This window comes from Pseudomonas sp. FSL R10-0399, assembly GCF_009600165.1.
GTDB lineage: Bacteria > Pseudomonadota > Gammaproteobacteria > Pseudomonadales > Pseudomonadaceae > Aquipseudomonas > Aquipseudomonas helleri.
In genome coordinates this window covers 1-57,340 of sequence record NZ_WIWK01000014.1, presented here as the reverse complement: position 1 = coordinate 57,340, position 57,340 = coordinate 1, and the positions used below count along the sequence as shown (strand labels likewise).

Here is a 57,340-nt window from a genome sequence, read left to right as displayed (position 1 = left end):
CAGTTGGGCAATGGGCCTGGGCTTTTGGGCCTTGCCGGCCTTGTTGGCGGCCATTTTCTGGTTGCCGCAGGTGGGTAAGCGTCAAGGCGCGCACAACGTGGCTTACCGCGTGCAGGGGCTTTTACGCGACCCGCTGGCATGGCAAGTGACGCTCTACATGGGCCTGCAATCGTCGTTGTCCTACATCGTGTTTGGTTGGTTGCCATCGATTCTGATCGGCCGCGGCCTGACCCCGACCGATGCCGGCCTGGTGATGTCAGGTTCAGTGATCGTGCAGTTGGCCACAGCACTGACAGCGCCCTGGCTGGCGACGCGGGGCAAGGATCAGCGTCTGGCGATCGTGCTGGTCATGGGCCTGACCCTGGCCGGGCTGTTTGGCTGTCTATATGCGCCGATGGACAGCTTGTGGAGTTGGGCTGTTGTGCTGGGCCTGGGGCAGGGCGGGACGTTCAGCCTGGCGTTGACCCTGATTGTGCTGCGTTCTCGCGATTCCCATGTAGCCGCCAACCTGTCGGGCATGGCCCAGGGCGTGGGTTACACCCTGGCGTCACTGGGCCCGCTGGCGGTGGGCGTGGTGCACGAAGTCACCGGTGGTTGGGATGCGCTGGGCTGGATTTTTGCCGTGATTGGCCTGTGTGCCATTGTCGCGGGGCTGGGGGCCGGGCGCGCGTTGTACGTCAACGTGCAGAGCGAGAAAATTCAAAGCCCGTAGTGTTTCGGCTCATTGCAGATTATCGTGCACAGATTCCTACCCGCACGGACCCTGCCATGAGCCAAGACCATCAAGCGTTAATCACGCGTTTTTACCAAGCGTTTGCACAGCTTGATGCGCAAGCGATGGGCGAGTGCTACACCGACGACGTAGTGTTCAGCGACCCGGTCTTTGGAGAACTGCGCGGTCACAACGCCACCGATATGTGGCGCATGCTGACCACGCGGGCCAAGGATTTCAGCCTGACCTTCGATCAGGTTCAGGCCGATGCGCAACGCGGCAGTGCACATTGGGTGGCGACGTATCTGTTCAGCCAGACCGGCAATACGGTGGTTAACGATATTCAGGCACGGTTTGTTTTTCGCGACGGCAAAATCTGCGAGCACCATGACCACTTTGACCTGTGGCGCTGGTCGCGGCAGGCGCTGGGGGCCAAGGGCGTTTTGCTGGGCTGGACACCACTGGTGAAAAACGCCATTCGCGCTCAAGCGCAAAAAGGCCTCAAAGCGTATCAAGCCGGACGTTAAATGTGAGTTCCAAACCTTGGTTTGTGTATTTGGTGCGTGCGGCCAATGGTTCGTTGTACTGCGGCATCAGCGATGACCCGGCGCGCCGCTTCGTGCAGCATCAGACTGGTAAAGGCGCGCGCTTTTTTGCCTCAAGCCCTGCGGTGGCCCTGGTCTATGTCGAATCGTGGCCAGACAAAGGCGAAGCCTTGCGTCAGGAGCGGCTGATTAAAAAGCTCAAGAAAAGCGCCAAAGAGTGCCTGGTGCAAAGCCAGTTGGCACTGTAAGAGCGAGCTTGTCTCGCGATCTTTTAAACGATCAAAAGATCGCGAGGCAAGCTCGCTCCTACAGATTTTTGGTTATTTCAACGCCGCGAGGATCGCATCCGGGTTGAAGTCCCTGAGCAAGGTGCCATTGACGTCCAGAATCGGAATCCCGCGCCCGCCCAATGCTTCGTAGGTCTGGCGGGCGACGGCATCCTTGTCGATATCAAACTCTGTGTACGGGATGCCTTTCTGGTCCAGAAAGCGTCGCGTGGCCTTGCAGTAGCCACACCACTCGGTGGCGTACAGCACCACCCGGGCGCTGGCCCGGGTGTGTTCCGGGACAACACCGGAGGGGTTTAGCACCCGCTCGATCTTGCCCCAGTTCTGAAAGACCACGACCACCACCAGCACAAACAGGACTTTCTTGAGGATGCCGTTCAACATCACTTGTTGCGCTTGAGCTGGTCGAGCAGTTGGGTCGGCAGGCCCTTGATAACGAGTGTGCCGGCTTCTTCATCGAATTCGACCTTGGAACCCAGCAGGTGGGCTTCAAAGCTGATAGACAAGCCCTCAGCGCGCCCGGTGAAGCGGCGGAACTGGTTAAGGGTGCGTTTGTCTGCCGGAATTTCCGGCGACAGGCCGTAGTCCTTGTTGCGGATGTGGTCGTAAAACGCCTTTGGGCGCTCTTCGTCGATCAACTCCGACAACTCTTCGAGGCCCATCGGTTCACCGATTTTGGCCTGGCTGCTGGCGTAGTCCACCAGGGTCTTGGTTTTTTCACGGGCGGACTCTTCGGGCAGGTCTTCGCTTTCAACGAAATCACTGAACGCCTTGAGCAGCGTGCGGGTTTCGCCGGGGCCGTCGACGCCTTCCTGGCAACCGATAAAGTCGCGGAAATACTCAGAGACCTTTTTGCCGTTTTTACCTTTGATAAAAGAAATGTACTGCTTGGACTGTTTGTTGTTCTGCCACTCGGAAATATTGATCCGCGCCGCCAGGTGCAACTGGCCCAGGTCCAGATGGCGTGACGGGGTCACGTCCAGTTCCGAGTTCACCGCCACGCCGTCGCTGTGGTGCAACAGGGCGATGGCCAAATAGTCGGTCATGCCTTGCTGGTAATGGGCAAACAGCACGTGGCCGCCCACCGACAGGTTGGATTCTTCCATCAGCTTTTGCAGGTGCTCGACGGCCACACGGCTGAACGCGGTGAAGTCCTGGCCGCCCTCCATGTACTCCTTTAGCCAGCCGCTGAACGGATGCGCCCCGGATTCAGCATGGAAAAAGCCCCAGGCTTTGCCTTGCTTGGCGTTATAGCTTTCGTTGAGGTCTGCGAGCATGTTCTCGATGGCCTGGGACTCGGCCAATTCAGAGTCGCGGGCGTGGAGAACAGCGGGCGTACCGTCGGGTTTTTTCTCAATCAAATGAACGATGCAATGACGGATCGGCATGGGCTTCTCTGCGAATAATGAGCGGGGAGGGCATGCGCCCGGAAAGGCGCTAAGTGTACCGCACCTGAGCCACTGGGCAGCCTTCGTACCGCCTTTTGGGAGGGGATGGACGGTGTAGAGCGGTTTTTTTACGCTTTTAAGGCGATAAAGCTGACCAAATGGCGAGGTAGAGGCGGATATTTAACCGTCTCTGTGCTAGTTTTGCCCGGTCTTGCGCTGTGTAACGGCGTAAAGCATGCATTCAGCCTGTGTCAGGTCGAACCAAACTCCGTTTTAGCACTCTACATCCGCGATTCGTCGTGAAAGCAAACGGGCGTGCCAGACCCTCGATTTCTGGCTCGATAGCTGACCTTGCACTTTGCAAACCAAATGAATTTGATAGGGAAGGAACATCTCAATGGCTATTACTAAAGACCAACTGATCGCTGATCTGGCTGAAGCTGTAGACGCACCGAAAACTACCGTGCGTGCTCTGCTGGACCAACTGGGTCAAATCGTTGCAGATCAGCTGGAAAATGGCGGCGAAATCACTCTGCCAGGTATTGGCAAACTGAAAGTGACCGAGCGTCCTGCCCGTACTGGCCGTAACCCTTCGACTGGCGCTGCCATCGAAATCGCTGCCAAGAAAGTTATCAAGCTCGTTGTGGCTAAAGGCCTGACTGACGCTGTTAACAAGTAAGAACGCATTAAAAAACCGCGCTTGGGAGTGATCCCGAGCGCGGTTTTTTTATGGGCGAAAATCTTGTGTAGGAGCGAGCTTGCCTCGCGATCTTTTAGAAGATCAAAAGATCGCGAGGCAAGCTCCTACAGTGGGGAAAGGCTTACTTCCAGTTCTTCTCGCGCCACACTTGCTGCTGGTCTTTGTCGTGGAAGGTCCAGGCTACAAAGCGGCTTTGCTTGTTGCCTTGGGACATTTCAACCACCTGGCTTTCACGCGCACCGGCTTTTTTCAGCGCGGTCTGAACCGCTGGCAGGTTTGAAGCCTTGGACACCAGCACGCTGAACCACAGCACCTGACGGCCCACGTGCACGCTTTCGCGGATCAGTTGGGTCACAAAGCGTTGCTCGCCACCTTCGCACCACAATTCGGCGGCCTGGCCACCAAAGTTCAGCACTGGCAGTTTGCGCTTGGGGTCTGCCTTGCCCAGTGCTCGCCATTTACGCTCGCTGCCGCGTGTGGCTTCGTCCAGCGAGGCGTGGAACGGCGGGTTGCACATGGTCAGGTCGAAACGCTCGTTGCTGTCCAGGATATCCAGCAGGATCTTCTGCGGATCTGGCTGCAGGCGCAGGCTGATGGCTTTGTTCAGGCTGTTGGACTGCACAATCGCCTTGGCGGTCTTGACCGCCGTGGCATCAACGTCGGTGCCGAGGAACTGCCAGCGGTATTCGCAGTGGCCGATCAGCGGGTAGACGCAGTTGGCGCCGGTGCCGACGTCCAGCACGCGCACATTGGCGCCCTGCGGGATCTGGCCATCGTTGACGCTGGCCAGCAAGTCCGCGAGAAAGTGCACGTAATCGGCGCGGCCCGGCACCGGAGGGCACAGGTAGTCAGCCGGAATGTCCCAGTGGGCAATGCCGTAGAACGACTTGAGCAGCGCACGGTTGAATACCCGCACTGCGCTCGGGTTGGCGAAGTCGATGCTCTCTTTGCCGTACGGGTTGATGATCACAAACGCGCCCAGCTCCGGGCAGATCTTGATCAGTTGCGCAAAGTCGTAGTGGCCCTGATGGCGGTTGCGCGGGTGCAGGCTGGGCTTTACCCGAGGTGTAGCCGGTTTGTTCTCACCCGTAGCCTTGGGCTTGTGGCGTGTGGCTTTGGAGGTGCGTGGGGTGGTCATGTTCAATGGGTTCCACAAAAGCAATCGCGGGCAAGGCCGCCCCGGCAGGGGTTAACCCTGCGGGAGCGTCCTTGCCCGCGATCAGGTGCGCAGCGCTGTTACAGGCTGGAAATCCGCGCGTGCTGGTCCGCCAACTTGCTCAAGGCTTGTTCAGCCTCGGCCAATTTGGCGCGTTCCTTGTCAATGACTTCGGCCGGAGCCTTGTCAACGAAGGCCGCATTCGACAGTTTTCCGCCAACGCGGGCCACTTCGCCGTGCAAGCGCTGGATTTCTTTGTCCAGGCGCGCCAGCTCGGCATCTTTGTCGATCAGGCCGGCCATCGGTACCAGCACTTCCATCTCGCCCACCAATGCGGTGGCAGACAGAGGCGCTTCGGCACCGTCTTGCAGCACGGTGATCGACTCGAGTTTAGCCAGCTTTTTCAGCAAGGCGTCGTTCTCGGTCAAACGGCGTTGGTCTTCACTGCTGACGTTTTTCAGGTACAACTGCAGCGGTTTGCCCGGGCCGATGTTCATTTCGCCACGGATGTTACGCGTGCCGAGCATCAAGCCCTTGAGCCATTCGATGTCGTCTTCGGCAGCCTGGTCGATGCGTGCTTCGTTGGCCACTGGCCAAGGTTGCAGCATGATGGTTTTGCCTTGCGCGCCCGCCAGCGGCGCGATGCGCTGCCAGATTTCTTCGGTGATGAACGGCATGAACGGGTGCGCCAGACGCAAGGCCACTTCCAGAACCCGAACCAGCGTACGGCGAGTGCCACGCTGACGCTCAACCGGGGCGTTTTCGTCCCACAGCACAGGCTTGGAGAGTTCCAGGTACCAGTCGCAATACTGGTTCCAGATGAACTCGTACAAGGCTTGTGCGGCCAGGTCGAAACGGAACTGGTCGAGGTGACGGGTCACTTCGGCTTCAGTGCGCTGCAACTGCGAGATGATCCAGCGGTCAGCCAGCGACAGTTCGTAGGCTTCGCCGTTCTGGCCGCAGTCTTCGCCCTTGTCCAGCACGTAACGTGCGGCGTTCCAGATCTTGTTGCAGAAGTTGCGATAGCCTTCAACGCGGCCCATGTCGAACTTGATATCGCGACCGGTGGAGGCCAGCGAGCAGAACGTGAAGCGCAGGGCGTCGGTGCCGTAGCTGGCGATGCCGTCAGCGAACTCGTCGCGGGTCTGCTTCTCGATCTTCTTCAGCAGTTTTGGCTGCATCAGGCCGGTGGTACGTTTGGTCACCAGGTCTTCGAGGGCGATACCGTCGATGATGTCCAGCGGGTCCAGGACGTTGCCTTTGGACTTGGACATCTTCTGGCCCTGACCGTCACGGACCAGACCGTGTACATACACGGTCTTGAACGGAACCTGCGGGGTGCCGTCTTCGTTCTTCACCAAATGCATGGTGAGCATGATCATCCGGGCAACCCAGAAGAAAATGATGTCGAAGCCGGTGACCAGAACGTCAGTCGGGTGGAAGGTTTTCAGGAAATCGGTCTGCTCAGGCCAGCCCAGGGTGGAGAACGTCCACAGGCCCGAACTGAACCAGGTGTCGAGTACGTCGTTGTCCTGTTGCAGCGCAACGTCCGGGCCGAGGTTGTGCTTGGCACGCACTTCGGCTTCGTCGCGGCCTACGTAGACTTTGCCCGACTCGTCGTACCAAGCCGGGATCCGGTGGCCCCACCACAGCTGACGGCTGATGCACCAGTCCTGGATGTCACGCATCCACGAGAAGTACATGTTTTCGTACTGTTTAGGCACGAACGCGATGCGCCCGTCTTCAACAGCGGCGATGGCAGGTTCTGCCAATGGCTTGGTCGATACGTACCACTGGTCGGTCAGCCACGGTTCGATCACGGTGCCCGAACGGTCGCCTTTCGGCACTTTCAGGGCGTGGTCGTCGACGCTGACCAGCAGGCCGGCTTCGTCGAAGTCGGCAACGATTTGCTTGCGCGCCTCGAAACGGTCCAGGCCAACGTATTTGGCTGGCAGGGTGCCGTCGATGGAGTCGTTCAGCGTGCCGTCGAGGTTGAACACCTGAACGGCAGGCAGAACGGCTGCGTTTTTGTCGAAGATGTTCAGCAGCGGCAGGTTGTGGCGCTTGCCGACTTCATAGTCGTTGAAGTCGTGGGCCGGGGTGATTTTCACGCAGCCGGTGCCGAACTCCGGATCGCAGTAGTCGTCGGCGATGATCGGGATGCGGCGCCCAACCAGGGGCAGCTCAACGAATTTACCGATCAGGGCTTTATAGCGTTCGTCTTCCGGGTTTACCGCAACAGCCGAGTCACCGAGCATGGTTTCCGGGCGGGTAGTGGCGACGACCAGGTAGTCTAGGCCTTCTGCGGTCTTGGCGCCGTCAGCCAGCGGGTAGCGCAGGTTCCACAGGAAACCCTTCTCGTCGTGGTTTTCCACTTCAAGGTCGGAGATCGCAGTGTGCAGCTTGGTGTCCCAGTTGACCAGGCGCTTGCCGCGATAGATCAGGCCGTCTTCGTGCAGGCGTACAAAGGCTTCTTTCACCGCTTCTGACAGGCCGTCGTCCATGGTGAAACGCTCGCGGCTCCAGTCTACGGACGAGCCCAGGCGACGGATCTGACGGCTGATGTTGCCACCGGATTGATCTTTCCATTCCCAGACTTTTTCCAGGAACTTCTCGCGGCCCAGGTCGTGGCGGTTCAGACCTTGTGCTTCGATCTGACGCTCAACCAGCATCTGGGTTGCGATACCCGCGTGGTCGGTGCCCGGCTGCCACAAGGTGTTGCGACCTTGCATACGGCGGAAACGGATCAGGGCGTCCATGATCGCGTTATTAAAACCGTGACCCATGTGCAGGCTGCCGGTGACGTTCGGCGGCGGGATCATGATGGTGTACGGGTCGCCCGCGCCTTGCGGGGCAAAATAATTCTCTTCTTCCCAGGTTTTGTACCAGGAAGTTTCAATGGCGTGCGGCTGGTAGGTCTTATCCATGCGCGGCGGGACCCTATTGGCATTAATTCAGGAAAGCCGGCAAGTATAGCGGGGCGGGACGCTGAGGGCGAGGTGTGCGCTGCATGAGGGAGAAACTACGTAGGAGCGAGCTTGCCTCGCGATCTGTTAAAAATCAAAAGATCGCGAGGCAAGCTCGCTCCTGCGGGATTTGCGTGTGCCGTCAGTTCTGATGCTGCGCCAGCAAGCGCTCCATGTGCGCATCGAGGCGGCGTTTGATTTCGGTTTCGATGTGCGGGGCGAAGTCGTTGATGACCTCGTGCATGATCGCCTGCGCCGCCGTGCGCAGTTCTTTGTCCAAGTGCACGAGCAATGCGTCCGGGGCTTTTTCGACCTTGGGCGCCTCAGCGATGCCGACCAACGGTATTTGCGCCGATTCAGGCTCCGGGTCTGGCTCGGGGGCGACCGTGTCGTCGATGACATCCGACAGCAACGGAATTTGCTCGCCGCCATGGCCGACCATTTCCGTCAGCAGCGGCGGTTGCAAACCGTCATCGCCCAGCAACTGGCGAATGGATTCAAGATCGTCGAGCAGGTGTGCAGCTTTTTTCGGCGAATTGGAGGTGTCCATCGTGTGCTCAGAGTCGTTGTAGCTTGTGGTCTTGCAGAGGATAGCCGTGTTCACGGTAGAAGCGAAAACTCTCCCGTGCAGCCAGGCGAACTGCGGGGTCTTCGACCACGACTTCAGCGACGCGGGCGAAACGTTTAAAGAATTCAGGGACTTTGAGGTCCAGGTTAATCAATAAATCCTGATGGCTGGCGGGGGCTTCGCTGAGGCCCATGACAATCGTGCCGTCAGGTTGGTCTTCGGTGGTGCTGTGGGGTACGAAGCTTTCGCCCTTGAAGCGCCACAGACGCTCGTCCAGGTCCTGGCGTTGAGCGCCATCGCTGCAATGCAGGTACACCCGGTGGCCGAGGCGCCAGGCTTTTTCAGTGAGTTTGCAGGCAAAATCCAGCCGCGCTGAAGGTTCGGCGCTGGGCAGGATATAAAAGTCGACCTTGGTCAGCTCTGTATCGGGTTCTGAGGTCATTGCGGTTCCTGAATCGGGATTGCGCCGCCATCAGGCGGCGCAACCGTCGATTGTCAGCTTCAAGCGTTGGCGCGATCCAGCAGGTATTGCGTCAGCAAAGGCACAGGGCGGCCGCTGGCGCCTTTGTCCTTGCCGCCGCTGACCCATGCGGTGCCAGCGATGTCCAGGTGAGCCCAGTGGTAGGCCTTGGCAAAGCGCGACAGGAAGCAGCCCGCGGTGATGGCGCCGCCTTTAGGGCCGCCAATGTTGGCCATGTCGGCAAACGGGCTGTCCAGTTGCTCTTGGTATTCGTCGAACAGCGGCAGTTGCCAGGCGCGGTCGTCGGCTTGTTTGCCGGCTTCCAGCAATTGGCCGATCAGTTCGTCGTTGTTGCCCATCAGGCCCGAGGTGTGAGCACCCAAGGCCACCATGCACGCGCCGGTCAGGGTGGCGATATCGATCACCGCTTGCGGTTTGAAGCGTTCGGCGTAGGTCAGGGCGTCGCACAGCACCAGACGGCCTTCGGCGTCGGTGTTGAGGATTTCAACGGTCTGGCCGCTCATGGTCGTCACGATGTCGCCCGGACGTGCAGCGCCGCCGCTTGGCATGTTCTCGGCGCAGGCCAGGATGCACACCAGGTTGATCGGCAGTTTCAGCTCAAGCACGGCACGCAGGGTGCCGAACACGCTGGCAGCGCCGCCCATGTCGTACTTCATTTCGTCCATGCCCGCACCCGGCTTGAGGCTGATGCCGCCGGTGTCGAACGTGATGCCTTTGCCGACCAGCACAAAAGGTTTCTCGGATTTTTTGCCGCCTGCGTAGTTCATCACGATCAGGCGTGGCGGCTGATCGCTGCCCTGGCCGACCGCATAGAACGCGCCCATGCCCAGATCCTTGATTTTTTTCTCGTCAAGGATCTCGACTTTCAGGCTCTTGAATTCTTTGCCCAGGTCCTTGGCTTGTTCGGCCAGGAAAACCGGATGGCAAATGTTCGGTGGCAGGTTGCCCAGGTCGCGGGTGAACGACATGCCGCTGGCAATGGCCTGCGCATGGGTGACTGCGCGCTGCACTTCAGCTTGTGCGGCCTTGATGGTCAGCAGGGTGATTTTTTTCAGGGCGCGGGGTTCGGCTTTCTGGCTTTTGAAGCGGTCGAAGGTGTATTCGCCGTCGAGCAGGGTTTCGGCCAGCAGGCGGGTTTTGCTGTAGCTGTCACGGCCCTTGACCACCAGTTCGTCGAGTGCGAACACCGCGTCGCTGCCGCCCAGGCCTTTAAGGACGCTCAGCGCGCCGCTGATGATTTTGCGAAAAGGGCGGTCGCCCAGTGCTTCGTCTTTACCTGTGCCCAGCAGCAATACGCGCTCGGCCTTGAGGTTTGGGAGGCTGTGAAGCAACAGGCTCTGGCCGGTTTTGCCGGCGATGTCGCCACGCTTTACCACGGTGCTGATGGCGCCACCGGTGAGTTCGTCGATGGCTTTAGCGGTAGGGCCGAGTTTGCGGCCTTCGCTGATGGCGACCACGAGAGTGGCCGTTTTCAACGTTTCTGGGCTGACGCTTTTTACAACCAGTTCCATGTCCGGGTCCCTGAATCAAATGGTCAACGTGCGCACAAACGGTGCGGTTCGCGTGCTTGAAAGATACAGCGCTTCACCTGTGCTTCAGGCGGGCGTCAAGGCAGGCAGTTTGAACCTCGTCGGCCGCGCCTGACAACCCTCGAATGCTGCCAAATCAGCGCTTTAAAGCCTTGGCTGAGCATGCGCAGTGACAGGCGCGGCCATTCACAGGATAATGCGCCATCTTTTTAAACGACTAGGCTCATCTACATGAGCTAGTGTCGATTCGCTATGCCGCTTGTTTGGCCGCCTTAGCCTGACGACCCCTGGAGTGTCTGGTTTGATCGTCTTCCGTTATCTATCCCGCGAAGTCCTGCTTACATTGAGCGCTGTCAGCGCTGTGCTGCTGGTCATCATCATGAGCGGTCGCTTCATTAAATACCTGGCCCAGGCTGCCTCGGGCGCCATGGACCCCAGCTCGCTGTTCTTGATCATGGGCGTTCGTCTGCCCGGCTTCTTGCAGCTGATCTTGCCGCTGGGCCTGTTTCTGGGCTTTCTTCTGGCTTACGGGCGTATGTACCTCGAAAGCGAGATGACGGTCCTGTCGGCCACCGGCATGAGCCAGCAGCGCCTGTTGGCCATCAGCATGGTGCCGGCCACTATCGTGGCGCTGATCGTTGCCTGGTTGAGCTTGAGCCTGGCGCCTCAGGGCGCTACGCAGTTTCAACTGCTGCTCAACAAGCAAGATGCCCTGACCGAGTTCGATACCCTGGAACCGGGCCGCTTTCAGACCCTGAATGATGGCTCCCGGGTGACCTACACCGAACAGCTGACCAATGACCGGACGAATCTGGGGGGCGTGTTTATCACCCAGAAGAACCTCGGTCAGGACGCCAAGGATCGCAGCATTTCCATATTGGTCGCGCAAAAGGGCCGCCAGGAAGTGCGCCCGGATGGCAGCCGCTGGTTGATTCTGGATGACGGCTATCGTTATGACGGCAACCCTGGCTTGGCGGATTACCGCGCCATCAAATACGACACCTACGGCGTACTGCTTCCCAAGCCCGATGTCAGCAATGAGGTCACCGATCGCGATGCGATGCCTACCAGCAGCCTTATCGGCAACCCTGACGTAAAGGCGATTGCTGAGCTGCAGTGGCGTATTTCCATGCCGCTGCTGGTCTTCATCGTGACCCTGATTGCCGTTCCGCTGTCGCGAGTCAACCCGCGCCAGGGCCGCTTCCTCAAGCTGTTGCCCGCCATCCTTCTCTATATGGGCTACGTGACCGCCTTGATTCTGGTCCGTGGCGCCCTCGAAAAAGGCAACATTTCACCCACGCTGGGCTTGTGGTGGGTGCACGGTCTGTTCTTGATCATTGGTCTGTTGTTGTTCTATTGGGAGCCGTTGCGCTTGAAATTGGCGACTCGTCGCAGCGCGAAGGAGCTGGCTCATGGTTAAGCTCGATCGCTACATTGGTAAAAGTGTGTTGCTGGCGATCCTCGCGGTGTCGGGGATCATCGTCGGCCTGGCGTCGCTGTTTGCCTTCATTGATGAGGTCAAGAACCTCTCCAGCTCTTACACCATGGCCGATGTTTTCAGCTTTGTGATGCTGACAGCGCCGCGTCGTCTTTACGACATGCTGCCGGTGGCGGCCCTGATCGGCTGTCTGATTGGCCTGGGCAGCCTGGCGAGCAACAGCGAGCTGACCATCATGCGGGCGGCGGGTGTGTCCACCGGTCGTATTGTCTGGGCGGTCATGAAGCCGATGCTGGTGTTGATGCTGGCCGGTATTCTGATTGGCGAGTACCTGGCACCCGCGACCGAGTCGGTGGCCCAGGCCAACCGGGCTCTGGCCCAGGGCAGCGGTGATGCACAAAGCTCCAAGCATGGTATGTGGCACCGCGAGGGGGATGAGTTCATCCACATCAACGCGGTTCAGCCCGATGGCATGCTGCTGGGGGTGACACGTTATCGTTTCGATAAAGAACACCACCTGCTGTCTGCCAGTTTCGCCAAAAAAGCCAACTTCACGCAGGACCACTGGGAACTGAGTGATGTGGCGACTACGGTCTTCCACGAGCGCAACACTGAAGTCGTTAACACGCCTGAAGAGCGCTGGGACGTTTCCCTGAGCCCCGAGCTGCTTAATACCGTGGTCATGGCCCCGGATGCGCTGTCGATTTCCGGGCTGTGGGGCTATATCCACTATTTGAAAGACCAGGGTCTGAACAACGGCCGTTACTGGCTGGCGTTTTGGGTCAAGGTATTGCAGCCATTTGTCACGGCTGCGCTGGTATTGATGGCCATTTCTTTCATCTTCGGCCCGCTGCGTTCTGTTACTTTGGGGCAGCGCGTGTTCACCGGTGTATTGATCGGCTTTGCGTTCAAGATTGCGCAAGACCTGTTGGGGCCAGCCAGCTTGGTGTTTGGCTTCTCGCCGCTGTTCGCGGTGCTGTTGCCAGCCGGCATCTGTGCGCTGGCCGGTTTCTGGTTGTTGCGCAGGGCCGGTTGATCAATACCCCTTGGGTTGATCAAAAAGCCTCTATCACTTGATAGGGGCTTTTTTGTGAACGTGACGCTTGGCTCAGGGATCAGGTACAATTCCCGGCTATTTTTCGGCGGGCAGTCTGCCTGCGACTTTTTTTGAGTGTTGACCCGTGAGTGATTTGAGTCATATCCGCAATTTCTCCATCATCGCCCACATTGACCATGGCAAGTCGACGCTGGCCGATCGTTTCATTCAGATGTGCGGTGGTCTGACTGCCCGCGAAATGGAAGCCCAGGTACTGGACTCCATGGACCTAGAGCGTGAGCGTGGGATTACCATCAAGGCCCACAGCGTTACCCTGTACTACACGGCCAAAGACGGCATTACCTATCAGCTGAACTTCATTGACACCCCGGGCCACGTTGACTTCACCTACGAAGTCAGCCGGTCTCTGGCGGCCTGTGAAGGTGCGCTGCTGGTTGTCGACGCGGGTCAGGGCGTAGAAGCCCAGTCCGTTGCCAACTGCTACACCGCTATCGAGCAGGGTCTTGAGGTGATGCCGGTCTTGAACAAGATCGACCTGCCGCAGGCCGATCCTGACCGCGTGAAAGAAGAAATCGAAAAAATCATCGGCATCGATGCCACTGACGCCGTGACCTGCAGTGCCAAAACCGGCCTGGGCGTGGACGAAGTGCTTGAGCGCCTGGTGCATACCATTCCTGCGCCTACCGGCAATATCGAAGATCCGCTGCAAGCGTTGATCATCGACTCCTGGTTCGACAACTACCTGGGCGTTGTGTCCCTGGTTCGCGTGCGCCACGGCCGCGTGAAGAAGGGCGACAAAATCCTGGTTAAATCCACCGGCAAGGTCCACCTGGTGGACAGCGTCGGTGTATTCAACCCGAAACACACTGCCACTGCCGACCTCAAGGCCGGTGAAGTGGGCTTCATCATCGCCGGTATCAAGGACATTCACGGTGCGCCGGTGGGTGACACCCTGACCCTGAGCACAACCCCTGATGTTGAAGTGCTGCCAGGTTTCAAACGCATTCAGCCGCAGGTGTACGCGGGCCTGTTCCCGGTCAGCTCCGATGACTTCGAAGACTTCCGTGATGCGCTGCAAAAGCTGACGCTCAACGACTCGTCGCTGCAATATACGCCAGAAAGCTCTGACGCACTGGGCTTCGGCTTCCGTTGCGGCTTCCTGGGCATGCTGCACATGGAAATCATCCAGGAGCGCCTGGAGCGCGAATACGACCTGGACCTGATTACCACGGCGCCGACGGTAATTTTCGAGTTGCTGCTCAAGAACGGTGAAACGATTTACGTCGATAACCCGTCCAAGCTGCCAGACTTGTCTGCCATCGAGGACATGCGCGAGCCGATCGTGCGTGCCAACATTCTTGTGCCTCAAGAGCACTTGGGCAACGTCATAACCCTGTGTATCGAAAAACGTGGCGTTCAACACGACATGTTGTTCTTGGGTACTCAGGTACAAGTGACCTACGATTTGCCGATGAACGAAGTGGTTCTGGACTTCTTCGACCGTCTCAAATCCACCAGTCGCGGCTATGCTTCGCTCGATTACCATTTCGACCGCTACCAGTCGGCTAATCTGGTGAAGCTGGATGTATTGATCAACGGCGAAAAAGTCGATGCCCTGGCATTGATCGTTCACCGTGACAACGCCCACTACAAAGGGCGTGCGCTAACCGAAAAAATGAAAGAACTGATTCCGCGTCAGATGTTCGATGTTGCAATCCAGGCCGCCATTGGCGGGCAGATTGTGGCGCGAACCACTGTCAAGGCTCTCAGAAAGAACGTACTGGCCAAATGCTACGGTGGTGACGTTAGCCGTAAGCGCAAGCTGTTGGAAAAGCAAAAGGCCGGTAAAAAACGCATGAAGCAAGTGGGTAACGTGGAAATTCCACAAGAAGCCTTCCTTGCGGTGCTCAGGTTGGATAGCTAGGTCCTATGTCACTAAATTTCCCGCTGTTGCTGGTTATTGCTGTCGCCGTCTGCGGTTTGCTGGCGCTGCTCGATCTGGTCTTCCTGGCACCTCGCCGGCGCAAGGCCATTGCCAACTATCAAGCCACTGTTCAGCCGGCTGATATGCAGGTCATCGAGAAGCTCAACAAGGAACCGTTGCTGGTCGAGTACGGCAAGTCGTTCTTCCCGGTGTTGTTCATCGTGCTGGTGCTGCGTTCGTTTCTGGTTGAGCCGTTCCAGATTCCGTCGGGCTCGATGAAGCCGACACTGGATGTGGGCGATTTCATTTTGGTGAACAAATTTTCTTACGGGATCCGCTTGCCGGTGATCGACAAGAAAATCATCGAAGTGGGTGATCCGCAGCGCGGGGATGTGATGGTGTTTCGCTACCCAAGCGATCCGTCGGTCAACTACATCAAGCGCGTAGTGGGCCTGCCGGGCGACACCGTTCGCTACACCAGCGACAAGCATTTGTACGTCAATGGCCAACTGGTTGCCGAGCAACTGGTAGGTGTTGAACCGGGCACATTGGGCAGTGCCGAGTTGTACAAAGAGAAGCTGGGCGAAGTCGAGCACATGATCCGCAAGGAAATGAGCCGCTATCGCGCGCCACCTGATAACGAGTGGACGGTTCCGGCCGGGCACTACTTCATGATGGGCGACAACCGCGACAATTCGAACGACAGCCGTTACTGGGATGATCCGAACATTCCCAAAGATGAGCTGGGCATGGTTCCCGACCAGAACATTGTCGGCAAGGCCTTCGCTGTTTGGATGAGTTGGCCGGAACCCAAGATGAGCCATCTGCCGAACTTCTCGCGGGTGGGGCTGATCAAGTAGCCAAGACGGCGCTGTTAATAACAGCGCCGAATGCTTTTCAGGCGTCCTGATAAATCGGGCGCCTGACGGTTCTTACGACCGTCTGCCGTCTCAGGCAGGGCGGTCAACAGTATTCAGGATGTGGATTTGAACAAAGCGTTAAGTGTGACGGCGGCGAACAGCCTGTTCCCTGTCCATTTGCTATGCGATAAACGAGCATCACTGATCCCTAATATCGGTCCGGTGGTGACATTCGGCCACGAACTCAGCGTGGGTAAATCGTGAGTTTTTCTTTAAATCGTTTAGAGCGTCAGCTCGGCTACACCTTCAAAGACCAGGAGCTGATGATCCTGGCCCTGACACACCGCAGTTTCGCGGGGCGCAATAACGAGCGTCTTGAGTTCCTGGGCGATGCAATCCTCAACTTTGTCGCCGGTGAAGCGTTGTTTGATCGCTTCCCGCTGGCCCGCGAAGGGCAGCTGTCGCGCCTGCGTGCGCGTTTGGTCAAAGGCGAAACCCTGGCCGTACTGGCGCGCGGTTTTGAGTTGGGCGAGTACCTGCGCCTGGGTTCGGGTGAACTGAAAAGCGGCGGTTTTCGTCGCGAGTCGATTTTGGCAGATGCCCTTGAAGCGCTGATTGGCGCCATCTACCTCGACGCGGGCATGGAAACCGCCCGTGATCGCGTATTGGCCTGGCTGGCTGGCGAGTTCGAGACCCTGACCCTGGTCGACACCAATAAAGATCCCAAAACACGCCTGCAAGAGTACTTGCAGTCGCGCGCCTGTGAACTGCCACGCTACGAAGTGGTGGATATTCAAGGTGAACCGCATTGCCGCACTTTCTTTGTTGAGTGCGAAATTGCCCTATTGAATGAAAAAAGCCGAGGTCAGGGTGTGAGCCGTCGCATTGCCGAACAGGTAGCGGCCGCAGCAGCACTGATTGCCCTTGGCGTGGAGAATGGCCATGACTGATTCAACTGCAACTCGCTGTGGCTATGTCGCCATCGTTGGTCGACCAAACGTGGGTAAATCCACACTGCTGAACCACATTCTCGGTCAAAAGCTGGCGATCACCTCGCGCAAGCCGCAGACCACCCGTCACAACATGCTGGGCATCAAGACCGAAGGCGATATTCAAGCCATCTACGTTGACACGCCGGGCATGCACAAGGGTGGCGAAAAGGCCCTGAACCGCTACATGAACAAAACTGCGTCGGCTGCGTTGAAAGACGTCGACGTGGTGATCTTCGTGGTGGATCGCACCAAGTGGACTGAAGAAGACCAAATGGTTCTTGAGCGCGTCCAGTTTGTGACTGGCCCGTTGATTGTGGCGTTGAACAAGACTGACCGCATCGAAGACAAAACGGAATTGATGCCGCACCTGACCTGGCTTCAGGAGCAATTGCCGAATGCCCAGATCGTGCCGATTTCGGCTCAAAACGGCCACAACCTCGATGCCCTTGAACGTGTGATTGCTGATCATCTGCCGGAAAACGACCACTTCTTCCCGGAAGACCAGATCACCGATCGCAGCAGCCGCTTCCTTGCCGCTGAACTGGTCCGTGAAAAGATCATGCGCCAGCTGGGTGCGGAGCTGCCGTACCAGATCACCGTTGAGATCGAAGAATTCAAGCAGCAAGGCAAGACCTTGCACATTCATGCCTTGATTCTGGTTGAGCGTGACGGGCAGAAAAAAATCATCATTGGCGACAAGGGCGAGCGCATCAAGCGCATCGGCACTGAAGCGCGTAAAGACATGGAGCTGCTGTTCGACTCCAAAGTCATGCTCAACTTGTGGGTCAAGGTTAAAGGCGGCTGGTCCGACGACGAACGCGCCCTGCGTTCGCTGGGCTATGGCGACCAGTAACAGGTTGTAATACCTCGCTGCCTTGCAAGATCCTGTGGGAGCGGGCTTGCTCGCGATAGCATCAAACCGGTCTGCCTGCCTTGCCGAGTTGATGCTATCGCGAGCAAGCCCGCTCCCACATTAGACTTCTGATAAAGCTGATCGCCCATGTCCAGCAAATCCATCGTCCCTCAACTCGCTTACGTCCTGCACAGTCGTCCTTACCGTGAAACCAGTGCGCTGGTGGATTTCATCACGCCGCAAGGCCGTCTGCGTGCGGTGCTGCGTAATGCGCGGGGCAAGGCGGGCACGCTGGCCCGGCCGTTTGTGCCGTTGGAAATCGAGTTCCATGGTCGCGGCGAGCTGAAGAATGTCGGACGCATGGAGAGCGCAGGCGTTTCGACCTGGCTCAATGGCGAAGCCCTGTTCAGCGGGCTCTATCTCAATGAACTGCTGGTGCGTCTGCTCCCTGCCGAAGACCCGCACCCCGCAGTGTTCGATCACTACGCTGCTACCTTGCTGGCCCTGGCCGAAGGGCGACCGTTGGAGCCTTTGCTGCGGGCGTTCGAATGGCGGCTGCTGGACGACCTGGGTTACAGCTTCTCGCTGACCGAAGACATCCATGGTGGACCAATCGAGGCCGATGGCTTATATCGCCTGCAAGTGGACGCCGGGCTTGAGCGTGTCTGGTTGTTGCAGCCGGGGTTGTTCAATGGTGTTGAGCTGCTGGCCATGGCGCAAGCCGACTGGAGCGCAACGGGCGCCTTGTCGGCGGCCAAACGTCTGATGCGTCAGGCGTTGGCCGTTCATTTGGCTGGTAAGCCCCTGGCCAGTCGTGAGTTGTTTCGCAAGCCCTGAATAGACCGGTATGCTGTGCGCCGAATCTTCAACTCTTCAGGAGAGCCCTCGTGACCACAAGCAATCGCATTCTTCTTGGCGTGAACATCGACCACGTAGCTACGCTGCGTCAGGCGCGAGGCACGCGTTACCCGGACCCGGTCAAAGCGGCTCTGGACGCGGAAGAGGCGGGGGCCGACGGCATCACCGTGCATCTGCGCGAAGACCGTCGCCACATTCAAGAGCGCGATGTCTTGCTACTCAAGGATGTGCTGCAAACGCGTATGAACTTCGAAATGGGCGTGACTGAAGAGATGATGGCGTTTGCCGAGCGCATTCGTCCGGCGCATATCTGCCTCGTCCCAGAAACCCGTCAAGAACTGACCACCGAAGGCGGTCTGGACGTTGCCGGGCAAGAAGCGCGGATCAAGGCTGCGGTTGAGCGCCTGAGCAAAATTGGCAGCGAGGTTTCGCTGTTTATTGACGCGGACGAGCGCCAAATCGAAGCGTCGCGCCGTGTGGGCGCCCCCGCCATCGAGTTGCATACCGGTCGTTATGCCGATGCCCAGACCCCGGCTGACGTGGCAGAAGAACTGCAGCGCGTGGCTGATGGCGTGGCCTTTGGCCTGGGGCAGGGGCTGATTGTGAACGCCGGCCATGGTCTGCATTATCACAACGTCGAAGCCGTGGCGGCGATCAAGGGCATCAACGAACTGAACATTGGCCATGCATTGGTTGCTCATGCACTGTTCGTCGGCTTCAAGTCGGCCGTTTCCGAGATGAAAGCCCTGATTCTGGCGGCCTCAAAAGCCTAAGACATATTCAAAACCTGTAGGAGCGAGCTTGCCTCGCGATCTTTTCAAAGATCGAAAGATCGCGAGGCAAGCTCGCTCCTACAGTGTGATCTGGCTCTAAGCGGTAGCGTGTTTTACAGCTGCGGTTCTTCTTTGGGCTTGGTCTTGTCGATGCCGGGGATGTGCAGTTTGCCGTCGGCCACTTGGTCGCCTTCAAGCTGTGGCTGTGTGGCCCAGGTGAGGATGTCGTAGTAACGGCGGATGTTGGCCACGAAGTGCACAGGCTCGCCGCCACGGGCGTAGCCATATTTGGTTTTGCTGTACCACTGCTTCTGCGCAAGGCGAGGCAGGATTTTCTTTACGTCCAGCCACTTGTTCGGGTTCAGGCCTTCTTTGGCTGCTAACTTGCGTGCGTCATCCAGATGCCCGGTGCCCACGTTGTAGGCCGCCAGTGCAAACCAGGTACGGTCTGGCTCGGCGATATCACTGTCCAGTTGGTCCTTGATGTAAGCCAGGTACTTGGCGCCCCCCATAATGCTTTGCTTGGGGTCCAGTCGGTTGGACACACCCATGGCCTGCGCGGTGTTCTGGGTCAGCATCATCAGCCCGCGAACCCCGGTTTTAGAGGTTACGGCGGCTTGCCACAAGGATTCCTGATAGCCCATGGCTGCCAGCAGGCGCCAGTCAATCTGCTCTTTTTTCGCGGCATCCTTGAAGAACACTTCGTACTTGGGCAAGCGCTGTTGCAAGTGCTGGGCAAAGGTGTAGGCGCCCACATAGCCCAATACATCAACGTGCCCGTAGTAGCGGTCTTTAAGGCGCTGCAGGGTGCCGTTTTTCTCGACCTTGTCCAGGTAGGTGTTGATTTCGTTGAGCAGGCTGTTGTCTTCGCCTGCGACCACGGCCCAGCGCTGGCTGCGGGCATCGCCCAAATCAAAGGCCACGCGCACATTGGGGAAGTACACCTGGTTCATGGCCATTTCGTTGGAGTCGACCAGGGTCAGGTCGATCTGCCCTTCATCGACCATGCGCAGCAAGTCGACGACTTCAACGGCGTCGGACTCGTCGTATTCGATGCCGGGATATTGCTTTTTAAGTTCGGCGAGCTGTTCGGCGTGGGAACTGCCCTTGAGTACGGTAATGCGCTTGCCGACCAGATCGGCCGCCGTGGTAGGGCGTGATTGCCCGTTGCGGTAAATGATCTGCGGCGTGACTTCGAGGTACGGGTGAGAAAACTTGGCTTGTGCGAGGCGGTTATCGCTGCTGACCAGGCCGGCAGCAGCTAAAACCGGGCCGTCAGGTTGGCCCAGCTTGTTGAAAAGGTCGTCGAGGTTGTCAGCCGTTTCGATTTCCAGCTTGACGCCCAGATCGTCGGCAAAGCGTTTGACCAACTCGTATTCAAAGCCGGTTTCGCCGTTGCGATCTTCAAAATAGGTGGCCGGGCTGTTACGGGTGATCACCCGCAGTACCCCATCCTCCTTTACGCGCTCAAGGGTGCTGGGTTTTTCAACGCAGGCACCGAGCATCAGGAAGAGTCCGGTTACGAGCAGCCACTTGGCCCCACGCTGGCGGAATGCAGTTAGAGAAAACATGCGCGCAGTATACGCAAAGCAGCACGGGTGCCATATCTCGACAATCTGTGGGCATTCTGATAACAGCCGCCCAAAACGCTGCAACCCCTGTGGAATGGGGGTTGGAGCGAGGTCTAAAGATCATTACCGACCATCTGTTTACACGCTGATAGCCATAAAGAATAAGGATTTGGTCGATTAACGACGTTTGGCGTACGTCTAGTGTGCCGTTTCGGGTGCCGTGACCGAAGGTTTAGGCTAGAATGCCGGGCCTCAAAGCACACCCCTCCCGAGGCTGTCCCGAAGATGTTGATCCTGCGCGGCGCTCCTGCCCTTTCTGCCTTTCGCCACAGCAAACTCCTTGCACAACTGAGCCTCAAGGTTCCGGCTGTCAGTGGTTTGTATGCTGAGTTCGCCCACTTTGCCGATGTCACCGGTGATTTGACCAGCGATGAACAGCAGGTACTGGCTCGTCTCCTGAAGTACGGCCCAAGCGTGCCGGTCCAAGAGCCAAATGGCCGACTGTTTTTGGTGTTGCCGCGGTTTGGCACCATTTCTCCTTGGTCGAGCAAGGCCAGCGATATTGCCCGTAACTGTGGCCTGGCGAAAATCCAGCGCCTGGAACGCGGCATTGCTTTTTATGTGGCTGGCCAGTTCAGCGACGCCGATGCCGAACTGATTGCATCGGTTCTGCATGACCGCATGACCCAAATCGTACTGGGCGACCTGGAGCAGGCCGCCGGTCTGTTCAGCCATGCCGAGCCAAAGCCGCTGACCGCCATTGATGTGCTGGGTGGCGGTCGCGCCGCGCTGGAAAAAGCCAACGTTGAGTTGGGCCTGGCGCTGGCTGAAGACGAAATCGACTACCTGGTCAATGCGTTCAATGGTCTGGGCCGCAACCCGCACGACATCGAACTGATGATGTTTGCCCAGGCGAACTCCGAGCATTGCCGCCACAAGATCTTCAACGCCAGTTGGGACATCGACGGCCAAAGCCAGGAAAAAAGCCTGTTTGGCATGATCAAAAACACCTACGTGATGCACAGCGAAGGTGTTCTGTCGGCTTATAAAGACAACGCATCGGTGATCGTCGGTAGCGTTGGCGGGCGTTTCTTCCCGAACCCTGAAACCCGCCAGTACGGCGCGGTGCAGGAGCCTGTGCACATCCTGATGAAGGTTGAAACGCACAACCACCCAACCGCCATTGCCCCGTTCCCGGGTGCAGCGACCGGTTCTGGTGGCGAAATTCGTGACGAAGGTGCAACCGGCCGTGGCGCCAAGCCAAAGGCAGGCCTGACCGGCTTTACCGTTTCCAACCTGCAAATCCCGGGCTTTACCCAGCCGTGGGAAGTGCCGTACGGCAAGCCAGAGCGCATCGTGACGGCGCTGGACATCATGATTGAAGGCCCGCTGGGTGGCGCGGCGTTCAACAACGAATTCGGTCGTCCGGCCCTGACCGGTTACTTCCGTACCTTCGAGCAGTCCATCACCACCCCGCACGGTGATGAAGTGCGCGGTTACCACAAGCCCATCATGTTGGCGGGCGGCATGGGCAACATCCGCGCCGAACACGTACAAAAAGCCGAAATCACCGTTGGCGCCAAACTGATCGTGCTGGGTGGCCCGGCCATGTTGATCGGTCTGGGCGGCGGTGCTGCCTCGTCCATGGCCACTGGCGCAAGCTCGGCCGACCTGGACTTCGCTTCGGTACAGCGCGAAAACCCTGAAATGGAACGCCGCTGCCAGGAAGTAATCGACCGTTGCTGGCAATTGGGTGACAAAAACCCGATCAGCTTCATCCACGACGTGGGTGCGGGCGGTCTGTCCAACGCCTTCCCTGAGCTGGTCAACGACGGCGACCGTGGTGGCCGTTTCGAACTGCGCAACATTCCAAACGACGAGCCGGGCATGGCCCCGCACGAGATCTGGAGTAACGAATCCCAAGAACGTTACGTTCTGGCAGTCAGCGCTGAAGACTTCGAGCGCTTCCAGGCGATCTGCGAGCGTGAGCGTTGCCCGTTTGCCGTGGTGGGCGAGGCTACTGCCGAGCCACAACTGACCGTCACCGACAGCCATTTCGGCAACAGCCCGGTGGACATGCCACTGGAAGTGTTGCTGGGCAAGGCGCCACGCATGCACCGTTCGGTGGTGCGTGAAGCCGAGCTGGGCGATGACTTCGATCCGGCAGCGCTGAACGTGGGCGAGTGTATCGAGCGCGTTCTGCACCACCCGGCAGTCGCCAGCAAGAGCTTCCTGATCACCATCGGCGACCGTACCATCACCGGCCTGGTTGCCCGTGATCAAATGGTCGGCCCGTGGCAGGTGCCGGTGGCAGACGTTGCCGTTACCGCGACCAGCTTTGACGTGTACACCGGTGAAGCCATGGCCATGGGCGAGCGGACGCCGCTGGCACTGCTGGATGCTCCGGCATCGGGCCGCATGGCCATCGGTGAAACCCTGACCAACATCGCGGCCTCGCGAATTGGCAAAATCTCTGACATCAAACTGTCGGCCAACTGGATGTCGGCGGCTGGCCACCCAGGTGAAGACGCGCGTCTGTACGACACCGTAAAAGCGGTCGGCATGGAACTGTGCCCCGAGCTGGGCATCACCATTCCGGTGGGCAAAGACTCGATGTCGATGCAAACCCGCTGGAACGATGAAGGCACCGACAAGAGCGTGACCTCGCCGCTGTCGCTGATCGTCACCGGTTTCGCACCGGTGCTCGATGTTCGCCGCACCCTGACCCCAGAACTGCGCATGGACAAAGGCCTGACCGATCTGATCCTGATCGACCTGGGCCGTGGCCAAAACCGTATGGGCGCTTCGATCCTGGCCCAGACCTACGGCAAGCTTGGTAAACAAGCCCCGGACGTTGACGACGCAGAAGACCTCAAGGCCTTCTTCGCGGTCATTCAAGGTCTGAACGCTGATGGCCACCTGCTGGCTTACCACGACCGTTCTGACGGTGGTTTGCTGACCACTGTGATGGAAATGGCGTTTGCCGGTCACTGCGGTCTGAACCTGATCCTCGATTGTCTGGCCGACAGCGTTGGTCAATTGCCGGCCGTGCTGTTCAACGAAGAGCTGGGTGCCGTGATCCAGGTTCGCCAGGACGCTACCGCTGACGTGCTCGCACAGTTCAGCGCGGCGGGTCTGGGTGAATGCGTTGACGTGATTGGTCAGCCGCTGAACAACAGCGAAGTCACCATCAGCTTCCACGGTGACAAAGTGTTTGTTGGTCAGCGCGGCGAGTTGCAGCGTCAGTGGGCTGAAACCAGCTTCCAGATCCAGCGTATGCGTGACAACGCAGACTGCGCGCAGCAAGAATTCGACGTGCTGCTGGAAGAAGACAACCCGGGCCTGACCGCTCAGTTGAGCTTTGACGTCAACGCCAACATCAGCGCGCCGTACATCAAAAAAGGCATTCGCCCACAAGTTGCCGTTCTGCGTGAGCAGGGCGTTAACGGTCAGGTTGAAATGGCAGCGGCATTTGACCGTGCCGGTTTCAACGCGATCGACGTGCACATGAGCGACATTCTGGCCGGCCGTGTCGACCTGAACGAGTTCAAGGGTCTGGTAGCGTGCGGTGGTTTCTCTTACGGCGACGTACTGGGTGCCGGTGAAGGCTGGGCCAAGTCGGCCTTGTTCAACGCCCGCGCACGTGATGCGTTCCAGGGCTTCTTCGAGCGTACCGACAGCTTCAGCCTCGGTGTGTGCAACGGTTGCCAGATGATGTCCAACCTCAGCGAACTGATTCCGGGCAGCGAGTTGTGGCCGCACTTTGTGCGTAACCGCTCCGAGCAGTTCGAAGCCCGTGTCGCCATGGTTCAAGTGCAAGAGTCGAACTCGATCTTCCTGCAGGGCATGGCCGGTTCGCGCATGCCAATCGCCATCGCTCACGGTGAAGGCCACGCAGAGTTCGCCAGCCCTGAAGCGCTGTTGCAAGCCGATCTGTCGGGCACCGTTGCCCTGCGTTTCGTCGACAACCACGGCAAGGTCACCGAGAACTACCCGGCCAACCCGAACGGCTCGCCGCGCGGCATTACCGGCCTCACCAGCCGTGATGGCCGTGTGACGATCATGATGCCGCACCCTGAGCGTGTGTTCCGCGCCGTGCAGAACTCGTGGCGTCCTGAAGAGTGGAACGAAGATGCGCCATGGTTGCGCATGTTCCGTAACGCTCGCGTCTGGGTCGACTAAGGCATTTTGAAGTTCAATGCCCGTTAGACGCATATCCCTTGTGGGAGCGGGCTTGCTCGCGATGGCATCGACGCGGTTTAACAGAAACCGTGTTGACTGCATCGCTGGCAAGCCAGGCTCCCACAGGTTTCCAGGCATGTTCAACAGAGTGTTCGCTTATGTACAAGCTCAGCTTTTTCGTTCCGCCAAGCCATGTTGATGGGGTCAAAGATGCCGTATTCGCCGCCGGTGGCGGTCGCATCGGCAGCTATGACCACTGCGCCTGGCAGACCATGGGGCAGGGCCAGTTTCGTGCGCTGGACGGCAGTCAGCCGTTTATCGGGCAAACCGGTCAGGTCGAGTATGTCGGCGAATGGAAAGTTGAGCTGGTCGTTGCAGATGAGTTGATTCAGGCCGTGGTGGCTGCGCTCAAGCACAGCCACCCGTATGAAACACCTGCATACGAGGTGTGGCGCCTGGCTGATATCTAACCCGGCGCTGCATAAAAAAGCCCGCTGGCCCTTATGGGGGCAGCGGGCTTTTTAGTGCGCGGCGTTTTTGCAGGTTAAGGGCGTATCTCAACCATCGTGCCGTCTTTGACCATGCTCCAGACTTCACGCATTTCGTAGTTCTTCATGGCGATGCAGCCATCGGTCCAGTCCAGCGTGTGGAACAGCTCTTCGGGGTTTTCTTCAGAGTCTGGCGTGCCATGAATCATGATCATCGACCCCGGATTCACCCCTTCACGTCGAGCCTTGGCGGCATCGCTGATGTTGGGGTAATTGATGTGCATGGCCAGGTTGAACTTGTCGCTGCGCTTGCGCCAATCCACCCAGTACAGCCCTTCGGGGGTGCGCTTGTCGCCTTCCTGTAATTTTGGCCCTTTAGGCTGTTTGCCCAATGAGATGCGATAGCTTCTGATCACTTTTCCATCGCTGATCAGTTCGAGCCTGCGCGCTGACTTGATCACCAGGATCTTATCGACCGATTTGCTGGCACTGGCCCGTTGTGACGCTTGGGGAGGTTTAAGCACCTGTTCTTTGTCGACGGGCTTACCGTTGATAGTCATGACTACAGCGGCTTGGCAAGTAACGGCAAACGACAGGCAAAGTGCAGCAAGCAACCAGCGCATTAGGGAGGTATTCCTGAGGTACAAGGCGAACATCATTATTGTGGGGGTGTTATCAACTCTGGCAGCGGCGGTACCGCCTCGCTGCGCACAGGGTAAGCCTGTGTCGGGCGATCAGAAAAAAAGCATTCTAGGGTACGGCTCACAGTGCGAAAAGCTAACTCGGACCAAGGGATATCGGCCTCATCAAACAATCGCACTTCGAGGCTTTCTTCACCGGCGGCAAAGTCGGGGCTTTGCAATTGGGCGCGGTAGAAAATATGCACCTGATTAATGTGGGGTACATCAATCAACGTGTAGATCGCCAACTGCTGAACCTGGGCGCACGCTTCTTCGAGGGTTTCCCGACGGGCCGCCTGTTCGACTGTTTCACCGTTTTCCATAAAGCCTGCGGGCAGTGTCCAGAAGCCTTTGCGCGGTTCGATGGCGCGACGGCACAGCAGCACTTGCGTGCCCCAGGTGGGCAGGCAGCCGGCGACAATATTCGGGTTCTGGTAATGAATCGTGTGGCAGTGGTCGCAGACATAACGCAGGCGCGAATCGCCCTGCGGGATATGTTGGCTGACAGAGTTGCCGCACTGACTGCAAAATTTCATGCTGTGCTCTCGCGCTGTGGCGCCTATCTTGGGGCTGAGACGAATTTACGGCAAGCCCCACTTTGTGCCCTGCGACAGTCTGGGGCTTGGGTGCCTTGGGCAATTTGGTGCATGATGCCCGATAAGTGACGGATCGAGATGACCTATGCTGGATGAGCTACTTAGCCGTATGAGTCGCTACACCCCACGGACGCTGGAAACAGACCGCAGCTTTCCGGAGGCCGCGGTACTGTTGCCGGTGACGCGCAGTGACAAGCCTGAACTGATTTTGACCCTGCGTGCCAGCGGGTTGTCGACTCACGGCGGTGAAGTGGCTTTTCCGGGGGGGCGCCGCGACCCCGAAGACCCGGACCTGGTGTTTACTGCTCTGCGTGAAGCCGAAGAAGAAATCGGTTTGCCGCCGGGGCTGGTCGAGGTCGTCGGGCCTCTCAGCCCTTTGGTCTCACTGCACGGTATCCGTGTCACGCCTTATGTTGGGCTGGTCCCGGACTACGTCGAGTATCTGGCCAACGATGCCGAGATTGCGGCGGTGTTCAGCGTGCCGCTGGATTTTTTCCGCCAGGATCCGCGCGAGCACACCCACCGTATCGATTACCAGGGGCGCAGCTGGTATGTGCCCAGTTACCGTTTTGGTGTTTACAAGATCTGGGGCTTGTCGGCGATCATGATCGTTGAGTTGATGAACCTGCTGTACGACGACGTCAACATCAGCATGCACACCCCGCCTGAACGTTTTATCAATGTATAGAGCTGTCTGCAGACAGCCACGCCTGCCTTGAGGACATCAGTATGAAATATCGCTTGGGCGATTCCTGCGTCGACACACATCCCGATAGTTGGGCGGCCCCCAATGCCACCCTGATCGGCAAGGTCCGTCTGGAAGAGGGCGCCAGTGTCTGGTTTAACGCTGTGTTGCGCGGCGATAACGAACTGATCCTGATCGGCAAGCACAGTAACGTGCAGGACGGCGCGGTGATGCACACCGACATGGGCTACCCGCTGACCTTGGGCACTGGCGTGACCATTGGCCATAACGCCATGTTGCATGGCTGCACCGTGGGCGATTACAGCCTGATCGGCATTAATGCGGTCATCCTCAACGGCGCCAAAATCGGCAAACATTGCATCATCGGCGCCAACTCGCTGATCGGCGAGGGCAAGGAGATCCCGGACGGTTCGCTGGTCATGGGCTCGCCGGGCAAAGTGGTGCGTGAGCTGACCGAAGAACAGAAAAAAATGCTCGAAGCCAGCGCGGCCAGCTATGTGAAAAACGGCCAGCGCTATGCCCGCGACCTGGCGGTGCAAGACGATGAGTGATGCCGAGCGCCCGGTCGCCTCGCCATGCGTGAGCATTTGCGCACTGGACGACGATGACATCTGCACCGGCTGCCAGCGCACCGTGGCCGAAATCACCCGTTGGAGCCGCATGACCAACCCCGAGCGCCGCGAAGTGCTGGCCTTGTGTCATGAACGGGCCAAATCCAGCGGCGTGATGTGGGTGTTGGGCGGTCAGTAATTGCTTTGTAGTCGCTGCCGCAGGCTGCGATAAGGCCCGAAGGGGCTTCAAAATCCTGGGGCTGCTGCGCAACCCATCGCAGCCTGCGGCAGCGGCTACAAAAAAGGGCATGACTCAAGTACCCTGTGCGCCTTAATTTGAGGTGCCACCCGCAACCATGCTGTTTCTAATCGCTTACATCGCCAGCGTTGTGCTGATCAACTACGCGTTCTCTTCGGCGCCGCACCTGGACATCATCTGGTCAGCCTGGGGTGGGCTGGTCTTTGTGCTGCGCGACATGGTGCAAACGCGCTTCGGTCATGGCGCGTTGATAGCCATGCTGGTCGCGCTGGTGTTGTCCTATATCACCTCCGATCCCTCGATTGCCCTGGCCAGTGCCACCGCCTTTGCGGTGTCCGAATGCATTGACTGGCTGGTGTTCAGCATCACCAAGCGGCCGCTGCACGACCGCCTGTGGATCAGCTCGGCGCTGAGCATCCCGATTGATACCTTTATCTTCTTCGGCATGATCGACGCCTTTACCCCCGGCGTGATCATCACTGCGATGGCTTCAAAATTTGCCGGTGTGACCTGTGTCTGGCTGGCCATGGCCTGGCGATTGCGCAAAGCCAACCAAGCTAAAGCCTGACACGCTGGATCATGTAAAATGCTGGCCTTTCTTCCCGGCAGGCGCGAGCGTTGCACGCGCCTTCGATGATTTGCTTCCTTGAGGACCTGAAATGACCCGTATCGGAACTCCACTGTCGCCGACCGCGACCCGCGTATTGCTGTGTGGCTGCGGCGAGCTGGGTAAAGAAGTCGTCATCGAATTGCAGCGCCTGGGCGTTGAAGTGATCGCCGTTGATCGCTATGCCAATGCCCCGGCCATGCAGGTTGCGCACCGCAGCCACGTGATCAACATGCTGGACGGCGCTGCGCTGCGTGCCGTCATCGAGCTGGAAAAGCCACACTTCATCGTTCCGGAAATCGAAGCCATCGCCACCGCGACGCTGGTCGAGCTGGAAGCCGAAGGCTTCACCGTGATCCCGACCGCGCGTGCCACCTCGCTGACCATGAACCGCGAAGGCATTCGTCGCCTGGCCGCTGAAGAGCTGGACTTGCCGACCTCGCCGTACCACTTCGCTGACACCTTCGAGGACTACAGCAAAGCGGTCGAAGACTTGGGCTTCCCGTGTGTGGTCAAGCCGGTGATGAGTTCGTCGGGCAAGGGCCAAAGCCTGCTGCGCAGCGCTGACGACGTGCAAAAGGCCTGGGACTACGCGCAAGAAGGCGGTCGTGCGGGCAAAGGCCGGGTCATTATCGAAGGCTTTATCGACTTCGATTACGAAATCACCTTGCTCACCGTGCGTCACGTAGGCGGCACAACCTTCTGCGCGCCGGTCGGCCATCGTCAAGAGAAGGGCGATTATCAGGAATCCTGGCAGCCACAGGCCATGAGCCCGATCGCTCTGGCTGAGTCCGAGCGCGTTGCCAAAGCGGTGACTGAAGCGTTGGGCGGCCGTGGTCTGTTTGGCGTAGAGCTGTTTATCAAAGGCGATCAGGTGTGGTTCAGCGAAGTGTCGCCGCGCCCCCATGACACCGGTCTGGTGACCCTGATCTCGCAAGACCTGTCGCAGTTTGCACTGCACGCCCGCGCCATTCTGGGCTTGCCGATTCCGTTGATCCGTCAGTTTGGCTCATCGGCTTCGGCCGTGATTCTGGTAGAAGGCCAGTCGACCCAGACCGCATTCGCCAACCTCGGCGCCGCCCTGAGCGAGCCGGACACCGCGCTGCGCTTGTTTGGCAAGCCAGAAGTCAATGGCCAGCGCCGCATGGGCGTTGCCCTGGCCCGTGACGAGTCGATTGAAGCGGCCCGCGCCAAAGCCACCCGCGCCGCTCAAGCGGTTGTCGTAGAGCTGTAACCCGACCTGTAGGAGCGAGCTCGTCTCGCGATCTTTTGAGCTTTAAAAGATCGCGAGGCAAGCTCGCTCCTACAGTCGTTATGCGACCTTGTTCAGGTCCGCTTCTCTGGTTTCCTTCAGGCACAGCACAGCGATCAAGCTGAGCACCGCTGCGCCCGAGACATACCCGCCCACCCAGCTCAAACCACCCATCGCCACCAGCTTCTGGGCGAAGAACGGTGCGGCCGATGCGCCGACAATCCCGCCCAAGTTATAGGCTGCTGACGCGCCGGTGTAACGCACACGGGTCGGAAACAGTTCCGGCAGCAGGGCGCCCATGGGGGCGAAGGTCACGCCCATCAAAAACAGCTCAATGCACAAGAACAGCGCCACGCCCCAGGTGGTGCTGTGGGTGAGCAGCGGTTCCATCAAAAAGCCGGACAGAATCGCCAGTACGCCACCGACCACCAGCACCGGCTTGCGCCCGTAACGATCGCTGGCCCAGGCCGACAGCGGCGTTGCGGCGGCCATAAACAGCACGGCAAAGCACAGCAGGCCAAGGAACGTTTCGCGGGTGTAGCCCAGGGTTGACACGCCATAACTGAGCGAAAACACCGTGGAGATGTAAAACAGCGCATAACACACCACCATCGAGGCGGCGCCCAGCAGCATCGGTGCCCAATATTGCGCAAAGAGTTCGACGATCGGCATTTTCACCCGTTCGTGTTGCGCCACGGCTTTGGCGAACACCGGGGTTTCTTCCAGCTTCAGGCGCACATACAGGCCGACCATCACCAGTGCGGCGCTCAACAGGAACGGAATGCGCCAGCCCCACGAGCGGAACTGTTCGTCGCTGAGGGACATGGCCAGTATCAGGAACAGGCCGTTGGCGGCCAGAAAGCCAATCGACGGACCTAATTGCGGGAACATGCCGAACCAGGCGCGCTTGCCTTTCGGCGCGTTTTCGGTGGCCAGCAAGGCCGCGCCGCCCCATTCACCGCCTAGCCCCAAGCCTTGGCCGAAGCGCAGCACGCACAGCAGGATCGGGGCCCAGGCGCCAATGGTGGCGTAGCCCGGCAACACGCCGATCAAAGTGGTACACACGCCCATTAGCAGCAGGGACGCCACCAGCGTGGATTTACGCCCGACCCGGTCACCAAAGTGGCCAAACAGGAATGAACCCAGCGGGCGGGCGAGAAAGGCGATACCAAAGGTCAGAAATGCCGACAGCATTTGTGCGGTGCCGGATGTTTGCGGGAAAAACACCGGGCCAATGACCAATGCTGCCGCGGTGGCATAGACATAAAAGTCATAGAACTCGATGGCCGTGCCAATAAAGCTGGCCGTCGCGACGCGGGTCGCGGAATTGGCCGGTTTATCAGGCGAGGCTTCGCTGTAAGTGGTGCTGGAAGTCATGCGCATATCCCTGACAGTTATGAGCTCGTGGTCGCTATCCGCCTTGGCGGCTGGATGTGCCGGAGCAATTGTTATGGTCGTTAAGCCCTGAGGCTGGGTGTAAACGCGGTTCGGGATGGGAACAAGCGCTGATTGTACGTGCAGCCACCCGCTGACAGCGCAGGGTGCGGGTAGCACGCGTGTCGGCGGGGCTTGGATAAGCGCATTGATTATAGGGAGGCCAAATCGAATGTAACAAGGCCTTACATGGTGATCAGGCCGCGAGCTTGACGCTGTCGTGCCAGATCAGCACACGGCTGACGCGGTTATCTTCGGTGGCGAGGATTTCGAGGCGGTAATGGCCGATCTTCAGGCACACAGTGCTTTCGGGGATGGTTTCCAGCGCTTCGGTAACCAGCCCGTTGAGGGTTTTCGGGCCGTCGCTGGGCAGGTGCCAGCCTAGGCTTTTGTTCAATTCGCGCAGGCTGGCGGCGCCATCGACCACATAGCGGCCATCGGGGAGCGGCTCAATGTGCGGGTTGTCGAGGTCTTGCTCGTTTTCGAATTCGCCGACGATCTCTTCGAGAATGTCTTCCAGCGTGACAATGCCGAGCACTTCGCCGTATTCGTCGACCACCACGCCTATGCGGCGCTGCTGTTTATGAAAATTGAGCAGTTGCAGTTGCAGCGGGGTGCTTTCGGGAACGAAGTAGGGTTCGTGGCAGACCGCCAGCAAGGCTTCTTTGGTCAGGCTGGCATCGGGCAGCATGTGCTGGATGTGCCGGGTATTGAGGATGGCTTCGACCTGATTGATGTCGTTGTGAAACACCGGCAGGCGCGTGCGTTTGGTCATGCGCAGTTGCTCGATCAGGTCTTCGATCGGGTCATCGAGGTTCAGGCCTTCGACTTCGCTGCGCGGGATCAGGATGTCGTTGACGGTGATGTTGTCCAGCGCCTGAATGCCCGACAGCAGGCCGGGGCGGCTGTTGGAGGGCTCGGCGTCACGGGTCGGGACTTCGCTGGGCGACTGCTGCGGCGCGTCGCGGTGCGCCTTGGCGCCAGCCTTGCGCGACGTTTTGCCAATAAAGAAGCCTAAGCCGAGAAACAGCAGGGCCAACACTGCAAGCACTGGACCGTGGGGCAAGCTATCCATATTCATCGCCGTCAGATATGCAGAATGTATTCACGAACCAGTTTGCTGCCAAAGTAGGCCAGCATTAACAGGCAGAAACCGGCAAGCGTCCAGCGGATGGCTTTGTGCCCGCGCCAGCCGAGGCGGTTACGCCCCCACAGCAGCACGCTAAAGACAATCCAGGCCAGGCAAGCGAGCAGGGTCTTGTGCACCAGGTGCTGGGCAAACAGGTTGCCCAGGAACACCCAGCCAGAAATCAGCGACAGTGACAGCAGCGACCAGCCCGCCCACAGGAACCCAAACAGCAGGCTTTCCATGGTTTGCAGCGGCGGGAAGTTTTTGATCAGGCCCTTGGGGTGCTTGTGCTTGAGCTGGTAGTTCTGCAAGGACAGCAGCAGGGCCTGGAACACAGCAATCGTGAACATGCCGTACGCCAGAATCGACAGCAGGATGTGCAGCAGGATTCCCGGCTCTTCATCGACCACCTGAACGGTGCCGGCGGGAGCGAACTGTGACATCAGTACGGTGAATATCCCCAGCGGGTACAGCAGTAGCAGCAGGTTCTCGACCGGGATGCGGGCGCAGGCCACCAGCGTCACGATGATCACCGCCACGGCAATCAGGCTCGCGGCACTGAAAAAGTCCAGCTCAAGCCCTGCCGGTGTCAGCAGATGGGTAAACAGGCTCGCGGCGTGGGCGATGACGGCAAGAATGCCGAGCGTTACCAACAGGCGTTTGTTGGCCTTGGCGCCCTGGCGCAGGCATTTGCCTTGATAAAAGGTCGCAGCGGCATATAAGCAGGCGGCGGCGAGGCTGGGTAGCAAGCTGGGTGACAAGGGGAGCATAAATCCTGTTAGGCAAGCCCGAAAGGGCTGAGTTTGGCATACAACCGACCGTACACGAAAGACTACATACGCGACGCCAAGGTGTGCGCGGCGGCCAGTCTTCGCTATAATCCGCGACCTGCCCACGCCGCAGGCTCGCCGAGCATCAGTTTTACACGGGCTGGGCCGCAATTACCCCGGTCTACTTTGGGCCTGAAAGGATCGCGCATGTTTGAAAATTTAACCGATCGTCTCTCGCAGACGCTGCGCCATGTCACCGGCAAGGCCAAGCTGACCGAAGACAATATTAAAGACACCCTGCGTGAAGTGCGCATGGCGTTGCTGGAAGCCGACGTGGCTTTGCCGGTGGTCAAAGACTTCGTCAACTCGGTCAAAGAGCGCGCGGTCGGCACCGAAGTGTCGCGCAGCCTGACGCCGGGTCAGGCGTTTGTAAAAATCGTCCAGGCCGAACTCGAAAGCCTGATGGGCGCTGCCAACGAGGACCTGCTCCTCAATGTTGCGCCGCCTGCCGTGGTTCTGATGGCCGGTTTGCAGGGTGCGGGTAAAACCACCACCGCCGGCAAGCTGGCGCGCTTCCTTAAAGAGCGCAAAAAGAAAACCGTGATGGTGGTGTCGGCCGACGTGTACCGTCCGGCGGCCATTAAACAGCTGGAAACCCTGGCGGGCGAAGTGGGCGTTACGTTCTTCCCGTCCGATATCAGCCAGAAGCCAGTGGCCATCGCGCAAGCGGCTATTAATGAAGCCAAGCTCAAATTCATCGATGTCGTGATCGTCGACACCGCCGGTCGTCTGCACATCGACGCCGAGATGATGGCCGAGATCCAGGAGCTGCACGCGGCGGTCAAGCCGGTCGAGACCCTGTTCGTGGTCGACGCCATGACCGGCCAGGACGCGGCCAACACCGCCAAGGCCTTTGGTGATGCGCTGCCATTGACCGGTGTGATCCTGACCAAGGTCGACGGTGATGCCCGTGGCGGTGCGGCGTTGTCCGTGCGCTCGATCACCGGCAAGCCGATCAAGTTCATCGGTATGGGCGAGAAGAGCGACGCGCTCGAGCCGTTCCACCCGGACCGTATTGCCTCGCGCATTCTGGGCATGGGCGACGTGCTCAGCTTGATCGAGCAAGCTGAACAGACGCTCGATAAAGACAAAGCCGACAAACTGGCTAAAAAGCTTAAAAAAGGTAAAGGCTTCGACCTCGAAGACTTCCGCGATCAACTGCAACAGATGAAGAACATGGGCGGCCTTGGCGGCCTCATGGACAAACTGCCGAACATGGGCGGTGTCAATCTGGCGCAAATGGGCAATGCCCAGGGCGCTGCTGAAAAGCAGTTCAAGCAAATGGAAGCCATCATCAACTCCATGACTCCGGCCGAGCGCCGTGACCCTGACCTGATCAGCGGTTCGCGCAAACGTCGTATTGCCATGGGCTCCGGCACTCAGGTGCAGGACATCGGCCGCTTGATCAAGCAGCACAAGCAGATGCAAAAGATGATGAAAAAATTCTCCGCCAAAGGCGGAATGGCCAAAATGATGCGCGGCATGGGCTCGATGTTGCCCGGCGGCGGCATGCCAAAAATGTAAATTACCCGCCCGCACGCGTGCGTGCGGGTAACTCGCAACCTTGCGAGACACCCGGCAAACCCGCGTTGTGCGGGAGCTGACCTGTCGCCATTCGTGGCGGCCTTATGGCAAATCTACATCGCAGGCCCATAGGCGCCTGAAAAAGACATTTGCAAAAGTCCGGATATTCCTTAGAATATGCGGCCTTTCGGGCACCTATGCCCGCTGTGCATTTAGATTTGCAGCACCGACTACAGGAACGATGTTCACATGCTAACAATCCGTCTTGCCCTTGGCGGCTCCAAAAAGCGCCCGTTTTACCACTTGACCGTTACCGACAGCCGTAACCCACGTGACGGTTCCCACAAGGAACAAATTGGCTTCTTCAACCCGGTTGCCCGTGGTCAGGAAGTTCGTTTCTCCGTTAAAGAAGACCGTCTCGCTTACTGGTTGGGCGTTGGTGCACAAATGTCTGAGCGCGTAGCTCAGCTTGTGAAGGTCAATGCTAAGGCTGCGGCCTGAGCAATATGAGCGTGACGCCTGAAACTGCTGATGATTTGATCGTTATCGGCAAGATTTTTTCGATTCATGGCGTACGCGGCGAAGTGAAGGTGTATTCCTTTACGGATCCAATTGACAACCTGCTCGATTACAAAAAAGTCACGCTTCGGCGTGGTGCTGATGTGCGGCAGGTAGAGCTGGTCAGTGGTCGTTCCCAGAACGGCAAGTTTCTGGTTGTGAAGATCAAAGGTCTCGATGACCGTGATGAAGCAGGTCTTCTTCGCGAATTCGAAATCTGCGTACCACGCAGCCTGTTCCCTGAACTGACCGACGGCGAGTACTACTGGTACGAGCTTGAAGGCCTCAAGGTCATCGATACAGAAGGGCAATTGCTCGGGAAAATCGATCACCTGCTAGAGACTGGCTCTAACGATGTGATGTACGTCAAACCTTGCCCAGGTAGCCTGGATGACCGTGATCGCTTGTTGCCCTACACAGAGCAATGCGTGCTGAGCGTCGACCTGGTAGCCGGCGAGATGAAGGTGGATTGGGATGCGGACTTCTAAGCGTGGCTAAATTACGCGTAGAAGTGATCAGTTTGTTTCCCGAAATGTTTTCCGCCATCAGCGACTATGGCATCACCAGTCGCGCGGTGAAACAAGGGCTCTTGCAGCTCACCTGTTGGAATCCGCGGGACTACACAACGGACCGGCATCACACTGTGGACGATCGCCCATTTGGCGGTGGTCCGGGCATGGTGATGAAGATCAAGCCTCTGGAAGATGCGCTGGTTCAGGCCAGAGAAGCAGCCGGAGAGGCGGCGAAGGTAATTTACCTGTCGCCCCAAGGCCGCCAGCTTAATCAGTCGGCGGTACGCGAACTGGCGAATGAGGAAGCATTAATCCTCATTGCAGGTCGTTATGAAGGCATTGACGAGCGTTTTATAGACGCTTATGTCGATGAAGAGTGGTCGATTGGTGACTATGTACTTTCCGGTGGCGAGCTGCCGGCGATGGTTCTGATTGATGCGGTTACACGACTGCTGCCCGGAGCTTTAGGGCATGTGGACTCCGCGGAGGAGGATTCCTTCACGGACGGTCTGCTGGATTGCCCGCACTACACCCGACCGGAGGTGTATGCGGATCAGCGTGTTCCCGACGTATTGCTAAGTGGCAATCATGCACACATCCGGCGTTGGCGTTTACAGCAGTCCCTTGGGCGGACCTTTGAACGACGCGCCGATCTTCTGGAAAGCCGCTCGCTTTCTGGAGAAGAGAAGAAGCTGCTTGAGGAATATATCCGCGAGCGGGACGATAGTTAACAACGTATCGATGGTAGATCCAGACGATCTACCTTAGGAGCACAGCATGACTAACAAAATCATCCTTGCACTCGAAGCAGAGCAGATGACCAAAGAGATCCCTACCTTTGCCCCGGGCGACACCATTGTCGTTCAGGTGAAAGTGAAGGAAGGCGACCGTTCGCGTCTGCAAGCTTTCGAAGGTGTAGTGATTGCCAAGCGTAACCGTGGCGTGAACAGTGCTTTCACTGTTCGTAAAATCTCCAACGGTGTTGGCGTAGAGCGTACTTTCCAGACCTACAGCCCGCAAATCGACAGCATGGCTGTGAAGCGTCGCGGTGACGTTCGTAAAGCCAAGCTGTACTACCTGCGTGACCTGTCCGGTAAAGCAGCTCGCATCAAGGAAAAACTGGCTTAAGTCCAGCTTCCCGATGCAGAAAAAAGCAGCCTTCGGGCTGCTTTTTTGTTGCCTGAAATTTGTCAGACCTTTGTCCAGTTGTAGGTAGTAAAAAGCATGACTTCGCGCGAGCAAGAGATCCAACGTCGTACAGATTTATCCGTCACCAGCATTACCAAAGCGGTATTCCCTTCGACCACCAATCACCACAACACCTTGTTTGGCGGCACAGCGCTGGCCTGGATGGACGAAGTCTCGTTCATCGCCGCGACTCGTTTCTGCCGTTTACCGTTGGTGACCGTTTCGACTGACCGTATCGACTTCAACCACCCGATCGCGGCGGGTTCGATTGTTGAATTGATTGGTCGTGTCGTGAAAGTGGGCAACACCAGCCTCAAGGTTGAAGTTGAAGTGTATGTCGAGAGCATGAGCAGTGATGGTCGTGAACTGGCGATCCAGGGCTTGTTCAGTTTTGTCGCCATCGACGATGCCAAACGCCCGGTGCCGGTGTTGCCGGGGTATTAGGTCCGCGACGTCAAAGCCAGATCAAAAGATCGCGAGACAAGCTCGCTCCTACAGATGTGTCCACGGGTGTACTCCGTCCGTAGCAGTTGACGAGCCTTGCGAGGCTACGTCCGGCTGCGTAGCAGCCGTAAAACCATTTGCAGATCAAAAGATCGCGAGCAAGCTCGCTCCTACAGATGTGTCCACGGGTGTACTCCGTCCGTAGCAGTTGTCGAGCTTTGCGAGGCGACGTCCGGCTGCGCAGCAGCCGTAATCCATTCAGGCGTCCTGCCTGATCAACGCCAGTAACGTCCACCCTGCGCCCGGTTTCAATTCGCTTTCGAGCGTCACCACATGCACCCAGCCCGTGCTGTCCCGGGCGAACAGCAGGGTGGCGCGTTTGCCGTGCAACGTCTGGTAATCCTCCCAGGTGAAGTTGTCGGTCAGGGTGGTGCTGTACATCTCCGCGCCTTGGCTCAGTTCGCTGGCCAATTGCCCGTAGGTCAGCGCCGGATTGCCCAACGCAAGCCCCCGGTATTCATGGCTGGCGCGATGCTTGTCAGAACGGCGGTGTTCCTGGCCGTTGGCCAAAGCAAACACCCGGCGCGGGCCAAACTCATGGGCGAAGCGCACCGCGGCCAAGGTGTTCAGCTCGCCAGACGCCGACAATGCCAGTAAATGCCCAAGCCCCACCAGATCCAGATGAGTCTCCGCATGTTGTGAGGCCGGATTACCAAAGTAAGTGGGCAAGTTGTCCATGCGCGCAGCGCGGATGTTCTCCCAGTTGGAGTCGGTGAGTACCACGCGGCTGCCTTGCTGTTGCAGTGCCTTGCCGATGGCCCGGGCCGGACCGTTTGCGCCGACGATCAAAAAACCGCTGGGGGGCGGTTCTGCGACTTTGAGCAGGCGCGCCAGCGGCCGTGCCGTTGCACTTTGCAGCACCACAGTGCCAATGATCACTGCAAAGGTTAGCGGCACCAGCAACAGCGCACCTTCATGCCCCGCCTCGTTGAGCCGGATCGCGAAAATCGCCGACACGGCCGCTGCGACGATCCCCCGCGGCGCGATCCAGGCCAGCAAGGCGCGCTCGCGCCAACTGAGCTTTGACCCTGCCGTGGACAGCAGCACATTCAAAGGGCGGGCAACCAGCTGAATGATCAACAGCAAAACCAGCACCACAGGCCCGAGGCCGATCATGGCGTGCAAGTCCAGACGTGCCGCCAGCAGAATAAACAGGCCTGAAATCAGAAACACACTGAGGTTTTCTTTGAAGTGCAGGATGTTGCGCACATCGACGCCCTTCATGTTGGCCATCCACATGCCCATGAGCGTGACCGCCAGCAGCCCGGACTCGTGCATCACTTGGTTGGCCGCAATAAATACCCCCAGCACCCCGGCCAGCGTCGCCAGGCTTTGCAGGTATTCCGGCAGCCATTGCTTGCGCACGATCTGGCCCATGATCCAGCCGCCGATAATGCCAAACAGGCTGCCGCAGACGATGACCCCGGCAAACGTCAACAAGCTTTGGCTCAGGCCGTTGTCGCTGGCGCGGGCGATGATAAAGCTGTAAACCACAACGGCGAGCAGGGCGCCAATCGGGTCAATAACGATGCCTTCCCAGCGCAGGATGTTGGCAATCGACGCTTTGGGTCGCACCACGCGCAGCATCGGTACTATCACGGTCGGCCCGGTGACCAGGGTCAGGGTGCCGAACAGCAGGGCCAGCAGCCAGTCAAAGCCCAGCAGCCAATGGGTGGCCAAGGTGATCACGGCCCAGGTGGCGAGGGCGCCGATAGTCACCAAACGGTGTACCACGCTGCCGATCTCACGCCATTCGGACAGATGCAAGGTCAGGCTGCCCTCAAACAGAATCAACGCCACCGCCAGCGAAACCAGCGGCATCAGCAGCGGGCCAAACAGCGCTTGCGGGTCGAGCCAGCCCAGCACGGGGCCTACCAAAATACCGGTCAGCAGCAAAAACAGGATGGCCGGCAGCTTGAGCCGCCAGGCCAGCCACTGGGACGCCAGTGCGGCAAGGCCGATACCGCCGAAAGACAGCAAAATCTGTTGTTCGGTCATACGTAGTCCCGTAAAAACTGATGGTTTATCGCGCAGGCTGCCTATGAAAGACTAGCGGCCGCTTTTTCAATTCACATTTTATTTGTGCGCGGCTCACTGCCCGTGCTGTACGAGTGCCAATGCCTGCCATCGACAACCCGCTTATCGACCGCTTTCTGGATGCCCTGTGGCTGGAAAAAGGCCTGTCGGACAACACCCGCGATGCTTATCGCAGCGACCTGGCGCTGTTCAATGGCTGGTTGCAGGAACGCGGTATCGAGTTGATCGATGCCGGGCGCGAGTTGATCCTCGATCATCTGGCCTGGCGCCTCGACCAAGCGTACAAGCCGCGCTCGACTGCACGCTTTTTGTCCGGTGCACGGGGTTTCTATCGCTATCTCTTACGTGAAAAGCTTATAGCCGTTGACCCGACCTTGCAGGTCGATATGCCGCAGTTAGGCCGGCCTTTGCCCAAGTCACTGTCAGAAGCAGACGTAGAAGCCTTGCTCGCCGCGCCAGACCTGAGTGAAGCCATCGGCCAGCGTGACCGCGCCATGCTTGAAGTCCTGTATGCCTGCGGGTTGCGGGTGACCGAGTTGGTCAGCCTGACCCTGGAGCAAGTGAACCTGCGCCAGGGCGTGCTGCGGGTGATGGGCAAGGGCAGCAAGGAGCGGCTGGTGCCGATGGGTGAGGAGGCGATTGTCTGGGTTGAGCGCTACCTGCGCGACGGCCGTGCCGAGTTGTTGAATGGCCGCCCCAGCGATGTGCTGTTCCCCAGCCTGCGCGGTGAGCAAATGACGCGCCAGACCTTCTGGCACCGCATCAAGCATCAGGCCATGGTGGCCGGGATCGAAAAATCGCTGTCTCCGCACACGTTGCGGCACGCGTTTGCCACCCATTTGCTCAACCATGGCGCCGATTTGCGCGTGGTGCAGATGCTGTTGGGGCACAGCGACCTGTCCACCACGCAGATTTACACCCACGTGGCCCGCGCCCGCTTGCAAGATCTGCACGCCCAGCACCATCCGCGAGGCTAGCTGGACGTCAGTTGATCGTCGGCCCGGCAAGCCATCTGTGGTAGGCTTTGCCGGTTTCGAAAGCGAGCCGCCAAAACCCGTTTTTACACCGTGGTATCAGGCTTGGCCGTTTGTCCGCCTTCAGGAGTTCCCATGCGCGTGACCCAGATTTTCGCCGCCGCAGCCATTGCGTTGGTCAGTACGTTTTCTTTCGCAGATACCGGCGCCGAACAAGCCATTCGCAAAAGCCTTGATACGCTGCAACTGGATGTTCCGATCGAGAGCATCAGCGCAAGCCCGATGGCGGGCCTGTATGAAGTCAAACTCAAGGGCAGCCGCGTGCTGTATGCCAGCGCTGATGGCCAGTTCATCGTGCAGGGCTACATGTTCCAGCTCAAGGACGGCAAGCCGGTCAACCTCACCGAAAAGGCTGAGCGTGATGGCGTTGCCAAACTGATCAATGGTATTCCGGTGGCCGAAACCGTCGTTTACCCTGCGGTCGGTGAAACCAAGTCGCATATCACCGTCTTCACCGACACCACCTGCCCGTATTGCCATAAATTGCACGCCGAAATCCCCGAACTGAACAAAATGGGGATCGAAGTGCGCTATGTTGCGTTCCCGCGCCAGGGCTTGGGCTCGCCGGGTGATCAACAGCTGCAGGCGGTCTGGTGTTCCACGGACAAGAAAAGCGCCATGGACAAGATGACCGACGGCAAAACCGTCAACGCGCCGAAATGCGCCAACCCGGTTGCCAAGCAATTTGCCTTGGGGCAGTCCATCGGGGTCAACGGCACACCGGCCATCGTACTTGCCGATGGTCAGGTAATTCCGGGTTATCAGCCTGCTGCGCAGGTTGGCAAGCTGGCACTCAGTGTTAAATAATCCTGCGTCGTTACGCTAAGCCGGTAACGATCATGGCCGGGCACTTCAGCTGCCCGGCTATTAATAGAGAACCGTGGCAGACCACGGTTGTTTTTCACGGCCGACCTTGAGTCGGCCGTTTTATGGGGAGTTCAGCGTGAATCCGGTCAAAGTAGGTATCTGTGGGCTCGGGACCGTCGGTGGCGGTACCTTTAACGTACTAAAGCGTAACGCCGAGGAGATTGCCCGCCGTGCCGGGCGTGGCATCCAGGTTGCGCAAATTGCTCTGCGTACGCCAAACCCTCAGTGCGACATTACCGGTACCCCCATTACCAACGATGTTTTCGCTGTTGCCACCAACCCTGAAATTGACATCGTTATCGAGCTGATTGGTGGTTACACCATCGCCCGTGAACTGGTGCTCAAAGCCATCGAAAACGGCAAGCACGTGGTCACCGCCAACAAGGCGCTGATTGCCGTGCACGGTAACGAGATCTTCGCCAAGGCTCAGGAAAAGGGCGTGATCGTCGCGTTCGAAGCAGCGGTTGCCGGTGGTATTCCGGTGATCAAGGCGATTCGTGAAGGCTTGTCGGCCAACCGCATCAACTGGGTGGCGGGCATCATCAACGGTACCGGTAACTTCATCCTCACCGAAATGCGCGAAAAGGGCCGTACGTTTGAAGACGTACTGGCCGAAGCGCAAGCGTTGGGCTATGCCGAAGCAGACCCGACGTTCGACGTTGAAGGCATTGATGCGGCGCACAAACTGACGATTCTGGCGTCGATTGCCTTCGGCATTCCGCTGCAATTCGACAAAGCCTACACCGAGGGCATCACCAAGCTGACCACGGCTGACGTGAACTACGCAGAAGCCCTGGGCTATCGCATCAAGCACCTGGGCGTTGCGCGCAGCACGGCCAGCGGCATCGAGCTGCGGGTTCACCCGACCCTGATCCCGGCTGATCGCCTGATCGCCAACGTCAATGGCGTGATGAACGCGGTAATGGTCAATGGTGACGCGGCAGGTTCGACCCTGTTCTACGGCGCTGGCGCCGGCATGGAACCGACCGCCTCCTCGGTGGTGGCTGACCTGGTTGACGTGGTGCGCGCCATGACCTCCGACCCGGAGAACCGCGTGCCGCACCTGGCCTTCCAGCCGGACGCGCTGTCTGCTCACCCGATCCTGCCGATCGAAGCGTGCGAAAGTGCTTACTACCTGCGCATCCAGGCCAAAGACCATCCGGGCGTCCTGGCTCAAGTGGCCAGCATCTTGTCGGAGCGCGGTATCAACATCGAATCGATCATGCAGAAAGAAGCCGAAGAGCATGACGGTCTGGTGCCAATGATTTTGCTGACTCACCGTGTTATCGAGCAGCACATCAATGACGCCATCACTGCGCTTGAAGCGTTGCAAGGTGTTGTAGGTCCGGTCGTTCGCATCCGCGTAGAAAGTCTCAATTAATGAAGCAGCGGTAAGCGGTAAGCTGCAAGCCGCAAGTTAAAGGCCACGCTGGCTTTACTTGTCGCTTGCTGCTGAACTGCTTGCCGCTCAAACCGAAGGTTTGAACCAATGCGCTATATCAGCACCCGTGGCCAGGCACCGGCCCTGAATTTTGAAGATGTTCTGTTGGCCGGTCTGGCCAGCGATGGCGGTCTGTACGTGCCGGAAAACCTGCCGCGCTTTACTCAGGAAGAAATCGCTTCCTGGGCAGGCCTGCCGTATCACGAGTTGGCATTCCGGGTGATGCGCCCGTTTGTCACCGGCAGCATTCCTGATGCCGATTTCAAAAAAATCCTCCAAGAAACCTACGGCGCCTTTGCTCACAGCGCGGTTGCACCGCTGCGTCAGCTCAATGGCAACGAGTGGGTACTTGAGCTGTTCCACGGCCCTACGCTGGCGTTCAAGGACTTTGCCCTGCAATTGCTGGGGCGTTTGCTGGATTACGTGCTGGCCAAGCGTGGCGAGCGCGTGGTCATTGTTGGCGCAACGTCGGGCGATACCGGCTCGGCGGCCATCGAGGGCTGCAAGCACTGCGAGAACGTGGATATTTTCATCCTGCACCCGAACAACCGGGTGTCGGAAGTACAGCGTCGTCAAATGACCACTCTGTTTGGCGACAACATCCACAACCTCGCCATCGAAGGCAACTTCGATGACTGCCAGGAAATGGTCAAGGCCAGCTTTGCTGATCAGGGCTTCCTCAAGGGCACGCGCCTGGTCGCCGTGAACTCGATCAACTGGGCACGCATCATGGCCCAGATCGTTTACTACTTCCACGCAGCCCTGCAACTGGGCGGCCCGCACCGTTCAGTGTCGTTCTCGGTGCCGACCGGTAACTTTGGCGATATTTTCGCCGGCTACCTGGCGCGCAATATGGGCTTGCCGATCAATCAGTTGATCGTAGCCACCAACCGCAACGACATCCTGCACCGCTTCATGAGCGGCAACCAGTACGCCAAAGAGACCCTGCACGCGACCCTGTCGCCGTCCATGGACATCATGGTGTCGTCGAACTTCGAACGCCTGCTGTTCGACCTGCATGGTCGCAATGGCGCCGCAGTTGCGGGCCTGATGGACGCGTTCAAGCAAACCGGCACCTTCAGCGTGGAAGACGATCGCTGGACTGAAGCTCGCCGCCTGTTCGACTCGTTGGCGGTCAACGACGAGCAAACCTGCGACACCATCGCCCAGGTGTTCGCTGAAACCGGGGAAGTACTCGATCCGCACACCGCCATCGGCGTGAAGGCGGCTCGTGAGTGCCGTCGCAGCCTGGATATCCCGATGGTTATTCTGGGGACGGCGCATCCGGTCAAGTTCCCCGAGGCTGTTGAGAAAGCGGGTGTAGGAAAAGCTCTGGAGCTTCCTGCTCACCTTTCCGACTTGTTTGAGCGAGAAGAGCGTTACACCGTTTTGGCCAATGACCTTAAAGCCGTACAGGCCTTTGTCAGCCAGCATGGCAACCGTGGGAAAGCCCTCTAAGGGTCTTTTTCTTACGTACTTTTAAGCCCGTCATCTGACGGGCTTTTTTGTGGGTGCGTGGCAAACTTGCTCGGTTTTCGCCTCCTTATGCTGGCGAGTAGCCGGTCAAGGAGGCTGTCATGTCACGTTTTGCCCACGTGCTGAAATCATGGATGTTGCGGGTACTCTGCATCGCGCTGGTGAGCGTCACTACCAGCACTCAGGCAGCCCAAGGCTTGCCGTTCCGGCTGCCGAAAAGCTTTATCGAACTCAAGCCGCTGGTGCTTGATTACGAGCAACAGCACTGGCTGGAGGCGCGCGGCCGGCTACGCGTGGGTATCTCCATTGGCGATTACGCCCCCATGGACATCGCCAACGAGCGCAACCGTTATCAGGGCATCAGTGCCGATTACCTCAGCCTGGTGCGGGACAAACTGGGGGTCACGGTTGAAGTGTTGGGGTTCAGCAAGCGTGACCAGGCAGTGGCAGCGCTGCTCTCGGGCAAAATCGACATTCTGACCAGCGCCACCGGCTACGAGCGCGGTATTGAAGGCCTGCTGTTCTCAAATGAATACATGACCGATCGCTCAGTGATGGTGGGCAAAGAAGCAGCAGCGCCCGACGGGAACTGGGCAGGCAAAAAAATCGGCTTTCTCGACGGCGAGGTCGATGCACACGTTGCCGATGCGTTCTACCCCGACAGCGAGATCATCCTCACCCCCACCTTGCACAGTGCGCTGGAAGCGCTCAATGAAGGCGACATTGATGCGCTGGTTGCCCATGAAATCATTGTCCGGGGCTTCAAGACGCTGCGGTCTTACTCCAGCTTGCGTGTTTTGGGGCAGAGCGCTTTGCCTGAGTCAGGTTTTGCCTTTGCCGTGCGCCGCGGTGATTCGCAGTTGCAGGCCTTGATTGATCGCGCATTGAACAGCCTGGATGACGAAATGGGCCATGTGATCCTTTCGCGCTGGCACGCAGGGCATCTGGGCGCTATTGGCCAGCAGCACATACAACTGCTGCCTCGCGAGCACGCCTGGATCAAGCAAAATCCGGTGGTCATGGTTGCTTCTCAGCAATACCCGCCGTATGTCTTTAAAAACGGTGAGCAGCGCTGGGAGGGCTTGAACGCGGATATTCTGGCGCGTATTTCCCATATGACCGGGTTGCAGTTTGTCCATCAAGAAAGCGCCTCAACAGCGCAAACCCTGGAAATGCTCAAAAGCGGCAAGGCGCAGATGAATACCACCCTGGCCAAGAATGCCGAGCGTCAGGCTTATCTTAATTTCACCTATTCCTATGGCGGCGCTCCTTGGGTCTTCGTCGTGCGTAACAATGACTTTCGCCTGAGTTCTCTGGATCAACTCGCGGGCAAAGTCTTGGCGCTGCCGGCCCGGCATGCGCTGGAATCAATGATTCGGCGCAACTACCCCGACATCATCCTGCGCAGTGTCGAGAACTATGCGCAGGCACGTGATCTGGTTGAGCAAGGCGAAGCGCTGGCCACGATCCAGAATGAAACACAGGCGTATCTGCACCCGGCCAGACACTTGAAAGTAGGCCGAAGTGTCGATGGTCGCTGGGCCTCCGATAACTTTTCGGTTGCGGATCAGTTCCCGGAACTGCTCGACATACTGAACAAGGGTTTAGAGGCCATCCCCATGACTGATATGCAGGCACTGCGGCACAAGTGGCTGCATGACCTCAAGAAAATGCCGATCGAACCGCAGGTGTCGATATTACCGTTGTTGTACGGGGGGCTGGCAGGCGCTATTGGCCTGGGGGGCGTTCTGGTGATGTGGAACCGACGCCTGGTAAACCAGTTGCGCATTGCACGCTTGGCCGAGAGCGCTTTAAGCGCCCGCCTGGGATTTGGACAACGCTTCTTTGATGCGATCCCCAGTCCGATTTTTGTGAAGGGGCTTGAAGGACAAGTCATCACCTGTAACCGCACTTACGAAGATTTTTTTTCGACCCGGCTAGAACTGATTCACGGGCGGCGCATGACGGAAGTGCCGTTTTTATCCGTTGAAATCGCAGAGCAGTTTCATGCTGAGTTGATGTCGGTGCTTCGTAACCGCAAGCCTTTTTATCAAAAGCGCAGCCAGGCCTTCAAAACGGCCGGTGGTGAGGTGTGTTGCTGGGTTGTGCCTTTTTACTCGGGCTCAGGTCATTTGGAAGGGGTGGTGGGAGGCTGGTTTGACCTGTCCAAGACGCCAAAAATGGGGGTGAACGGTTAGCCACCGCAGATATGATCTTGTCTAGCGGTGTTTTTGATCCAGGTTGCATCGCTGGTCAATAACTCGCGGTTAGCCCACTCTCATGCCCCTTGATGGACAGGTATCAGGGTTAAAGGCGGCATCAATTAGTTTTGTTTTTATGAATTGGCCTACATCGATTTAGGATTTGTCTTATGTCGATTCTTAGGCAATCGCACTAAAGTCGGTCCCCTTGCCAATAGTGCGCGAACTCTTCCAAGGCCCTTTATGCGCTCAATGAAAGTTCTGATTCTTGAAGACAATCCATTTCAACTCATGGTGCTACACCAAATGTTGAACGCCTTTCGCATTTTTGACGTGCTGGCTGCCGAGAGTGTCGAGTCTGCCCGTTGCTCATTGGCCAAATGCGAGGGCATTGACCTGGCTATTTGTGATTTGCATCTGGAAGGGTTGTCCGGGATTGAGTTGATTCGTGAGTTGGCGACCAAGCGCGAAGCCCAGGCGCTGATTATTCTCAGTTGCGCCGCGCCACACGTAGTTGAAAGCGCAGTACGTACGGCCCGCGAGGAAGGTTTGGAGGTGTTGGGGTATTTGCCCAAACCCGTGACCGTTAACGGCCTCGGACGCTTGCTGGATGCTTATGGCGCACGGGCTGGCGCATGAAGTGAAAATTGATCCCGCGTATCGGGAACCTTTGTAGCGTTAGCTGTGTCAGATTTTTCATCAGCAAGATCAAGTCTTTTGCTCCGAGACTTGTAGCTTGCTGAGCAGGTCATCATGACCTTGTTAAACCCCGAGTTGTCTCCCCACTGCTCGGGGTTTTTTTTGTGCTTTTTTTGTCAGGGCACCGTCGGTTCTTGCACCGGGAGCGGGTCAGAGGCACGGCCATCATCGGCTTGGTCGGCCTGTATCCAAAAGGTCTGCGCAGACGCAATTGAATCCCGAGGCAGATGTCCCAGTACCGTATTGATGTCGGCAATGGCTTTTTGCCCTTGCGGAGTTTTTGTGCACCCTGCGTAGATGGTTTGGTAGGCCGGGGCACCCTGGATCGGGTAAAAAGCCAGCGCCTTGGATGAAAGGCCATATTGCTTGGCCTTTGACTGAATCTCTGGCCAATAGCCCAGCAGCGTCGGCAGGCGTCCGGCGTGTTGCATTTGCAACAGGCTGCCTATCGCATCGTTGCCGTAATGGATAAAAAGTGGATCCCTCGGGCTTTTTGACAATTGATCGTCAATCCAGACCCCGTAACTGCGTTTGGCCACCAGACCGAGCTTGACGGACTGAGCGCTCAGCAGGGCAGGCAAGTCGACGGCCTGGTCATGCACAAACGGCGCGATAAGTTGTTCATCCGTACGGCGAATGGCCAGCCCGTTACTGCGTAAACCGAAGATCGGGCTTGAATAGACAATGTGCAGGGCACGGCTCTGATTCCACACCAGCATTGGATCGCAGGCCAGCTCTTGCCCTTCTAGCATTTGCAGGGAACGAGCCCGATTGACCCGCTGGATGACATGCTCATACTGCGGCATGTTGGCGATCAGCACCGGCAGCAAGCGATCGATGATGCCTTGGTCCTTGTTCGGGCCATCGTGCACTGCCATTGGTGGGAGGTCGCGCACCAGCCAAATGAGTTTTTCGGCCGCCAGCGCGCCGGGCGTGCAAAAAAACATCGCTGAGGTTATCAACCCCGCGCAGATGCCTCGCCATTTCCAGCGCTTGGTCATTGGGCCTGTCTCCTTGGCGGTCCTTAAAACGGCTTAACGGTTAAATAGCGCCTGCCTGTTTCAATTTAACGATGGCGCTGGCGTCGTAGCCCAAATCAGCCAAGACCTCCTGATTATGAGCGCCCAACTCCGGTCCTACCCACTCGGCTGACCCTGGCGTGTCTGAAAGCCGAGGCACGATGCCTGGCATTTTGAACGCTTTGCCGTCAGGAAGTTTGGCCTGCAAGAACATTTCGCGGGCCAAAAATTGCGGGTCAGTGAACATGTCTTCGGCCGAGAAAATGCGGCTGGCGGGGACTTCTGCCGTGTTCAGGTGATCAAGCACGGTTTGCAGCGGCAGCGAGGCAACCCAGCGGTCAATCACGCCGTACAGCTCGTCACGGCGGGCATCCCGGCCATCGTTGCTGGCCAGTTGCGGATCGTTCGCCAGGTCTTCGCGGCCAATAATCAGCATGAAGCGTTTGAAAATTGCGTCGCCATTGGCGCCAATCTGTACGTGCTTGCCGTCCTTGCTGGTGTGAATCGAGGAGGGCGTGATGCCCGGCATGATATTGCCGGTGCGCTCGCGAATAAAGCCGAACACATCGAACTCCGGCACCATGCTTTCCATCATGGCGAAAATGGCTTCGTACAGCGCCACATCCACCACTTGGCCCAGGCCGCCATTCACTTCACGATGACGCAATGCCATTAAGGCGCCAATGACGCCCCACAGCGCGGCAATCGAGTCGCCAATCGAAATGCCGGTGCGCACGGGCGGGCGATCTTCAAAACCGGTGATGTAGCGCAACCCGCCCATGGACTCACCCACCGCGCCAAAACCGGGCTGGTCTTTCATCGGCCCGGTCTGCCCGAAGCCCGACAAACGCACCATCACCAGTTTGGGGTTCAAGGCGTGCAGCACGTCCCAGCCCAAACCCAGTTTTTCCAGAACCCCAGGGCGGAAGTTCTCGATCAGGATGTCAGCCCCGGCCAACAGCTCTTTGAGGATGTTCAGGCCATCGGGGTGCTTGAGGTTCAGCGTCAGGGATTTCTTGTTGCGCGCCTGGACGAACCACCACAGCGACGTACCTTCATAGAGCTTGCGCCATTTACGCAGGGGATCGCCGCCATCGGGTGATTCCACCTTGATCACATCGGCGCCAAATTCGGCACAAATTCGCGAGGCAAAAGGACCGGCGATCAGGGTACCCAGTTCGATAACCTTGAGGCCCGAAAGGGGTTTGGTGGCGAGCGACATGCGGAGTCCTTATGCAGAGCGAACGAGAACAGCGTTTTAACATAGGTCGTGGCACCACGTCCTGTGGGAGCGGGCTTGCCCGCGATAACATCACCGCGCTGATTCAGATAGACGGCGTTGTTTGCATCGCGAGCAAGCCCGCTCCCACAGAGCATGGGCGGATCGGTTAGACTTGCCGTCTTTCTCCGTATCAAGAAGCCCGTTCATGGCCCAGCCGTCCACGACCTACAAGTTCGAACTCAACCTCACCGATCTCGATCGTGGGGTCTATGAAACCGTCAAGCAGACCATCGCCCGCCACCCTTCGGAAACCGAAGAGCGCATGGCTGTGCGCCTTCTGGCTTACGCCCTTTGGTACAACGAGCATCTGTCGTTTGGCCGAGGCCTTTCAGATGTAGACGAACCAGCGCTGTGGGAAAAAAGCCTGGATGACCGTGTTCTGCACTGGATCGAAGTCGGCCAGCCCGATGCCGACCGTCTGACCTGGTGCTCGCGCCGCACCGAGCGCACCAGTTTGCTGGCCTATGGCAGCTTGCGCGTCTGGGAAGGCAAGGTCATCCCGGCGATCAAAAACCTGAAAAACGTCAACATCGCTGCCGTTCCGCAAGAGGTTCTGGAAGTGCTGGCCAAAGACATGCCACGCGTTATCAAGTGGGATGTGATGATCAGTGAAGGCACCGTGTTCGTGACCGACGACCGTGGCCAGCACGAAGTTCAGTTGCAGTGGCTGCAAGGCGAACGCGGTTAATTCACTCGGTTCAACACTTTAAGAGAACATCCCCCCGGTTATGCGCATCGAACCTCGTCCACTGCCCGAAACCCTGCCTTTCTTGGGCGAAATGCCGACCCTGCTTACGCGTTTGTACGCTGCGCGGGGGGTGCAATCACAAGCTGAACTGGACAAGAGCCTGGCGCGGTTGATCCCGTACCAGCAGCTCAAGGGCATCGATGCGGCGGTGGACTTGCTGGTGGTGGCGCTTGAACAGCGCCAGCGCATCTTGATCGTCGGTGACTTTGACGCCGACGGTGCCACGGCCAGTACCGTGGGCATGCTCGGTTTGCGCCTGCTAGGCGCCGCCCATGTCGACTACCTGGTGCCCAACCGGTTTGAGTACGGCTACGGTCTGACGCCAGAAATCGTCGAAGTGGCGCTGACCCGTTCACCGCAATTGCTGATCACCGTGGACAACGGGATCTCCAGCGTCGAAGGCGTAGCCGCGGCGAAAAAAGCCGGACTGAGCGTTCTGGTCACCGACCACCACTTGCCGGGCAACGAACTGCCGGCGGCCGATGCCATCGTCAACCCTAACCAGCCGGGTTGCGAGTTCCCCAGCAAGGCGCTGGCCGGGGTAGGGGTGATCTTCTACGTCCTGATTGCCTTGCGTGCACGCTTGAACAGCTTGGGTTGGTATCAAACGGTCAAAGCGCCCAACATCGCCGAATTGCTCGATTTGGTGGCATTGGGCAGCGTGGCCGACGTGGTGCCGCTGGACGCCAACAACCGCATTCTGGTGCATCAGGGGCTTGAGCGAATCCGCGCCGGGCGGGCGCGGCCAGGGCTTAAAGCAATCCTGGAAGTGGCCAAGCGCGATCATTCGAAGATTACCTCTACCGACTTGGGCTTTATTCTCGGTCCACGGCTGAACGCGGCCGGGCGGCTGGACGACATGAGCCTGGGCATTGAGTGCCTGCTCACCGACGACCCCAACGCGGCGCGGGACATGGCCGCCCAGCTCGACGAAATGAACCAGGACCGCAAGTCCATTGAGCAAGGTATGCAGCGTGAAGCGCTGGCCCAGCTCAAGGAATTGACTCTGGACAGCATGCCGTTTGGCTTGTGCCTGTTCGACCCGGAGTGGCACCAAGGGGTGATCGGGATTCTGGCCTCGCGCCTCAAAGAGCGCTATTTCCGCCCGACCTTTGCCTTTGCCGATGCCGGAGACGGCATGCTCAAGGGCTCGGGGCGTTCGGTACCGGGCTTTCATATTCGTGATGCGCTCAGCGTGGTCGCGGCGCAGCACCCGGAGTTGATCAGCAAATACGGCGGCCACGCCATGGCAGCGGGTCTGACATTGCCTGAAGCCAACTTCCCACTGTTTGCTCAAGCATTTGACGAAGAGGTCCGACGTCAACTGCGTGAGGAAGACCTGACCGGTCGGCTGTTGTCTGACGGCAGTTTGGCGATTGAAGAATTCCACCTTGAACTGGCGCGCGCGTTGCGCCATGCCGGGCCGTGGGGGCAGCACTTCCCTGAGCCGCTGTTCCACGGGGTGTTTCAATTAGTCGAGCAGCGCATTGTTGGCGAGCGGCATTTGAAAGTCGTGCTCAAGACCGAGTGCGGCAGCGTCAAACTGGACGGCATTGCCTTTGGAGTAGACCGCGAAGTGTGGCCCAATCCGACCATTCGCTGGGTCGAACTGGCCTACAAACTCGACCTCAACGAGTTTCGCGGTAACGAAACCGTGCAACTGATGATCGCCCACATCGAACCGCGCTAACGCCTGCCCCCTTTTGGCTGACCAATAACGCTGCAGGAGCTGCACGCTCATTTGAACCCCACCTCTTCCAGTGTTGTCGACTAGTCTCTAAGGAGTGCCTGGAGCCTACCCACTGGAATGAGAGGTGACCCATGAGTCTGCTGCTCGAACCCTACACCCTGCGCCAACTGACCTTGAATAACCGCATTGCGGTCTCGCCAATGTGCCAATACTCCAGCGTTGATGGGCTGGCCAATGACTGGCATTTAGTTCACTTGGGCAGCCGGGCCGTTGGCGGTGCCGGTCTGATTTTTACCGAGGCCACCGCGGTGACCCCCGATGGCCGGATCACCGCTCAAGACCTTGGGCTGTGGAGCGACGAACACATCGAACCGCTGCAACGCATCACCCGCTTTATCCGCGCCCAGGGCGCCGTGGCGGGGATTCAGCTGGCGCATGCCGGGCGCAAGGCCAGCACGCATCGCCCTTGGCTGGGCAAACATGGCAGCGTCAAAGTGGACGAGGGCGGCTGGGTGCCGGTCGGGCCATCACCCATTGCCTTTGACCCCAATCACACGGCGCCCAAACAACTGGATACAGAACAGATCCAGGGCGTTGTTCAAGCCTTTATCGATGCCGCCAAGCGATCGCTCGAAGCTGGCTTTTCGGTGGTGGAGGTTCACGCTGCCCACGGTTACTTGCTGCATCAATTTTTGTCGCCGCTGAGCAACCAGCGCCTCGACGAGTACGGCGGTTCATTCGAGAATCGCATCCGCCTGGTGCTGCAAGTGACCGAAGCGGTGCGCGAAGTGTGGCCTAAAGAACTGCCGGTCTTTGTCCGCGTTTCGGCTACCGATTGGGTCGAAGATGGCTGGAACCCTGACGAAACGGTTGAGTTGGCGCGGCGTCTTAAAGCCTTGGGAGTTGATCTGATTGACGTGTCGTCGGGCGGTACGGCGGCCTCGGCAGAAATTCCGGTGGGGCCGGGTTACCAGACCCGATTTGCCGAGCGCGTGCGCAAGGAGGCGGCCATCGCTACGGGCACGGTGGGGATGATCACCGAACCCGCGCAGGCCGAACATATTTTGCGCACCGGTCAGGCGGACTTGATTCTACTGGCCCGTGAACTCTTGCGTGACCCGTACTGGCCGCTGCATGCCGATGATGATCTGGGCGGCAGAAAAGCGATCTGGCCTGCGCAGTACCAGCGTGCGACCCATCGCGATCAGCCGATTCATGAATCGGACCTGCGCGACTGAAACCCGACCTGTCACCTGAACCCGTTACGAGGAGGTTGCTAATGAACACCCGTGGATTGCTCGATCAACTGCTGAAGTCTGGCCAGGAACTGCTGGAGAAAAAGACCGGTGCGTCAAACAACGCTTCTGGCGCCAGTGCCAATAAAGGGGGGTTGGGCAATGTGCTGGGTGCGGGCGGGCTCGGCGGCCTGCTCTCGGGGGCAGGGGGTGGGGCGATGGCGGCCAGTGTCCTGGGCCTGTTAATGGGCAGTAAGCGCGGCCGCAAGTTCGGCGGCCAGGCCTTGACCTATGGGGGTTTGGCGGCCTTGGGCGTACTGGCCTACAAAGCCTACGGCAACTGGCAGGCCAGCCAGGGCACTGCCCCCGAACACCCGCCGCAAACCATTGATCGTGTCGAGCCGGTGCAGGTTGAGGAACACAGTCAGGCGATTCTCAAAGCCCTGGTCGCGGCGGCCAAGGCGGATGGTCACATTGACGATCGCGAGCGGCAAATGATCGAGGGCGAGTTGAGCAAGCTCAAGCACGACCCGCAACTGCAGCAATGGCTGCAACTTGAACTGAACAAACCGCTGGACCCGGCTGAAGTCGCCAGCGCGGCCACCACCCCGGAAATCGGCGCAGAAATGTACATTGCCAGCCTCATCCTGGTGGATGAAGAGGCATTCGGTGAACGGGCTTATCTGGATGAACTGGCCAAGCAACTCAAGCTTGATCCGGGGCTAAAAGCTGAACTGGAGGCGCAGGTTAAACAGGCTCAGGTTTAACTGCCCTTGTAGGAGCGAGCTTGCCTCGCGATCTTTTAAACGTCGAAAAGATCGCGAGGCAAGCTCGCTCCTACACTGTTAGCTGTGTTGTAGGTTTTTTTACTAATTGCTGTGAGAACAGTCTCAACGTCCGTGAGAATCCTTGCTGGCCCTCGGCTATACTCCTCCATCATTTGAATGGCCCCGAGGATAGACTGTGAAGAACTGGACGTTACGCCAACGCATTTTGGCGAGCTTTGCGGTGATCATCGCCATCATGTTGCTGATGGTTGTCGCGTCTTACTCGCGCCTGTTGTCGATTGAGTCGAGCGAAGAGACCGTTCGCACCGATTCGATTCCCGGGGTCTATTACAGTTCGATGGTGCGCAGTGCCTGGGTCGACAGCTATGTCCTGACCCTGCAACTGGTCGGCTCGGCCACTCAGCGTGATTTGACCAGCGAAGACCGTAAGCTGTATGCCAGCTACGAAGACCGCATGAACCAAGAGCTGGACAACTACCGCACCACCATTTTTGATGACCAGGACCGCGCCGAGTTTGATGAATTCGAGCGCATCCACGGTGAGTACACCAAGGCGTTGTCTGGCGTTCTGCAGTTTTACGAAGACAAAAAAACCGAGCAAGCCGATGCCATGCTCAACGAGCAACTGGCCCCGCTGTGGGCCGCGGGGCGCAAGCAACTCAACACCATCATTGATACCAACCGCACGCAGGCCAACCACGCCACCGAAACCATTGCCAATGCAGTGACGACGGCAAAAATCAGCATGGTGATCTCGCTGATCGTGGCTGTGCTGGCTGCCGGGCTGTGCGGCTACCTGTTGTTGCAGGCGATCATGTCGCCGATGCAGCGCATCGTTTCGATCCTTGAAACCATGCGCTCCGGTGATTTGAGCTCACGCTTGAACCTGGACCGCAAAGACGAGTTCGGTGCCGTCGAAACCGGCTTCAACGACATGATGACCGAGCTTACCGCGCTGGTATCTCAAGCCCAGCGGTCCTCGGTCCAGGTCACCACCTCGGTGACCGAGATCGCTGCCACGTCCAAACAGCAACAAGCCACGGCAACAGAAACCGCAGCCACCACCACGGAAATCGGCGCGACCTCCCGCGAAATTGCCGCCACCTCCCGTGACCTGGTGCGCACCATGACCGAAGTAACTTCGGCTGCCGATCAGGCTTCGATTCTGGCCGGTTCCGGGCAGCAAGGCCTGGCGCGCATGGAAGAAACCATGCACTCGGTGATGGGCGCTGCCGATCTGGTTAATGCCAAGCTGGCGATCCTCAATGAAAAAGCCGGCAACATTAACCAAGTGGTCGTCACCATCGTCAAAGTGGCCGACCAGACCAACCTGCTGTCGCTCAACGCCGCCATCGAAGCCGAAAAAGCCGGTGAATATGGCCGTGGTTTCGCTGTGGTTGCCACTGAAGTACGTCGCCTGGCTGACCAGACGGCTGTGGCCACCTATGACATTGAACAAATGGTGCGCGAGATCCAGTCCGCCGTGTCGGCGGGTGTGATGGGCATGGACAAGTTCTCGGAAGAAGTGCGCCGTGGCATGGCCGAGGTGACGCAAGTCGGTGAGCAACTGTCGCAAATCATTCATCAGGTTCAGGCCTTGGCGCCGCGCGTGTTGATGGTCAACGAAGGCATGCAGGCGCAAGCCACCGGCGCCGAGCAAATTAACCTGGCACTGGTGCAGTTGGGTGATGCCAGCAGTCAGACCGTAGAGTCCTTGCGTCAGGCCAGCTTCGCGATCGACGAACTCAGTCAGGTTGCCGTTGGGCTGCGCAGTGGCGTTTCGCGTTTTAAAGTCTGATGAGCGAACTTTTAACCAAGCGTGCGGCCGCCGTGGCGCCGAGCCAGCGCCTGTTTCTGGTGTTCTACATCGGGGATGAGCGTTATGCCTTGTCGGCGACCGATGTGGTCGAGGTGCTGGCGCGTTTACCGCTCAAACCGATTGCTCACGCCCCGGCCTGGGTGGCTGGCGTGTTTGCGCACCGTGGGCAGATGGTCCCGGTCATCGACATCAGCGCCATGACCTTTGGCCACGAAGCCGTGGCCCGCACCAGCACGCGGCTGGTGCTGGTCAATTTTCGTGGCAAACTGCTGGGGCTGATGCTGGAGCAGGCCAACGCGACCTTGCGCTGCGACCCGGCAGATTTTCAGCCCTACGGCCTGGATAACCGCGACGCGCCGTACCTGGGGCCGGTTCGTGAGGATGCCCAGGGCTTGCTGCAGTGGATCCATGTCGACGACCTGTTGAGCCCGGCGGTGTGCGCGCTGCTGTTCCCTCCGAGCCTGGATGACGCCAGCGCAGAGGGGCTCGCATGAGAGACGACCAGCGCTTTTACGATTTTTTAAAGCAACGCATTGGCCTGGATGTTGCGTCCGTGGGCCTGGCGATTATCGAGCGTGCCGTGCGCCAGCGTTGCCTTGCGTTGAACATGCCCGACAACGATCACTACTGGCAGCGCCTGACGTGTTCACACGATGAGCAGCAGGCGTTGATCGAATCGGTGATCGTGCCCGAGACCTGGTTTTTTCGGTATCCCGAGTCGTTTGCCACATTGGGCCGTCTGGCCCGCCAGCGTTTGGCCGACACCAGCGGCCTGCATACCCTGCGCATTCTGAGCTTGCCGTGCTCCACCGGCGAAGAGCCGTATTCGATTGCCATGGCCCTGTTTGATGCCGGTCTGGTTGGGCATCAGTTCAAGGTCGAAGCCCTGGACGTCAGCCCGTTATCGGTGGCGCGGGCGCGGTCGGCGCTGTATGGAAAAAACTCATTTCGCGGCCAGCAAATTGATTTTCGTGAGCGCTATTTCACCCCGGTCAATGACAGTTATCAGTTGGCTGAGCGGGTGCACGAGCAGGTCACTTTTCATGTCGGCAACCTGCTTGACCCGACGCTGCTCAGCCATCACCTGCCTTATGACTTTGTGTTCTGTCGCAACCTGCTGATCTATTTCGACCTCAAGACTCAGCATCAGGCGCTGGATATCCTCAAGCGCTTGACCCGTGACGACGGCGCACTGTTTATCGGCCCGGCCGAGGGCAGCCTGCTGGGCCGCCTGGGCATGCGTTCGATCGGTGCACCGCAGTCGTTTGCCTTCTGTCACAGCCATGAGCCGGTGCCTGTTGCGCGGCCAGCGCTGGCTGAGCCCAGACCGCTGCCCAAACCTGCAC

At 58.4% G+C, this 57,340-nt stretch carries 53 protein-coding genes and 1 pseudogene (1 of these 54 cut by a window edge); 38 read left to right on the top strand and 16 right to left on the bottom strand.

Going from position 1 to position 57,340, the window contains the following annotated elements:
- The 3 genes in view from GHO41_RS06480 to GHO41_RS06470 are tightly spaced (at most 56 nt apart) and all read left to right on the top strand, a layout consistent with a single transcriptional unit that may run on beyond the window.
- Positions 1-712 carry the 3' portion of a CynX/NimT family MFS transporter gene (locus tag GHO41_RS06480; RefSeq protein WP_153433208.1) on the top strand. 608 nt of this gene lie to the left of the window's left edge, so only the last 712 of its 1,320 coding nucleotides appear in the window; its start codon lies off the left edge, out of view; the stop codon is at positions 710-712.
- Between the two features lie 56 nt (positions 713-768).
- The gene (locus GHO41_RS06475; protein ID WP_048368216.1) at positions 769-1,239 is read left to right on the top strand and encodes a nuclear transport factor 2 family protein; all 471 of its coding nucleotides are present in this window, start codon (positions 769-771) and stop codon (positions 1,237-1,239) included.
- Between the two features lie 2 nt (positions 1,240-1,241).
- A complete protein-coding gene (locus GHO41_RS06470; protein ID WP_048368214.1) occupies positions 1,242-1,505 on the top strand; it encodes a GIY-YIG nuclease family protein in 264 nt (87 codons plus the stop codon).
- A gap of 72 nt (positions 1,506-1,577) precedes the next feature.
- Here GHO41_RS06470 and GHO41_RS06465 read toward each other — a convergent pair whose 3' ends face one another.
- Complete coding sequence (locus tag GHO41_RS06465) at positions 1,578-1,928, bottom strand: glutaredoxin family protein (RefSeq protein WP_048368213.1); 351 nt, start codon at positions 1,926-1,928, stop codon at positions 1,578-1,580.
- Positions 1,928-2,932: a nucleoid-associated protein YejK gene (yejK, locus tag GHO41_RS06460; RefSeq protein ID WP_048368212.1), complete on the bottom strand. Its 1,005-nt coding sequence runs from the start codon at positions 2,930-2,932 to the stop codon at positions 1,928-1,930. The genes GHO41_RS06465 and yejK overlap by 1 nt, the downstream gene beginning before the upstream one ends.
- A gap of 397 nt (positions 2,933-3,329) precedes the next feature.
- Here yejK and GHO41_RS06455 point away from each other — a divergent pair, with 397 nt between their 5' ends.
- Positions 3,330-3,611 carry an HU family DNA-binding protein gene (locus tag GHO41_RS06455; RefSeq protein WP_019412143.1) on the top strand — a complete coding sequence of 94 codons (282 nt, stop codon included), beginning with the start codon at positions 3,330-3,332 and terminating at the stop codon, positions 3,609-3,611.
- 142 nt (positions 3,612-3,753) lie between these two features.
- Here GHO41_RS06455 and rlmF read toward each other — a convergent pair whose 3' ends face one another.
- The 5 genes from rlmF to GHO41_RS06430 all read right to left on the bottom strand — a co-directional run bounded on the left by rlmF (position 3,754) and on the right by GHO41_RS06430 (position 10,314).
- Positions 3,754-4,770 carry a 23S rRNA (adenine(1618)-N(6))-methyltransferase RlmF gene (rlmF, locus tag GHO41_RS06450; protein ID WP_153433207.1) on the bottom strand — a complete coding sequence of 339 codons (1,017 nt, stop codon included), beginning with the start codon at positions 4,768-4,770 and terminating at the stop codon, positions 3,754-3,756.
- Between the two features lie 98 nt (positions 4,771-4,868).
- On the bottom strand, positions 4,869-7,715 hold the full coding sequence (locus tag GHO41_RS06445; RefSeq protein WP_153433206.1) for a valine--tRNA ligase: 2,847 nt from the start codon (positions 7,713-7,715) through the stop codon (positions 4,869-4,871).
- 181 nt (positions 7,716-7,896) lie between these two features.
- Positions 7,897-8,304, bottom strand: coding sequence for a DNA polymerase III subunit chi (locus tag GHO41_RS06440; RefSeq protein WP_153433205.1), 408 nt, complete (start codon positions 8,302-8,304; stop codon positions 7,897-7,899).
- A gap of 7 nt (positions 8,305-8,311) precedes the next feature.
- Positions 8,312-8,740 carry a DNA polymerase III subunit chi gene (locus GHO41_RS06435; protein WP_048368468.1) on the bottom strand — a complete coding sequence of 143 codons (429 nt, stop codon included), beginning with the start codon at positions 8,738-8,740 and terminating at the stop codon, positions 8,312-8,314.
- Between the two features lie 83 nt (positions 8,741-8,823).
- Positions 8,824-10,314: a leucyl aminopeptidase gene (locus GHO41_RS06430; protein ID WP_153433204.1), complete on the bottom strand. Its 1,491-nt coding sequence runs from the start codon at positions 10,312-10,314 to the stop codon at positions 8,824-8,826.
- A gap of 319 nt (positions 10,315-10,633) precedes the next feature.
- Between GHO41_RS06430 and lptF the strand changes: the two genes are divergently transcribed.
- The 8 genes from lptF (at position 10,634) to pdxJ (ending at position 19,087) form a co-directional block, all read left to right on the top strand.
- The gene (gene lptF, locus GHO41_RS06425; RefSeq protein ID WP_048368203.1) at positions 10,634-11,752 is read left to right on the top strand and encodes an LPS export ABC transporter permease LptF; all 1,119 of its coding nucleotides are present in this window, start codon (positions 10,634-10,636) and stop codon (positions 11,750-11,752) included.
- The gene (lptG, locus tag GHO41_RS06420; protein ID WP_123749679.1) at positions 11,745-12,806 is read left to right on the top strand and encodes an LPS export ABC transporter permease LptG; all 1,062 of its coding nucleotides are present in this window, start codon (positions 11,745-11,747) and stop codon (positions 12,804-12,806) included. Before lptF ends, lptG begins: the two co-directional genes overlap by 8 nt.
- A 145-nt stretch (positions 12,807-12,951) precedes the next feature.
- Positions 12,952-14,751, top strand: coding sequence for a translation elongation factor 4 (gene lepA / locus GHO41_RS06415; RefSeq protein WP_048368201.1), 1,800 nt, complete (start codon positions 12,952-12,954; stop codon positions 14,749-14,751).
- A gap of 5 nt (positions 14,752-14,756) precedes the next feature.
- Positions 14,757-15,611 carry a signal peptidase I gene (gene lepB, locus GHO41_RS06410; protein ID WP_048368199.1) on the top strand — a complete coding sequence of 285 codons (855 nt, stop codon included), beginning with the start codon at positions 14,757-14,759 and terminating at the stop codon, positions 15,609-15,611.
- A 260-nt stretch (positions 15,612-15,871) separates the two neighbouring features.
- Positions 15,872-16,561, top strand: coding sequence for a ribonuclease III (rnc, locus tag GHO41_RS06405; protein ID WP_048368198.1), 690 nt, complete (start codon positions 15,872-15,874; stop codon positions 16,559-16,561).
- Positions 16,554-17,456, top strand: coding sequence for a GTPase Era (gene era / locus GHO41_RS06400; RefSeq protein WP_048368196.1), 903 nt, complete (start codon positions 16,554-16,556; stop codon positions 17,454-17,456). The genes rnc and era overlap by 8 nt, the downstream gene beginning before the upstream one ends.
- 147 nt (positions 17,457-17,603) lie before the next feature.
- Positions 17,604-18,293 (top strand): DNA repair protein RecO, encoded by a 690-nt coding sequence (gene recO, locus GHO41_RS06395; RefSeq protein WP_048368194.1) that lies wholly within the window; start codon positions 17,604-17,606, stop codon positions 18,291-18,293.
- 50 nt (positions 18,294-18,343) lie between these two features.
- Complete coding sequence (gene pdxJ, locus GHO41_RS06390; RefSeq protein ID WP_371928856.1) at positions 18,344-19,087, top strand: pyridoxine 5'-phosphate synthase; 744 nt, start codon at positions 18,344-18,346, stop codon at positions 19,085-19,087.
- 113 nt (positions 19,088-19,200) lie between these two features.
- On the opposite strand, the gene mltF is transcribed toward pdxJ, so the two are convergent.
- A complete protein-coding gene (mltF, locus tag GHO41_RS06385; RefSeq protein ID WP_048368192.1) occupies positions 19,201-20,658 on the bottom strand; it encodes a membrane-bound lytic murein transglycosylase MltF in 1,458 nt (485 codons plus the stop codon).
- 285 nt (positions 20,659-20,943) lie between these two features.
- On the opposite strand from mltF, the gene purL reads away from it, so the two are divergent.
- Both purL and GHO41_RS06375 read left to right on the top strand, forming a co-directional pair.
- Complete coding sequence (gene purL / locus GHO41_RS06380) at positions 20,944-24,840, top strand: phosphoribosylformylglycinamidine synthase (RefSeq protein ID WP_048368191.1); 3,897 nt, start codon at positions 20,944-20,946, stop codon at positions 24,838-24,840.
- Between the two features lie 158 nt (positions 24,841-24,998).
- A complete protein-coding gene (locus GHO41_RS06375) occupies positions 24,999-25,310 on the top strand; it encodes a YqfO family protein (protein ID WP_048368190.1) in 312 nt (103 codons plus the stop codon).
- A 74-nt stretch (positions 25,311-25,384) separates the two neighbouring features.
- On the opposite strand, the gene GHO41_RS06370 is transcribed toward GHO41_RS06375, so the two are convergent.
- Together GHO41_RS06370 and GHO41_RS06365 are read right to left on the bottom strand one after the other, a co-directional pair.
- Positions 25,385-25,951 (bottom strand): murein L,D-transpeptidase family protein, encoded by a 567-nt coding sequence (locus tag GHO41_RS06370; RefSeq protein ID WP_153328816.1) that lies wholly within the window; start codon positions 25,949-25,951, stop codon positions 25,385-25,387.
- Positions 25,952-25,986: 35 nt separating this feature from the next.
- Positions 25,987-26,544 carry an NUDIX hydrolase gene (locus GHO41_RS06365; RefSeq protein ID WP_048368188.1) on the bottom strand — a complete coding sequence of 186 codons (558 nt, stop codon included), beginning with the start codon at positions 26,542-26,544 and terminating at the stop codon, positions 25,987-25,989.
- A 145-nt stretch (positions 26,545-26,689) separates the two neighbouring features.
- On the opposite strand from GHO41_RS06365, the gene GHO41_RS06360 reads away from it, so the two are divergent.
- From GHO41_RS06360 to purT, 5 genes are all read left to right on the top strand, one after another.
- Positions 26,690-27,292: a CoA pyrophosphatase gene (locus tag GHO41_RS06360; RefSeq protein ID WP_153433202.1), complete on the top strand. Its 603-nt coding sequence runs from the start codon at positions 26,690-26,692 to the stop codon at positions 27,290-27,292.
- 41 nt (positions 27,293-27,333) lie between these two features.
- Entirely contained in the window at positions 27,334-27,861 is a 528-nt protein-coding gene (locus GHO41_RS06355) for a gamma carbonic anhydrase family protein (RefSeq protein WP_048389723.1), read from the top strand.
- Positions 27,854-28,060 (top strand): DUF1289 domain-containing protein, encoded by a 207-nt coding sequence (locus tag GHO41_RS06350; RefSeq protein ID WP_153391220.1) that lies wholly within the window; start codon positions 27,854-27,856, stop codon positions 28,058-28,060. Before GHO41_RS06355 ends, GHO41_RS06350 begins: the two co-directional genes overlap by 8 nt.
- Positions 28,061-28,217: 157 nt before the next feature.
- Positions 28,218-28,688, top strand: a complete 471-nt coding sequence (locus GHO41_RS06345; RefSeq protein WP_048368183.1) for a VUT family protein — start codon at positions 28,218-28,220, stop codon at positions 28,686-28,688.
- Between the two features lie 91 nt (positions 28,689-28,779).
- Positions 28,780-29,961 carry a formate-dependent phosphoribosylglycinamide formyltransferase gene (gene purT, locus GHO41_RS06340; protein WP_153433201.1) on the top strand — a complete coding sequence of 394 codons (1,182 nt, stop codon included), beginning with the start codon at positions 28,780-28,782 and terminating at the stop codon, positions 29,959-29,961.
- A 78-nt stretch (positions 29,962-30,039) separates the two neighbouring features.
- On the opposite strand, the gene GHO41_RS06335 is transcribed toward purT, so the two are convergent.
- The 3 genes and pseudogenes from GHO41_RS06335 to GHO41_RS06325 form a co-directional block, all read right to left on the bottom strand.
- Positions 30,040-31,356, bottom strand: a complete 1,317-nt coding sequence (locus GHO41_RS06335; RefSeq protein ID WP_153433200.1) for an MFS transporter — start codon at positions 31,354-31,356, stop codon at positions 30,040-30,042.
- Between the two features lie 253 nt (positions 31,357-31,609).
- Positions 31,610-32,314 (bottom strand): annotated as a pseudogene (locus GHO41_RS06330) (transporter associated domain-containing protein); the annotation flags it as partial.
- Between the two features lie 185 nt (positions 32,315-32,499).
- Complete coding sequence (locus GHO41_RS06325; protein WP_048368180.1) at positions 32,500-33,312, bottom strand: inner membrane protein YpjD; 813 nt, start codon at positions 33,310-33,312, stop codon at positions 32,500-32,502.
- A gap of 207 nt (positions 33,313-33,519) precedes the next feature.
- Here GHO41_RS06325 and ffh point away from each other — a divergent pair, with 207 nt between their 5' ends.
- From ffh to GHO41_RS06295, 6 genes are all read left to right on the top strand, one after another.
- Entirely contained in the window at positions 33,520-34,896 is a 1,377-nt protein-coding gene (gene ffh / locus GHO41_RS06320) for a signal recognition particle protein (RefSeq protein ID WP_048368178.1), read from the top strand.
- Between the two features lie 249 nt (positions 34,897-35,145).
- Complete coding sequence (rpsP, locus tag GHO41_RS06315) at positions 35,146-35,397, top strand: 30S ribosomal protein S16 (protein ID WP_048368177.1); 252 nt, start codon at positions 35,146-35,148, stop codon at positions 35,395-35,397.
- A gap of 5 nt (positions 35,398-35,402) precedes the next feature.
- A complete protein-coding gene (gene rimM, locus GHO41_RS06310; RefSeq protein ID WP_153391216.1) occupies positions 35,403-35,942 on the top strand; it encodes a ribosome maturation factor RimM in 540 nt (179 codons plus the stop codon).
- Positions 35,943-35,944: 2 nt separating this feature from the next.
- Positions 35,945-36,697, top strand: coding sequence for a tRNA (guanosine(37)-N1)-methyltransferase TrmD (gene trmD, locus GHO41_RS06305; protein WP_048368174.1), 753 nt, complete (start codon positions 35,945-35,947; stop codon positions 36,695-36,697).
- A gap of 46 nt (positions 36,698-36,743) precedes the next feature.
- Entirely contained in the window at positions 36,744-37,094 is a 351-nt protein-coding gene (rplS, locus tag GHO41_RS06300; protein WP_003175895.1) for a 50S ribosomal protein L19, read from the top strand.
- Positions 37,095-37,190: 96 nt separating this feature from the next.
- Positions 37,191-37,598, top strand: coding sequence for an acyl-CoA thioesterase (locus GHO41_RS06295; protein ID WP_048368173.1), 408 nt, complete (start codon positions 37,191-37,193; stop codon positions 37,596-37,598).
- Between the two features lie 258 nt (positions 37,599-37,856).
- Here the strand turns inward: GHO41_RS06295 and GHO41_RS06290 are convergent, their stop codons facing one another.
- Positions 37,857-39,656 (bottom strand): sodium:proton antiporter, encoded by a 1,800-nt coding sequence (locus tag GHO41_RS06290; protein WP_153433198.1) that lies wholly within the window; start codon positions 39,654-39,656, stop codon positions 37,857-37,859.
- Between the two features lie 119 nt (positions 39,657-39,775).
- On the opposite strand from GHO41_RS06290, the gene xerD reads away from it, so the two are divergent.
- The 6 genes from xerD to GHO41_RS06260 all read left to right on the top strand — a co-directional run bounded on the left by xerD (position 39,776) and on the right by GHO41_RS06260 (position 47,353).
- Entirely contained in the window at positions 39,776-40,672 is an 897-nt protein-coding gene (gene xerD, locus GHO41_RS06285) for a site-specific tyrosine recombinase XerD (protein WP_048368170.1), read from the top strand.
- A gap of 132 nt (positions 40,673-40,804) precedes the next feature.
- Positions 40,805-41,536, top strand: a complete 732-nt coding sequence (locus GHO41_RS06280; RefSeq protein WP_048368169.1) for a thioredoxin fold domain-containing protein — start codon at positions 40,805-40,807, stop codon at positions 41,534-41,536.
- Between the two features lie 136 nt (positions 41,537-41,672).
- Positions 41,673-42,977 (top strand): homoserine dehydrogenase, encoded by a 1,305-nt coding sequence (locus GHO41_RS06275; RefSeq protein ID WP_048390998.1) that lies wholly within the window; start codon positions 41,673-41,675, stop codon positions 42,975-42,977.
- 108 nt (positions 42,978-43,085) lie between these two features.
- Positions 43,086-44,495 (top strand): threonine synthase, encoded by a 1,410-nt coding sequence (gene thrC / locus GHO41_RS06270; protein WP_153326133.1) that lies wholly within the window; start codon positions 43,086-43,088, stop codon positions 44,493-44,495.
- 119 nt (positions 44,496-44,614) lie between these two features.
- Positions 44,615-46,711, top strand: coding sequence for a transporter substrate-binding domain-containing protein (locus tag GHO41_RS06265; RefSeq protein WP_153433197.1), 2,097 nt, complete (start codon positions 44,615-44,617; stop codon positions 46,709-46,711).
- Between the two features lie 246 nt (positions 46,712-46,957).
- Positions 46,958-47,353, top strand: coding sequence for a response regulator (locus tag GHO41_RS06260; protein ID WP_048368166.1), 396 nt, complete (start codon positions 46,958-46,960; stop codon positions 47,351-47,353).
- Positions 47,354-47,529: 176 nt separating this feature from the next.
- On the opposite strand, the gene GHO41_RS06255 is transcribed toward GHO41_RS06260, so the two are convergent.
- Entirely contained in the window at positions 47,530-48,414 is an 885-nt protein-coding gene (locus GHO41_RS06255; RefSeq protein WP_153433196.1) for a TIGR02285 family protein, read from the bottom strand.
- Between the two features lie 40 nt (positions 48,415-48,454).
- Positions 48,455-49,654: a CaiB/BaiF CoA-transferase family protein gene (locus tag GHO41_RS06250; protein ID WP_153433195.1), complete on the bottom strand. Its 1,200-nt coding sequence runs from the start codon at positions 49,652-49,654 to the stop codon at positions 48,455-48,457.
- A 205-nt stretch (positions 49,655-49,859) separates the two neighbouring features.
- Here GHO41_RS06250 and GHO41_RS06245 point away from each other — a divergent pair, with 205 nt between their 5' ends.
- The 7 genes from GHO41_RS06245 to GHO41_RS06215 all read left to right on the top strand — a co-directional run.
- A complete protein-coding gene (locus tag GHO41_RS06245) occupies positions 49,860-50,402 on the top strand; it encodes a YaeQ family protein (protein ID WP_153326136.1) in 543 nt (180 codons plus the stop codon).
- A 40-nt stretch (positions 50,403-50,442) separates the two neighbouring features.
- On the top strand, positions 50,443-52,152 hold the full coding sequence (gene recJ, locus GHO41_RS06240) for a single-stranded-DNA-specific exonuclease RecJ (protein WP_048368159.1): 1,710 nt from the start codon (positions 50,443-50,445) through the stop codon (positions 52,150-52,152).
- A 131-nt stretch (positions 52,153-52,283) separates the two neighbouring features.
- A complete protein-coding gene (locus GHO41_RS06235; protein WP_048368157.1) occupies positions 52,284-53,390 on the top strand; it encodes an NADH:flavin oxidoreductase/NADH oxidase in 1,107 nt (368 codons plus the stop codon).
- 41 nt (positions 53,391-53,431) lie between these two features.
- Positions 53,432-54,154, top strand: coding sequence for a tellurite resistance TerB family protein (locus GHO41_RS06230; RefSeq protein WP_153326142.1), 723 nt, complete (start codon positions 53,432-53,434; stop codon positions 54,152-54,154).
- Between the two features lie 196 nt (positions 54,155-54,350).
- Positions 54,351-55,973: a methyl-accepting chemotaxis protein gene (locus GHO41_RS06225; RefSeq protein ID WP_048391004.1), complete on the top strand. Its 1,623-nt coding sequence runs from the start codon at positions 54,351-54,353 to the stop codon at positions 55,971-55,973.
- Entirely contained in the window at positions 55,973-56,488 is a 516-nt protein-coding gene (locus GHO41_RS06220) for a chemotaxis protein CheW (RefSeq protein WP_048391006.1), read from the top strand. Before GHO41_RS06225 ends, GHO41_RS06220 begins: the two co-directional genes overlap by 1 nt.
- On the top strand, positions 56,485-57,340 hold an 856-nt coding region (locus GHO41_RS06215; protein WP_153433194.1), incomplete at its 3' end, for a protein-glutamate O-methyltransferase CheR. The genes GHO41_RS06220 and GHO41_RS06215, both read left to right, overlap by 4 nt.

Bases quoted from the DNA above. Each gene is read 5' to 3' on its own strand.
- GHO41_RS06475 (WP_048368216.1), top strand. From the start codon at position 769: ATGAGCCAAGACCATCAAGCGTTAATCACGCGTTTTTACCAAGCGTTT.
- GHO41_RS06465 (WP_048368213.1), bottom strand. From the start codon at position 1,928: ATGTTGAACGGCATCCTCAAGAAAGTCCTGTTTGTGCTGGTGGTGGTC.
- yejK (WP_048368212.1), bottom strand. From the start codon at position 2,932: ATGCCGATCCGTCATTGCATCGTTCATTTGATTGAGAAAAAACCCGAC.
- GHO41_RS06455 (WP_019412143.1), top strand. From the start codon at position 3,330: ATGGCTATTACTAAAGACCAACTGATCGCTGATCTGGCTGAAGCTGTA.
- rlmF (WP_153433207.1), bottom strand. From the start codon at position 4,770: ATGACCACCCCACGCACCTCCAAAGCCACACGCCACAAGCCCAAGGCT.
- GHO41_RS06445 (WP_153433206.1), bottom strand. From the start codon at position 7,715: ATGGATAAGACCTACCAGCCGCACGCCATTGAAACTTCCTGGTACAAA.
- GHO41_RS06440 (WP_153433205.1), bottom strand. From the start codon at position 8,304: ATGGACACCTCCAATTCGCCGAAAAAAGCTGCACACCTGCTCGACGAT.
- GHO41_RS06430 (WP_153433204.1), bottom strand. From the start codon at position 10,314: ATGGAACTGGTTGTAAAAAGCGTCAGCCCAGAAACGTTGAAAACGGCC.
- lptG (WP_123749679.1), top strand. From the start codon at position 11,745: ATGGTTAAGCTCGATCGCTACATTGGTAAAAGTGTGTTGCTGGCGATC.
- lepB (WP_048368199.1), top strand. From the start codon at position 14,757: ATGTCACTAAATTTCCCGCTGTTGCTGGTTATTGCTGTCGCCGTCTGC.
- era (WP_048368196.1), top strand. From the start codon at position 16,554: ATGACTGATTCAACTGCAACTCGCTGTGGCTATGTCGCCATCGTTGGT.
- recO (WP_048368194.1), top strand. From the start codon at position 17,604: ATGTCCAGCAAATCCATCGTCCCTCAACTCGCTTACGTCCTGCACAGT.
- mltF (WP_048368192.1), bottom strand. From the start codon at position 20,658: ATGTTTTCTCTAACTGCATTCCGCCAGCGTGGGGCCAAGTGGCTGCTC.
- purL (WP_048368191.1), top strand. From the start codon at position 20,944: ATGTTGATCCTGCGCGGCGCTCCTGCCCTTTCTGCCTTTCGCCACAGC.
- GHO41_RS06375 (WP_048368190.1), top strand. From the start codon at position 24,999: ATGTACAAGCTCAGCTTTTTCGTTCCGCCAAGCCATGTTGATGGGGTC.
- GHO41_RS06370 (WP_153328816.1), bottom strand. From the start codon at position 25,951: ATGCGCTGGTTGCTTGCTGCACTTTGCCTGTCGTTTGCCGTTACTTGC.
- GHO41_RS06365 (WP_048368188.1), bottom strand. From the start codon at position 26,544: ATGAAATTTTGCAGTCAGTGCGGCAACTCTGTCAGCCAACATATCCCG.
- GHO41_RS06360 (WP_153433202.1), top strand. From the start codon at position 26,690: ATGCTGGATGAGCTACTTAGCCGTATGAGTCGCTACACCCCACGGACG.
- GHO41_RS06355 (WP_048389723.1), top strand. From the start codon at position 27,334: ATGAAATATCGCTTGGGCGATTCCTGCGTCGACACACATCCCGATAGT.
- GHO41_RS06350 (WP_153391220.1), top strand. From the start codon at position 27,854: ATGAGTGATGCCGAGCGCCCGGTCGCCTCGCCATGCGTGAGCATTTGC.
- GHO41_RS06345 (WP_048368183.1), top strand. From the start codon at position 28,218: ATGCTGTTTCTAATCGCTTACATCGCCAGCGTTGTGCTGATCAACTAC.
- purT (WP_153433201.1), top strand. From the start codon at position 28,780: ATGACCCGTATCGGAACTCCACTGTCGCCGACCGCGACCCGCGTATTG.
- GHO41_RS06335 (WP_153433200.1), bottom strand. From the start codon at position 31,356: ATGACTTCCAGCACCACTTACAGCGAAGCCTCGCCTGATAAACCGGCC.
- GHO41_RS06325 (WP_048368180.1), bottom strand. From the start codon at position 33,312: ATGCTCCCCTTGTCACCCAGCTTGCTACCCAGCCTCGCCGCCGCCTGC.
- ffh (WP_048368178.1), top strand. From the start codon at position 33,520: ATGTTTGAAAATTTAACCGATCGTCTCTCGCAGACGCTGCGCCATGTC.
- rpsP (WP_048368177.1), top strand. From the start codon at position 35,146: ATGCTAACAATCCGTCTTGCCCTTGGCGGCTCCAAAAAGCGCCCGTTT.
- rimM (WP_153391216.1), top strand. From the start codon at position 35,403: ATGAGCGTGACGCCTGAAACTGCTGATGATTTGATCGTTATCGGCAAG.
- rplS (WP_003175895.1), top strand. From the start codon at position 36,744: ATGACTAACAAAATCATCCTTGCACTCGAAGCAGAGCAGATGACCAAA.
- GHO41_RS06295 (WP_048368173.1), top strand. From the start codon at position 37,191: ATGACTTCGCGCGAGCAAGAGATCCAACGTCGTACAGATTTATCCGTC.
- GHO41_RS06290 (WP_153433198.1), bottom strand. From the start codon at position 39,656: ATGACCGAACAACAGATTTTGCTGTCTTTCGGCGGTATCGGCCTTGCC.
- xerD (WP_048368170.1), top strand. From the start codon at position 39,776: ATGCCTGCCATCGACAACCCGCTTATCGACCGCTTTCTGGATGCCCTG.
- GHO41_RS06280 (WP_048368169.1), top strand. From the start codon at position 40,805: ATGCGCGTGACCCAGATTTTCGCCGCCGCAGCCATTGCGTTGGTCAGT.
- thrC (WP_153326133.1), top strand. From the start codon at position 43,086: ATGCGCTATATCAGCACCCGTGGCCAGGCACCGGCCCTGAATTTTGAA.
- GHO41_RS06265 (WP_153433197.1), top strand. From the start codon at position 44,615: ATGTCACGTTTTGCCCACGTGCTGAAATCATGGATGTTGCGGGTACTC.
- GHO41_RS06260 (WP_048368166.1), top strand. From the start codon at position 46,958: ATGCGCTCAATGAAAGTTCTGATTCTTGAAGACAATCCATTTCAACTC.
- GHO41_RS06255 (WP_153433196.1), bottom strand. From the start codon at position 48,414: ATGACCAAGCGCTGGAAATGGCGAGGCATCTGCGCGGGGTTGATAACC.
- GHO41_RS06250 (WP_153433195.1), bottom strand. From the start codon at position 49,654: ATGTCGCTCGCCACCAAACCCCTTTCGGGCCTCAAGGTTATCGAACTG.
- GHO41_RS06245 (WP_153326136.1), top strand. From the start codon at position 49,860: ATGGCCCAGCCGTCCACGACCTACAAGTTCGAACTCAACCTCACCGAT.
- recJ (WP_048368159.1), top strand. From the start codon at position 50,443: ATGCGCATCGAACCTCGTCCACTGCCCGAAACCCTGCCTTTCTTGGGC.
- GHO41_RS06235 (WP_048368157.1), top strand. From the start codon at position 52,284: ATGAGTCTGCTGCTCGAACCCTACACCCTGCGCCAACTGACCTTGAAT.
- GHO41_RS06230 (WP_153326142.1), top strand. From the start codon at position 53,432: ATGAACACCCGTGGATTGCTCGATCAACTGCTGAAGTCTGGCCAGGAA.
- GHO41_RS06220 (WP_048391006.1), top strand. From the start codon at position 55,973: ATGAGCGAACTTTTAACCAAGCGTGCGGCCGCCGTGGCGCCGAGCCAG.